Origin of the sequence: Enterococcus florum, from assembly GCF_004309355.1 — a bacterium.
GTDB lineage: Bacteria > Bacillota > Bacilli > Lactobacillales > Enterococcaceae > Enterococcus_A > Enterococcus_A florum.
Genome location: NZ_BJCC01000034.1, coordinates 115,344 through 156,540, shown reverse-complemented (window position 1 = coordinate 156,540; position 41,197 = coordinate 115,344). Strand labels below are relative to the sequence as shown.

The following is a 41,197-nucleotide window of genomic DNA, read 5'->3' as shown; positions in this document are numbered from 1 at the left end:
CAGCTTCAATTCTTTCGAATACTTTTTATTCTTATTCGTGGCAATCAGACCAGTGGGCCCTTCATTTTCATATAAAGCACACCATCTTCTGACTGTGTTCACGTTAACTTGGGCTTCTTTAGCTGCACTAGTTAAACTGATTTCCTGTCTAAGATAACTCTCAACAATCTTTATGCGCTCTTCTGCACTGAGCTTCATCCTTCTTTTTCCCATAACAAATACCCCTATCTAGGATTTAATTATTTCCTTGTCCTAGATAGGGGTAGCATAGCACGTCTTTAGCCGTTTTTCGATTGGTTTATTCGCTAATGTACTCATTTAACACGTAAGCGACTCCGGACTCTTCATTTGATTTGGTGATTTTATTGGCTGTTTTTCGCACAGCGGGCGCAGCGTTCTCCATCGCAACGGCAAATCCGCTGGTTTTCAGCATTTCTAAATCATTTTCCTGATCCCCAAAAGCCAACACGTCGTCTAGATCAACAGACAAGTAATGGGTCAAGAAGCTTAAAGCAGCACCTTTATTCACCCCATCTGACATGACCTCCAGCCAATATTTATCCGAGTAGGAACTGTTGATCTTGTGTTTTTCTAACTGAGCCCTTAATTTGACCAGCTTGCTGGTGTCGCTGTCAGTGAAGGCCAATTTGAAGTAGCTGATCTCTCCACTCTCGATTTGGCGCATCAACTCTTCGGCGGAGGAGTCTTTCAAATTAAACTGAGCGTAGTAAGGGCTGTCGACACTGGAGGATTCTTTTTCAAAAAAGATTCGATCGTCTTGTGTTTCCCTGCTGGCTACCACAGTGACTGCAGCATTCATTGCCAAGCGAAGTGAGGTTTGGACCGTATCCTTTGAAATCACATAGCTTTTTAAGATCTCTTTGACCTCGCCTTTTTCTACTCTTGCCACGTAAGCACCGTTTGAAGCCAACGTGTAGCCGCTTAATTGCAGCTGAGCAAAGACTTTTTTGGCGGACAGGATCGAACGGCCAGTTGCTAAGACGACGATTCCTCCTTGAGAGTCAAACTCCTGTAATGCGTGGGCATTTTCTTTGGAAACTTGTCCTTCCGGATCTAAAAGAGTTCCATCAAGATCTACTGCTACTAATTTCATAATAATCCTTCCTTTTTCGTATTTTGTTCCAATGGGTTCCATTTCTTTAAGAGCCTCTATCTGCTGTAATGCGATACATACGATAAATAAAGTTTTACGATTTTTGACCAATAAATGGCTAAAAAAGGGTGTGTTTTGTTGAAAAATAAGCTGTTTTTTTTAGCAAAACCAATTTAAGAATAACTTATTTATGAAAAGATAGATACTTAAATGCTCATGTGATTACAACTACAAAATAAAAACAATGGAATCTATAAAAACTTTAGAAAAAGTTAAGAAATAGGAAAAACATCGAATTTAGGGCTTTTTTAAAGGAATTCTGCAAAAATGATAAGGGTGTCAAAGCAGTTCTTTTGCTAAATATTTGGAGAGGGTCTAATGTTTGATTTGTAACGTATCTGGAAAATACGAACAAAATTCGAAATAGGAGTGATGAACATTATGTTCTCTAAGATCAAAGAACTTCCCATCGTCACAGCTGCTGACGAAAATTACGCTCCTTTCTTGAGTGTAATGATTCGTTCTTTACTTGAAAAAACTTCAAAGGACACACCGATCCGTTTTTATGTGATCGATGACGCACTTTCCGATTCTAGTAAAGAAAAGCTGATGCAAACCGCGGCGCATTATTCGGATTCCGCGGTTATCCAATTCGTCCAAGTAGACAAATCCGTCTATGAGGATTTTTTAGTCAGTGATCATATAACGACCACTGCATACTTTAGAATTTCAATGCCAAAACTGTTGGCGAAGAAAAATTACGAAAAGATACTTTACATTGATGCTGATACACTGATATTGGACGACATCACTAAATTGTACCATCAGAGTTTGCAGGGCAAGACGATTGGTGCTGTGATCGATCCTGGTCAAACCAAAGCATTAAAACGTCTCGGAGTGGACTCAACAGACTATTATTTTAATTCTGGCGTCATGGTAATCGATGTAGCAAGCTGGAATCAGCAGCACATCACTGAAAGGACTATTGAGTATTTGAAAACCAACGGGGACAAAATCATTTATCATGACCAAGATGCGTTAAATGCGGTCCTTTACGAAAACTGGGCACCGTTCCATCCGAGATGGAACATGCAGTCTTCGCTGATTTCGGCTAAGCATCCTGCACCAAATGAGGCATATGATCAGCTTTACAAAGAGGGGCGGGCATTGCCTGCGGTGGTGCACTTTACTGGACATGACAAACCTTGGAACACTCTTGTAGGACATCCTTACCAAGACTTGTACATGGATTTATTAAATGAAAGTATTTTTGAGAAAGTGGTGGATGTACGATGAATAAAGAAAAGATAACTGTTGTTTCAAGCAGCAACGATGCTTTTTCTCCGCATGTTTCAGCACTTTTTGTTTCTGTACTGGAAAATGCGAAGAACCCTAAAGTAACGTTTGACTTTTATGTGATCGATGATGAGATCAGCATTGCCAGCAAACGACTTATGAGAGAAACGATCAAAGCATACAGCAATGCTTCCTTGTATTTTTTGACGATCGATAAAAAATATTTTGAAGATGTGGTGGAGAGCGACCGCATTCCGCAAACTGCGTATTATCGAATCGCGATTCCAGAATTGTTCCGCAACAAAGGACTGGAGAGAATTCTTTATCTTGATTGTGACATGATTGCGTTGACGGATATTTCGGATCTATGGAATGTCGATTTAACAGGGTATACCTTGGCAGCAGTTGAGGATGCCGGATTCCACCATCGCTTGGAAAAGATGGGGATCGAAACCAAGTCGAATCTTTATTTCAATTCAGGCTTTATGCTAATCAATATGGAAAAGTGGCTGGAGGAGAACATTACCAATCGAGTTCTGCAATTTATTCAAGACAATCCAGAAAAACTAAGATTCCACGACCAAGATGCGTTGAATGCGATCTTGCATGATCAATGGCTGCAGCTGCATCCAAAATGGAATGCCCAAAGCTATATCATGAAACGGGAAGTGGAGCATCCGAAGGCAGAAGGTGAACAACAATATTTTGAAACGCGCCGCAATCCGCAAATCATTCACTATTCTGGACATATCAAACCTTGGAGTGAAGAATTTATCTCCCCATTGAAAAAGTACTATCAAAGGTATTCGGATATGACTGCTTTTTCAGAGAACTTCCAATGTGAGAAGAAAAATACTACGACTTACCTTTCTTCACAAAAGTCGGGTTGAACTTTGACGATCCTTGTTGAGAAAGATCAACTTGAGATAAAAGAAGGAGCGAGTAAAATGGAGATTTATGTAACGGATTCTGCTGCAGAAGTGCTAAATAGAAAAGTTGGCGACGATAAGGCCTTTCTCATCGCATTAAATGACCCTTCCAACGGGTTTGCAGCACATGAATGGTTTTGTGCCAAGGGCAGTGCTTTTCAAATCGTGCCGATCTTTACGCCAGTAGAGGGGTATGATACGAGAATCCAAAATCCAGAATTCAATGTTTACATTTCCAAACACGAGAAACCAAGTTTGGGCGAGCAATTAACGATGGATTTTGATACCCAAATGAACAGCTTCCAGTTAAAATGTGAAAAAGGAACCTTGGACAGCAACATTAAGCTGGCGCATTATTTCTTCAGTTAGATCAAAGGAGTTTGACAATGAGCAGAATGTGGGACGACGCAGCAGCGGAAGTTTTTTTCGATGAATTGAAGAAGAAGCGAGGGCATGGCTCTTCGCAGCTGGCCCTGCGGCGAACAATCCAATTGTACGAGCAGGAACAGCTGATAGGCTCTTCGATCTACACTAAGATGTATAAGGCTTGTCGATATTCTTCCCGAGAAAAGATCGAGCTGGTGCTAAATCAGCTAGGGGCTGCCCTGGAGAATGGAACCTTGCAGCTAACAGGGGCTTATCGCTTTGATCCGCAAATGCCGCCCCATGCTGAGTTCCTAGCACTATGGGCCCACACGGTTCAGACGGCTTTTAAGGGAAAAGTATTAGATGATCCACGCGTCCACCAACTGCGAATGTACATTGACCGGAACAATATTCAGTATATTCGAAGGAACTTTGGCCATGGGCAAACGGATGAGGCAGCACTGGCTGCCTATGTTCGAACAGCTAAAAAACAAGGCGGGCTCGGCGGAAGGAAGCTAATTGCCGAACGAGCTCGTTTTCACAATAAATTTTTGAAAACAGAAGCTTATCAGTCTGGACAAGAAAATCGAAAACGGCTGACACCGAACTTTCATTCCGAATTTATTTTGGATGCAAAGCAGCGTTTCGTCAGTCAGTGGAACGTACTGGTGTTTGATCAAAACAGGAAATTGATCACTGAACGTTCTTACTACGATAAGCTTTATCCTACCAAACAGGAGCAGTATTATTTTGAACAACAGATCATGGATGGAGAATCCTTTAATTACGCCAACCGCAACAATTTGGAACATCGACGACTAGACAGTATGCCACCGAGAAAGGAAGATTATACAATGAGAAAAGAAATCGGCAAAAAATGGAGCAACCCTATGGACCAAATCGACTACCGCTTCAAGAAAGCAGATAAGAAGAAAGACGACTATTCAAAAAAAGATAGTCACCACAAATCTTTATTGGTAAAAGTTCTTTCCGTTGTAGCGATCGGCTACTTTACGAAAAAAATCAGAGACCGCAAAAAATAACTTAAATCGAAAATAACCTGTCTCTCCAATTGACGAGTCGCTCATGAAAACGTTATGATTGACTTGTGAATCCGGAGAGGCAGGTTTTTTTGTGGAAAAAATAAAGTTTAAAAAAATGGTGGCGATCGAACCAACGAAGCTGCTGCCAGAGTGGAATGAGCGCTTAAAGGGGTATGCAGAAGAAAGTACCTTTTACAGCGATATTCCTAAAAACAATGAAGCGATCATTGAACGGATCGGGGATGCTGATTGCGTGATGTTGAGCTTCACCAGCGCGATTGATCAGGAGGTCTTGGACGCGTGTCCGACAATTCGTTATATTGGCATGTGCTGCAGCCTGTATTCGCCCGAAAGTGCCAATGTGGATATTCGAGTTGCCCAAAAAAAAGGGATCGTGGTGACGGGAATTCGGGATTATGGTGACGAAGGGGTACGGGAATACGTGATCAGTGAGCTGGTGCGCTTGCTGCAAGGACGAGGCGAGGTCATGTGGAAGGATGAACCAATGGAGCTGACCGGTGTCAAAGTTGGCCTGATCGGAATGGGAACAGTCGGCTCATTAGTAGCAGAAGCGTTGCATTTTTTTGGGGCGGATGTTTCTTATTACAGCCGTACGCGAAAGTCGGAATTGGAAGATCGTTTGTCCATGGATTATTATCTGTTGAACGATTTAGTGACCCACGTTGACATCGTCATCACAGCGCTGAATAAAAATGTAGTTTTATTGAAGCAAGAACAATTTGAACGCATGGGGGAAGGAAAGATTTTGATGAATCTGTCGATCGCTCCTTCTCATGAGATCCAAGCGTTGAAACAGTGGCTGCAGCTGCCAAACACCTTTGCCTTTTGCGACACAGCGGCTGGAATCGGTGAAGAAGTGATTGGTTTGAATAATGTTTTCGCAGGAAAGCATAGTGCCGGCTTGACCTCGATGGCAAAGGTTCGCTTGGCACAAAAGGTGATTCAGAATATCGAAGCATTTTTAAACGAAGAAGGACAAGCATAATTTGAATTCAGAAAAAATGAAGGAGTGAGGGAAATGCTGTTTTTAACGAAGGAAGATATCATGCAGACATTTTGTATGAGGGAAGCTATTGAGGCCGATAAACAGGCCTTGATGATTTTTTCAAAAGGGGAGACAAACTCACCTTTACGAACCAATTTAGAATTGCGAGAGGAAGAAGGTGTCAGTTCCTATATGCCAGCTTATATTGGTGGTTCGGATCCCTCGCTTGGAGTGAAAATCGTTTCGACCTATCTGCACAACATTGAAAAAGGACTGCCTAGTGTAACCGGTACGATGATCGTCATGGACCCTAAAACGGGACTGGTTACTGCTTTATTAGACGGAACTTATCTGACACAGCTGCGTACCGGGGCATTGCAAGGAGCGGCAACGGAGATCTTGGCAAGGGAAAATGCGAAAATCGGCGCGTTGATCGGTACTGGAGGACAAGGGGAGAAACAGCTAGAGGCGATGCTGACTGTACGGCGTTTGACCGAGGTGCGAATTTATGACTTGGCTCAGGACCGGGCAGAAAAATTTGTTGATCGGCTGCAGGATAAATACGATGCAAAACTGGTAGCGACCAAAACCAGTCGTGAGTGTGTCGAAGGGGCCGATATTATCACTAGTGTGACTCCTTCTAATACTCCGACGTTTGAGGCTGAATGGGTCAAGCAAGGCGCCCATGTCAATGCGATCGGATCCTTCACACCGAGCATGTTTGAAGTACCTAAAGAATTGATCAAAAAAGCCGATCGTGTCATTTTTGATACGACTGAGGGTGTATTGAACAATGCTGGAGACTTTATGACGCCTTTGCGCGAAGAGTATATTCCCAAGGAAAAATATTCTGGTGAGCTGGGACAAGTGTTGTTAGGCGAAGTGGAGGGACGGACTTCTGATGAAGAGATCACGATCTTTAAATCAGTGGGAACAGCCGTGATCGATGTGATCGTAGCTAGTCAAATCGTTGATAAAGCCAAGGAGCAAGGCATCGGTGTCGTGTTTTAAATCAGGATATGCAAGAAGACCTCAAAATTAAAAAGATGGTGCGTCCTGACTTCAGAACGCACCATCTTTTTAGCCGAGTGTTCTGCCCAATAAAACCAGCACAAGCAGTATCCCCATCATAGCACCGCCGCTGGCTCCTTGAATCACGGACAAAAATGAGTATAGCTTGTTTTTTCCGTCTTTCTTGACCATCGAATAGGTCACGATCGATAAAACGGTATTAACAATTGATAAAATAAATAAGAATAGCAGCATCTCAATTCCTCCTAACCAATCTCTTTTGCACTGATGAACTTTATTTTAGCAAGGTCTCAAATAAAAAAAAGAAAATTTGCTTCAATGGTCAAAAAATCGTCTTGAATGGTATGAAGAAAAGGAAGAGGAAGTCGTTCAATATGAAAAAAAGAATCGTCAATCTGGAAGAATTGTATACAAAAATGGAGCAACAGATGAGCGAACGCAGATGGTGGGACACGGATGACCCTTGGGAGATCATGATTGGTGCGATCTTAGTGCAAAATACGAACTGGAAAAATGTGGATTATTCATTAGTCAATTTGAAAGAAGCGACGGATTTTGAGCCCAGGTTCATGTTGGGCTTAGACCTGGCGGATTTGCAAAGACTGATTCGGCCGAGTGGTTTTTATAAAAATAAGTCACAGACAATCCAGGCGCTGCTTCAGTGGACGGAAACTTATGGGTTTGATTTAGAAAGAATCAAGCAAAAAAAGCAGGAAATACTGCGTGAAGAACTGTTGGCCATCAAAGGGGTCGGCTTTGAGACGGCGGATGTGCTGCTGGTTTTCATTTTCGAGAAAATCGCGTTTATTGCCGACCGATACGCACAGCGGCTATTTCAACGACTCGGTGTTGAACAAGTGCTAAATTATCAAAAATTACAATCGATCATCTTGCTGCCGGAGAGCTTTACCACAAGCCAAGCACAAAAGCTGCATGGTTGGATCGTAGAATATGGACAATTGTATTTGCGCAATGAGGTGACTTGGGCAAACGGGTTTTTAAAAGACTTTCAATTGAAATGGACAGTTGAAAAATAAAGCGATCAGCAGAGAAAAATACTTCTGCTGATCGTCTTGTTTTAACCGTCTTGTCTTGTCGCAGCAATATCGATCTCGCGGATATTGACTTCCTGCGGCATGTCATAAATGAATTTGACCGTTTGCGCGACGCGAGCTGGATCCAGCGTGATGCCGCCCATTGAATCTTTCCATGCTTGGTAGTCGGACAACGCATGTTGATCCGTTACATGGGTCAGCAATTCGGTTTCGGCTGCTCCAGGAGCGACCAGTGAAACCCGAACGTTGTAGCTGGAAACCTCTTCACGAATGGTCTCGCTTAACCCGTGCACCCCAAATTTTGAAGCCACATAGGCTGCATGGTTGGTAAAGGTCTTTCGTCCGGCCAGGGAAGACATATTGATGATTGTGCCGTGTTTTCTCTCCATCATTTCGGATAAAACAGCCTGCATGCCGTTCAACACGCCTAAAACGTTGGTGTCCAGCATGGTTTTCCATTCTGTCGCAGGTTGATTCTGGACATTTCCCAGCAGCATCACGCCGGCATTGTTGACGAGCAGATCTGTAGGTCCATAGATGGCCTCAGCTTTTTTAATACTTGCCTTCAATGCATCGATGTCAGTCACGTCAACGGAATCCACAAAACTATCGTCAAAATTCAAAGGCAGCCCCTTGATTTTTTCCGTTCTGCGTCCTAGCAGCAGCATCGGATAGTCTTCCTGATTAAACAGCTTGGCGATTTCAGCACCGAAGCCTGAACTTGCGCCTGTAATGACGACTAAAGGTTTTTTCATGTTCAATTCCAGCTTTCTTTGTTAAAGTACTCTTAGTATAGAACTTGGAGGTTACTCCAAGTCAAGGAGGACGTTTGATGTATTCAATCGGAGAGATTTCAAACATGTACGGGATACCTGCAGACACGTTGCGTTACTATGATAAGGAAGGATTGCTGCCTTTTGTTAAAAAAACTGCTGGCGGTCGAAGAATCTTCACAGAGGATGATTTAGGTTATATCGAAGTGATCGAATGCCTAAAAAAATCTGCCATCCCCGTCAAGGAGATCGCTAAGTTCATGGAATGGTGCATGATAGGAGACAGTACTTTGCCGCAGCGCTACGATTTTATCATTGAACAAGAAGCAGTATTGGAAGCCAAGATCCACCAATTGGAAGCAAACCTAGCTTTTCTGCGCTGGAAAAAATGGTATTACCAGCAGGCAAGAGACGCGGGGACAGAAGAAATTTTCTTTGAACCAGGGACGCGGCAGGTGGCCAGGAAATGGCGTGACGAATACGAAAAAAGTTTGAAACAATAAAATTAGACCTGGAACAGACAAGCCTGTTCCAGGTCTAATTTAGTGTGTGGTCACTTCAGTGTCTCATTAACAGCTTCGATCACAGCGTATCGTAAGCCATTTTTTTCCAAAGCCGCGACACCCTTAATGGTGGTCCCCCCTGGAGAAGTGACAGCATCCTTCAAGACAGCAGGGTGCTGGCCAGATTGAAGAGCCAACGCTGCGGTACCCTTGATCATTTGTTCGACTATTTGGTAGGCCAATTGACGATTGACGCCATGCAAGACCGCCGAATCAGCTAATGCTTCAATGAAGATATCGACAAACGCAGGAGCCGAACCAGCGACTGCACTGACTACTTCCAGCAGGGATTCATCGATTTCAATCATTGTGCCTAGCTGTGCTAAGGTTCGATCGATCACTTGTTTGGCCTCGGGCGTAATCAGTGGATTGTAGGAAATGCCCAAGACGCCTTCATTGACTCGTACTGGGGTGTTTGGGATGCAATGAGCGATCGGATAATCCTCACCCAAAATGGCGGTCATATCCGGCAAATCGACACCAGCGGCAACTGAGACGATTGGAATTTTTTCCTTCGTGATCTTTTCCGGCAGTTGATCTAGGATCGGCAGCACACCATCGGGATGAACTGCAATCAAAATCAATGTTGTTTCAGCCAAGCGTTCCTCTTGTTCGACTAAGGTAAATCCCAGCTTTCTTTGCAGATTTTCTGCAGTCTGGCTTTTTCCGCCTTTAATGAAAAGATCGGAAGGCTGTACCTCTTTTGAGCGAATCAGTCCTTCGATGATTGCACTGCCCATATTGCCGGCGCCGTAAACTCCAATTTTCATGAGAATCCCTCCTGATAAGTATTGCGGCTTTATTATCTCACGCTTTCGTAAAATTAGAAATCAAGGCGCATCCGATTTACAGAAGAGGCATTTTGTTAACTGACGGCTTTAATATTTGGGTTAGTAAAGCTCGTACGGCAATGATAGCCAGCACAGGTCGATCGTTTTGCTGATTGTTTGGTCCAGCAGTGGGGGCAGACGATGGAAACCGCGAATGGATCGACCGTATAGCTTCGCGATTCAGCCTGCACATGCTGTTTGGCCCGACACAGGACCATTTCTTTGCGCTGCTGTTCATATACAGCAATCGATTGATGGTAGCGAATTGTTTTTTTGCGTTTAGCGGTTTGAATAGCATAAATAATGAAACCAATAGCCATGAGTAAGAAAATAAGGTACATACTACTCACCTCCATAGTCCTATCTTAGTGTAGATTATTGCCAAGTCACTAGGACATATGTCATACTCTGAGAAAAAGGAGAAAAAGATGCGCAACCAGCCTTTATTGAACGCTCACGTTCAACTGTTGAAAAAATATGGACTTAGCGATCATCAGTCTGACTGCAGGTATCAAACCTATCGGATCGGTGAAACAATCCTGGAACAAGGAGCCAAGCTGTCCTATTTAATGATCGTGGTTTCCGGCAAAGCCAAAGTCTGCAGTACCGCGATGAATGGCAAGGACTTAGTGTTGTCTTATTATTTGTCCAGCGGGTTGATTGGAGATGTGGAGCTGATGACCGACTCTCCTAGTGCAGTGGCCTCTGTTATCGCACTTTCTGAGGTGGGATGTATTAAGGTGCCTTACTACGGCAAGCAGGATCCTTTATTTGAAAACCTAATTTTTATGAAAATCTTGGCTGAAAGCCTGACGGAAAAATTAAACAGCAGTTCTCAGAACTATTTGTCTACGGCTCTTTATACCGGGGAACAACGGCTGTGTTCTTACATTTTGCGCGGGGCTTACAAACACTATTTCATAGATAACTTGACTGATGCAGCGGCAACGATAGGGCTGAGCTACCGACATCTCTTTCGATTGCTGAAGAAGCTTTGTGATGATCAGCTAATCGTCCGCGAAGGTCCAGGCTTTCGTATTCTCGATGAAAAACGATTAAGACAACGATCCTCGGAGGCAAGCGGAGGATAAAAAAGACAATCTCGCGTGTTGAGATTGTCCTTTAAGTGTATTATCAGATATTGGCCTTTCGCATGTTCAGCAGATTGCCCACAATGAAAATCAGGATGCCCAGCCAAATAAAAGAAAAAGCCGCCAGCTGAGCCAGGCCGTAAGGCTCATGGAAGACAAAAACAGCCTGCAAAAGCATGATCGTCGGGGCAATGTATTGAATAAAACCAAGTGTAACGTAAGACATTTTCTTGGCTGCATAAGCAAACAACAGCAACGGAATCGCTGTAACGATGCCTGCGCCCATTGTCAATAAATTCGACGTCAAGTCGTAGCCCATGAAACCTGCTTTCGAGAAAAAGATCAAATACACCAAGCCGACTGGGGCGATCACCATCGTCTCGATCGTCAAACTTGCTGAAGCACTTAAAACAACCTTTTTCTTCGTCACGCCGTAAATACAGAAGGTGGCGGCCATAATGATCGAGGCCAAAGGAAATTTGCCTGTTTGGATCGTCAGCAAAAGCACACCGATCGCGGCTGAAGCAGTCGCTAATTTGGCTTGACGAGTCAACGGTTCTTTTAGATAGATCGCTGCGGCCAGTACATTGAACAGCGGATTGATGTAATAGCCAAGACTGGCTTCTTGCACCTGACCGATGTGTACCGTGTAAATGAAGGTTCCCCAGTTGCAGGAAATCAGAACAGCGGCCAAAGCGACGGTTAGAAAACTTTTCTTGTCTTGCAGCAACCCGCGAAATTCTATCCAAAAAGCCGCCAGCTTCCCTGACAGCACAAAATAGATCATCATAAATACCAGTGACCAAACGATCCGGTAGAACAAAATATCCACCGCGCCGATGTTTGGCATTAGTTTCCAGTAAAATGGAAGGATTCCCCAAAGCACATAGGCAATAATTCCTGCGAAAACGCCCGATTCTTTTTTCAACATATCCCTCCTATAAGGTTAGAAAAGGTATCAATCGGTTGATTGACACCTTTTAGGTTTAATATTCATCGTCCAATTTTGCTTCTGTCAATGGCAGAGAGGAGAGATCATCTGTTCCAGCTTCAGCCATCCGTGAAAAATAGGACTTGGTTTCTTTAAAGACGACAGGGCTCAATAAGATCAAGGCGATAATATTAGGAAAGGCCATCAATCCGTTGAAAATATCGGCGATCGTCCAAACCGCAGTAACGGTCAAGTAAGGACCGATAAAAACTGCGAAGATGTAGACCCAGCGGAAAATGGCTGAAAATTTCGTATTGCCATTGGTCAAATAGCTGAGACAACGTTCGGAGTAGTAATTCCAGCCTAAAATCGTTGTAAAAGCAAAGAAAGCTAAACAAATCATCAGTAGCAAGGAAGCAATGGTCTGCGAAATAGGCAAGGCTTCAGAGAAAGCATAGATCGTCACTGCCGAACCTTCTAAACCAGTCTGCCAAGCACCAGTCAAGATGATGGCCATCCCTGTCATGTTACAGACAATGATCGTATCGATGAAGGTTCCGGTCATAGAAACCAATCCTTGCCGAACCGGTTCCTTGGATTGGGCTGCTGCTGCGGCGATCGGCGCACTCCCCAAACCAGATTCGTTTGAGAAGATTCCGCGAGCGATTCCTTTTTGCATCGCGATCATCATGGCACCCATGGCACCTCCAGAGACTGCACGCAAGCCAAAAGCACCTTGGAAAATTTCTACGATGACGCCAGGCAGTTTTCCTAAGTTCATGAAGATCATAAACAAGCACAAGCCAACGTAAATCACGATCATCAATGGCACGATAATCTCAGACACGCGAGCGATTCGCTGTACGCCACCGATCAATACGATAGCAACTAAAACCGTCACGATTGCTCCAGAAATAACGACTGCCCATGAGTACTCATTGCCGAATAGGCTGATCGTGTTCAATTTCTCAGGATCAAAAAAGGTTTCCGCTGCAGAAGTGATCCCATTGATCTGAGCGATAGTTCCGATGCCGATAAGCCCAGCGATTGCTCCGAAAAAGGCAAACAATTTTGCCAGCCAGCGCCAGTTTTTGCCTAACCCATTTTCAATGTAGTAAAACGGTCCGCCTAAAGCTTTGCCGTCATTGTCGAAGGTGCGGTATTTGACTGCCAGCAGTCCTTCGGCATATTTGGTAGCCATTCCCAGCAATCCAGCTAATTCCAGCCAGAACAGTGCACCTGGTCCTCCAGCGACAATTGCTGTGGCAACACCTACGATATTACCAGTCCCAATGGTTGCTGACAAAGCGGTACACAGCGCTTGGAAGCTGGTGACATCACCTTGTCCGCCGTCCTCGTTCTTGACCATGTACTTCAGCGCAAGCGGCAAGCGGCGAATTTGGATCGCACGACAGCCGATGGTCAAAATAATACCAATTCCTAAAATCAAAAGGATCATCGGTGCGCCCCAAATCACAGAATTAAGTTTTGTTAAAAAAGAATCCATCCAACCCCTCCTATTTTTTGCCATTTTATCATAAAATGATTGCTGGCGCTTTGAAAAGTGAAAAAAAGATTCCTTTTTAAGAGTGATTGTTCGTTTTTTAACAGCGTGAAGGAGGGATTCTTTGCTTGTTTTTCAGCAATACCAATTCCAAAAAAAGGGACACGAAGAATTATCGTGTCCGCTGAGATATTAGAGTTTGGTAGTTCCGCTGCCGATGTGAGCAACGTAGAAGGTTGGTGCATAGCCGATTGCTTTTTCATAAACGGCTTGCACTTTTTCCTCAAAATCAGGAATGGCTTCCTCTTTGACAACTGCGATGGCACAGCCTCCAAAGCCTGCTCCTGTCATGCGGGCTCCGAGGACTCCCGGCTGTGCCTGCGCCGCTGCCACTAAGCTGTCTAGTTCAAGCCCAGTCACTTCATAATCGTCTCGCAACGAACGGTGGGAATCATTCAACAATTGACCAAATTGAGTCAAATCACCTGCCACCAGTGCTTTTTTCGCCTTGAGGGTCCGTTGATTTTCGTAGACTGCATGCCGTGCTCGTTTGATCAGTGTTTCGTCGCCGATCAACGCGAGATTTGCATCAAAAGTTTCCTCATCTAAATCACCTAATGCTGTGACTGTTAGTTTTTGTTGTAATAGCTGCAATGCTTTTTCACATTCGCTGCGGCGCTCATTGTATTTTGAATCAGCCAGTTCACGGCGTTTGTTAGTATTCATGATCACTAACGCATAACCATCTAATTCGATTGGCACCATTTCGTATTTCAGAGTATTTGTGTCTAATAGGATCGCCTGATTTTCTTGACCAAAGCCTATGGCAAACTGGTCCATGATCCCTGAGTTGACGCCGATAAACTCATTCTCAGTTTTTTGTCCGAGCTTGACCAGTTCCAGTCGGTCAGTAGAAAGCTCAAACAAGTCTTCCAGTATCACACCTACCAACAATTCTAGAGAAGCACTGCTGGACAGTCCAGCACCATTGGGAATGTCGCCTTCTACAACGAGTTCAAAGCCATGATCGATAGAATGTCCGGCTTCTTTCAGTTTTAAGATCATGCCTTTTACGTAATTCGCCCAATCGTGCTGTTTGTCATAAGTCAACTCTTTTAATGTAAAATGAATCTCTCCGACGTCCTTAAAGTTCGTCGAATAGACGATGACTTGATCGTCTTCCCGGGGACTAGCGATCCCATAGGTCCCATAGGTAATGGAGGCAGGGAAGACATAACCGCCGTTGTAGTCGGTGTGTTCTCCGATCAGATTGATTCGTCCTGGTGAAAAATAAGCAGCGCGTTCTTTATCGCCGAAATGTTCAACAAATGTTTGATCTAAAGCTTGATTGATTTTCATTGCATCTTTTCCTTTCAGAATTCCAGTTGGAATATAGTCGTTGTTTGCATGGGTTGACCGGCTTTTAACCAAATCGAACCAAATGCCGGAAATTGTTCCGCACCCGGAGCTGTTTGTGTCTCAAAAGTGATTCCGCCATGGTGAGCCAACGTCTTGCCGCGCATTTCCGGGCCATTTTCACCAAAGTTGGCAGTGAAGACCACTACGCTTGAAGCCTCTGTTTTTACAGTGACCGCTACTTGTTTATCAGGGCTGGTCAGCTTGGCAGAGGGAACATTCAAACGAGGATCGTTTAAAAAGAAAGGATGATCCAATCCATCGAAAAGTTCTTTTTGCCCAAACTTGCCAGAAAATACAGGTCCTAAAGCCTTTTCGATTTGGAAATCAAAATCTGTTCCATTCACTGCTTGTTTTTCACCCAGCGGAATCAGATCCGGCCTTAATGGTGCAAAGTAGGCACTATTAAGAAACAGCGTATGCTGATCGATCGGCTGAGTGACATCTCCAGATAAATTAAAATACACATGATTTGTCGGATTGTACAAAGTATCTTGATCACTGACACCAGTCGTGGTCAAGCGCCAAGTATTGTCTTCAGTCAAGGTGTAGCGTACATCAGTTTGTAACTCTCCGGGGAATCCATTTTCTTTATCAGGACTTGTAAGGGTAAAAAGGACTGAAGCTTCACCGTTTTTTTCTTCCAGTTGGTAGTCCCATTTCTTGGTTTCAAATCCCGGAGATCCGCCATGCAGCGTATGTCCGGTCTCAGGGTCGGTCAAAACTTGGAAATGCTTTTGTCCGATAGTAAAACGGCCGCTTTCGATCCGTCCAGCGGTTCGTCCGATTGAGGCACCGATGTAGGGGTCTTTCTCCAAATAATCTTCGACATGTTCAAAACCTAATATCAGCTCGCGTTTTTCCTCGCCGATCGGAACCTTCAAGCTGACGATACGAGCTCCCAAGTCCGATACAGTTAATGCGACACCGTTCTTGTTAGTCAATGTGATCAAATGATATCCCTGTCCAAATTCGCTTTGTGTGATCGTCATAATAAAATCCTTTCTTAGAAAAATAGCGTTTATTTCATTGGAGCTTTTTTTTGGATGCTTGTCAAGAAAAGGGGCGAGCATTTCCACAAAATGAGTGTATCAAGTAATCGCTTTCTCGGTGAGAGCATTTCGTGATAACTATTTAACTTTTTGTTGCATTTTGCGATAATAAGAAAGAGGAGGGGTACATGTGGAACAGGCATTGTTTTTGAAGAAGGACCATCATTATCTTTCAGGGGATCTTTTTTTTGATTTTTGCGGATTTTCAAAAAATCTGCCCTTTCATTCGTTTGGACCAGCGATTCGCCAGCAGTATATTTTGCACATCGTAATGGATGGAACAGGAACGTACCATGTGAAAGATCAGCAATACAAATTAAAAAAAGGCGACCTGTTTTTGATTCGGCCTGGCGATTCAACATTTTATCATGCGGATGGGGAAGAACCTTGGTTGTATTGCTGGATCTCTTTTGGCGGAAAAGTAGCGGATGAAGTAATTCGCCAATCGGTTTTTCAGGAAAACGGATATACGATGGTGTCCTCCACGATCCAAAAGTATATTGATTTGATCATGGACTGTATGGCATTCAACGAGGATAGTCTTTCCAGCGAGCTGCGGTTAAACGAGCAATTGTATCGACTGTTTTATCTGCTGATAAATGACGGAGGCACACTGACCTTGGGGACACAAAAGGGACACTCGCCGCTAGCGATCGAAGTGATGAGCTACATCCAACAGCATTACGCTGAAGAGATCACGGTTGAGCAGATCGCAAAAGCATTAGCGGTAAACCGCAGCCATCTTTCACGATTGTTCAGCACGCATATCGGCATGAGCATCAAGGAATATTTGACAGGGGTACGGATCAATCGCGGGGCGTTTCTTTTGTCTATGACAGATAAGTCCATTGAAGCAATTGCTCAGGAAGTCGGGTTTAACAGTTTGGTCGTCTTCAGTCGAACCTTTAAGAAAGTTACTGGTGAAACAGCACGCAGTTATCGCAAGCGGATGCAGCAGGAATCTGCTAGTAATCTCTCCATGGAAAAGCTGCGTGTCCTGCTGGAACGCCAGCAGATCGTTTCAAGAGCAACCTAATACAGAGTGGATCAAGAGGCTGTAACAGTCATGTCACAGCTTATTCTGTTCGCGACTTCACATTGTTTGACGGATTTATTCATGATAAAATTTCTATAGATACATCTTTTATTGTTGCGGGTGCTATGATGAATAACGCTTTTACAGGAAGAAACAGAGGTGAATCTAACAGAAACGGAACAAAAATTGGGATATAAGGGGGAACATTATGGAAACGGCGAAGGAAGTAAAGCAGGGATTGCGGAAGAATTTCTTTACAGTCATTTTATTGGCGATTGCAGGATCGATTATTTATGGGTTGGCCTATTTTCGTTTGTATTATTACGATGCTTATATTGCTACGTATCACTTGACCAACACACAGATGGGTTCACTGGGAAGTGCTTATGGTTTTATGGGACTGGTTTCGTATTTGATCGGCGGGATTTTAGCCGACCGTTTTGCCGCAAAAAAATTATTAGTCTTTTCATTGATCGCAACTGGACTTGGTGGTTTTTTACATTTGTTTTTCACCAGCTTCATTGCGCTTTTTTTGATCTATGCACTTTGGGGAGTGACCTCATTGCTGACGTTTTGGCCGGCTCTGTTGAAAATCGTGCGGATGCAGGCAAACGAAGATGAACAAAGTCGGGCATATGGCATTTTTGAAGGAACACGGGGAATCACCAATGTAATCCATATGGCAATTGCTACGGCGATTTTTGGTTTCTTCCAAAAACAAATTACTGAGGCGTCTGGGCTGCGTTGGATTATCATTTTTTATTCTGTGATCCCAATCGTTTGCGGTTTCGCCTTTTTATTTTTAGTAAAGGAGCCAACGAGATCAGCAGAAGATGCATCGGGTGAAAAATTGAAGCTTCAAGACATTGTCGATGTCCTTAAAATGCCGGCGATCTGGATCATTATCGGGTTGATGTTTACCAGCTATACCTTTAACATGTCGATTTATTATTTTACACCCTATGCTTCCAATATCATTGGCACCTCGGCCGTTTTTGCGGCAGTGGTGACTGTTTTGGCGCAATACTGCCGGTTGGTGGCAGCACCGGTGGGTGGATTTGTAGCCGATCGCTTCAGTAAGTCGACAGTCATGCTCGGCGGCTTCGTCGCAATGGGGATCGGCACCGCCCTCATGCTCGCTGTGGCTGGGATCAGCGGTCAGCTGCAGATCGTTCTTTTGATTGTAGCGGCGAGCATTGTGTATCTAGCGATGTTTTCAAACTATGGTTTATTCTTCTCCTTTATGTCGGAAGGAAAAATTCCTTTGCGGCTGTCCGGCATAGCCATCGGTCTAGCCAGCACTTTGGGGTATTTGCCGGAGGTCTTAGCACCATTGGCAGCTGGGAATATTTTGGACCGTTACGCAGGAAATACAGGCTATTACATTTATTTTGGCATTATGATTGCGATGGCAGTGCTCGGTGCCGTTTTATGTGTGGTTTGGGGAAGAACTTACGGTAAACGCTATAAAGAAGAAATGAGACAAAAAGCTGCGGAACAATCAGCAGTTGAAAATAAGTAAATCATAGGAGGATGAACTCGTGAAAAAAATCATCACTGAATTTCCGTATGATGTGGAGATTATCGAAAATGAATGGTACACCTTGTCGGACGGTACCCGGTTGTCCTGCCGAATTTGGCTGCCAAAATCTGAAGAACCGCTGCCAGCTATTCTAGAGTATTTGCCTTATCGCAAAACAGATGGGACTAGAGGACGCGATAATCCGATGCATGGGTATTTCTCTGGACACGGCTACAATGTAGTACGTGTGGATATGCGAGGGACAGGTGAATCAGATGGACTGTTGGAGGATGAATATTTAAAGCAAGAACAGGATGATGCACTGGAGATTATCGATTGGATTAGTAAACAACCGTGGTGTGATGGTCAAGTAGCCATGATGGGAAAATCCTGGGGCGGCTTTAACTCGCTGCAGATCGCAGCTAGAAAACCACCAGCACTTAAAGCAGTGATGGTCGTTGGTTACACTGATGATCGGTACAACAATGATATCCACTATAAAGGTGGAATGATCCTCAATGATAGTTTTTGGTGGGGAGCAATCATGCTGGGGTATCAATCAAGGGCGATCGATCCTCGAATCGTTGGTGATCGTTGGCGTGAGATGTGGCTGAATCGCCTTGAAAACATGCCACTGTGGATGGCCAATTGGCTAGAGCACCAAACGAGAGATGCGTATTGGCAGCATGGTTCGGTCTGCGAAGACTACTCGGCTATTCAAGTACCAGTTTTTGCGGTAGACGGGTATGCAGATTCCTACACGAACACAGTATTGAGCCTGCTGGAGGGAGTTGATGTGCCTAAGAAGGGCATTATTGGCCCATGGGCGCATGTCTATGCCCACGATGGCGTGCCGGAACCAGCAATCAATTTCTTAGGGGAGGGCGTTCGTTGGTGGGACCATTGGTTAAAAGGCAAAGACAATGGCGTGTTAGACGGACCGATGGTTCAAGCTTGGATCGAGGACAGTATGCCGCCGTCCACCAACATACCCGTAAGCAAGGGACGATGGGTTGCAATCGAAGACTGGCCGTCTAAAGCCGTTGCTTCAAAAAACTATCGATTAACTTATGGACAGTTGGTTGATAAGCGTGCGACTGCAGAGGAACAGGTTCTTTTACGGACACCATTGGCGCACACCTTGCTGGCTAACGAATGGATGGGAGCAGGGGTTCCCGGAGAATCCCCAGGAGATCAGCGGATCGATAATGGGTTGGCTCTCAGCTTCGATTCAGAGGTGCTGGAAGCAGATGTAAACATCTTTGGGTATCCACGAATCGAGATTGAACTGTCTAGTGATAAGCCGAATGCCATGTTGTATGCTTCATTATGTGATGTGGCGCCAGACGGAGCCTCGACGCGTGTTTCTTATGGGGTGATGAATCTGACACACTTGCAGGGACATGACAAGGTTGTTCCGCTTACGCCGGGAGAAAAGGTGAATGCCTTTGTTGGGTTGGATTGCTGCGGACATCGCTTCAAGAAAGGTCATCGAATCCGTTTGTCGTTAGCCAACAATGCTTGGCCGATGTTTTGGCCGCTGCCAGAAGAGTACAGCTTGACGCTCAACCTGCATGAGGCCAAATTCACTTTACCGATATTCAGCGGCGAAGACACTAAAGGACCGGATCCTGAAGCCCAGTCTGCTGCCTTGACGCCAACAACCGTACTTTCTGAAGGCAAAGTAGAGCGGGAAATCAAGTATGATCTAGTTAACGATGCTTGGACCTGCATCACCAACGGCATTGGCGGTGTATTTGGAGAAGGGATCTATCGATTTGATGAGATCGACGTGACCGTAGAGCACAATCTGAAGCGAGAATTGACGGTTTCCAACAGAAACCCGCTTTCCGCCAAATATGTGATCACACAAAATATGCGGATCGGTCGTGAAGGATGGTGGACGAATTCGGACATTGTCACAACACAAACCTCAGACAAAGATTACTTTTATCTTACTGGACAGATGGACGTGAGCGAAAACGATCAGCATATTTACACGAAAAGCTGGGAAAAGAAAATTAAGCGAAATGGCATGTAGCGAACAAGAAGACAGTTAAAAAGGCGTCTGGCATGAATCGAATTCAAATCGGTTCAGCTGGACGCTTTTTAGTAAAACTTTTTGTTGTCCATGGGGTTCTTTTAGTCTATGGTTGTTTGAACCCGGTGTTAGCAGCGAAGATTTCCAAACGATCGATCTCATCAGTGAACAATGGCATCTCCGTTGCGGCAGCTGCATCGGTAACGAAAGGTAGTATCTTGTCAGTGAATGAAAATTCAAGTGTTAAATGTTGTAGTAGGGGAGAGAAGCAAAATCAAATACCGCAAATTCAAAAAAGCCTTTTTAATTTCTGCGATATATCTGGTACAATTAATGTATCAACTAAGCGTCATTATTTATTTTTTATGTGCAACGAGCAACTCAATACAAGCGGAAGGATGTGAAAGGGTTTATTTGTGAATAAACGATCAAATTTACCCGACAATATGAATCGAAAAGCATTATGGATCACTCAAACAGCAGTATTATTGGCATTATTGATTGCAATTCAGGCAGTGACTGCTGGTTTAGGCAACACTTTAGTGACCGGCTCATTGGTCAATTTGATCTTGATCGTAGCAGTAACTACAGGAGGATTGGCAAGTGGGTTGACGATCGCTGCATTATCCCCATTTTTTGCCTTTATGTTCGGGATTGGGCCGGCTTTTCCGCAGATCGTTTTTTGTGTAGCGATCGCTAATGCAGTTTTAGTGACGATCTGGCATATGATCGCAGGCATTGACAAGAAGCAGAACATTGCCAGCTTATTGATCGCAGCAATCGTGGCTGCAGTGGTAAAATTTGGAGTTCTTTATCTCTCTGTGGTCCAATTCGTAGTTCCAATCTTATTAAAAATGCCCGCTCCTCAAGCGGCCATGGTCTCGGGGGCCTTCTCGTTTCCACAGCTGGTCACAGCATTGACGGGAGGGGCCATAGCCATCGTGATCGTGCCTGTTCTTTCAAGAGCTTTAAATCGGCAGCAAATTAGCTAAAACATCATAAAGTAAACAAGGCTGGATCATTCATCGATAAGATGAGTGATCCAGCCTTGTTTTGTGAACATTCAATTGGCTTAAGAAATTTCAATTTCTGATCGATCCCGGTAGCTGGTATGCAAAATATGGTGTGCTTTTAAGCTCCCTGGTTTGTCCAAAAATTCTTGATAGATTTTTTGAACGATTGGATTTTCGTTGGATTTTCGCAGTCCTTTGTCCTTGTCCTCTGCATAAAGTGCTGCTGCTCGTTTGGTTTTCAGGTCAACAAAGTTTCGCACTGAAGCGGGTTGGACCGGTTGTCCGCCGCCATTGATACAGCCGCCAGGACAACCCATGATCTCTACAAAGTGATAGAAGGCTTCTCCGGCCTGGATTTTTTCGATTAGTTTTTTGGCGTTGCTGATGCCAGAGGCTACAGCGACATTGACTGTTGCACCGCTCATTTCATAAGTAGCTTCCTTGATTCCGGACATGCCGCGAACTTCTGTAAATTCGACTTGCTCCAATGAATGGCCTGCCAGTGTTTCTGCTGCAGTCCGCAGTGCCGCTTCCATTACACCACCAGTTGCACCAAAGATGTAGCCTGCTCCAGTTGCTTCACCCAATGGGTTGTCGAAGGATTCATCCTCCAGCTCGACAAATCGAACGCCGGCTTTATCGATCATTCTGGCCAATTCACGTGTCGTCAAGGCGACATCGCAATCCGAATAGCCTGCGGCTGCTTCATCTTCTCGTGTTACTTCAAATTTCTTAGCTGTACATGGCATGATACCCACAACAAAAATGTCTTTCGGATCGATGCCTTCTTTTTCCGCATACCATGTTTTTGCCAAAGCGCCAAACATTTGCTGCGGCGATTTACAGGTGGACAGGTTTGGAATCAATTCTGGATGATAAGACTCGCAATATTTGACCCATCCTGGTGAACAGGAGGTAAACATTGGGAATGGTCCATTGTTTTCAACGCGTTCCAAGAATTCATTGGCTTCTTCCATAATGGTGAAGTCTGCAGCCACGTTGGTATCGAACACGCGATCAAAGCCTATTCTACGCAAGGCGGCCACCATTTTTCCCTCTACGTTGGAGCCGATCGGCATATGGAAGGCTTCGCCCAGTGTTACTCGAATAGAAGGGGCGGTTTGTACAATCACGTGTTTTGTCGGATCCTCCAATGCGTCCCAAACTTCTTGCGTCTGGTCTTTCTCGTGAATCGCTCCAGTCGGGCAGACCACGATACATTGGCCGCAAGAGATACATGGTACATCACCTAGATTTTGTTCATAAGCACTGCCAATATGGGTGTTGAAGCCGCGATTGTTCGGGCCGATTACCCCAACAGATTGCCACTTCGAACAAACCGCTACGCAACGGCGGCAAAGAATACATTTATTGTTGTTGCGGACCATGTGTACGGCACTGTCGTCAAATTCGTATTCGCAATTTTCGCCGTTGAAGTAATCTTCGTCGTCGACGTTGAACTCTTTACAAAGTTTTTGCAGCTCGCAATTACCACTGCGGATACAAGACAGACATTTCCTTTCGTGTGTCGAAAGAATCAGCTCCAAACTCAACTTGCGTGAATTGAAGACTTTTTGAGAATTGGTAGTGATCTCCATTCCTTCACTGATTGGGTAGACACAGGCGGTCACCAGACTGCGAGCCCCTTTAACCTCCACGACACACATTCGGCATGCGCCGATTTCGTTGATTTCTTTCAAATAGCATAGGGTAGGGATTTCAATATTGTTGATGCGGGCTGCTTCAAGAATGGTCGAGCCTTCTGGAGCAGTACAAATTTTTCCATTGATCGTGATCATAACTTCTTTCACTTGCTCCACCTCCTAAATAACCGTGATCGCATCATAACGACAAGTGTCAATACATAAACCGCATTTGGTACAGATTGCTTGGTCGATTTCGTGGACTTGCTTGACTTCGCCGCTAATCGCACTCACTGGACAGTTTTTCGCACAAGCTCTGCAGCCGGTACATTTATCTGGCAGGATTCGGTATTGGATCAGGTTCTTGCAAACACCAGAAGGACAGCGACGTTCTTCTACATGGGCTAAATATTCATCTTTGAAATAGCGTAGGGTTGAAAGTACAGGATTTGGTGCTGTTTGTCCCAATCCACAAAGCGAATTTTCTTGAATGTGATAACACAGTTCTTCCATGCGATCCAAGTCATCCAATGTCGCTTTTCCCATGGTGATTTTGTCTAAAATCTCCAATAAGCGTTTTGTTCCAACACGGCATGGAACACACTTTCCACAGCTTTCTTCAACGGTGAATTCGAGGAAGAATTTGGCGATGTCCACCATACAATTGTCCTCATCCATAACGATCAATCCGCCAGAGCCCATCATCGAGCCGATCTCCTTTAGATTTTCGTAATCGATCGGTACATCATAATGCTCTTCTGGGATACAACCGCCGGAAGGTCCGCCGGTCTGAGCTGCTTTGAATTTCTTCCCGTCTGGAATTCCTCCGCCGATGTCTTCTACGATCTCTCGCAAGGTCGTCCCCATCGGAATCTCCACTAATCCGGTATTTTGAATTTTTCCACCCAGGGCAAATACTTTGGTTCCTTTGGATTTTTCAGTTCCCATCGTAGCAAACCATTCCGGCCCTTTATTGATAATTTGAGGGATATTGGCATACGTTTCGACATTGTTGACGATGGTCGGTTTGCCAAATAGTCCTTTAACGGCAGGGAATGGGGGACGTGGCCGCGGTTCGCCGCGGTGTCCTTCGATACTTTCCAATAAGGCAGTTTCTTCACCACAGACAAAGGCTCCTGCTCCTAAGCGCAGATCAAGATCAAAAGAGAAGCCGCTGCCTAAGATATGCTGACCTAGCAGGCCTTCCTTGCGCGCCTGGTCAATGGCAATCTGCAAGCGATTCACAGCGATCGGATATTCTGCTCGAACATAGATGTAGCCTTGGTTGGCGCCGATCGTATAGCCGGCGATTGCCATCGCCTCGATCACCGCATGAGGATCACCTTCTAGTACAGAACGGTCCATAAAGGCTCCTGGATCGCCTTCATCCGCGTTGCAAATCACATATTTTTGGTCGGACTGGCTTGCCTTTGCGAAAGACCATTTCATAAAGGTTGGGAAGCCTGCGCCGCCGCGTCCCCGCAGTCCGGAGACCTTCAGTGTTTCAAGCACGTCATCACGAGAATAATTGTTCAAGACTTTTGCCAGTGCCTGATATCCGCCGAAAGCAATATATTCTTCGATCTTCTCTGGGTCGATTCGCCCGCAGTTGCGCAAAGCTACTCGGCGCTGTTTATGATAGAACGGTGTGTCCATTAGTTTGTTGATGACTTCTTTGGTATCGCTATCATGATACAACAATTTTTCGACCAAATTTCCTTTAACCAAATGCTCCGAAACGATTTTCTTAGCATGTTTTGGTTGGACTTGGTGGTAAAAGACACCCTCTGGATAAATGATTACAATAGGTCCTTGTGCACAGAGACCGAAACAACCGGTCTTGACGATGTTGACTTTATCTGTCAACTCGTTTTTTGCCAATTCTTCTTTTAGCGTGTCTACAAATTCACCGCTTTTAGAGGAGATACAGCCTGTCCCCGCACAGACTAGAATTTCCTTCTCGTATTGATTTTCTTCGGCTTGTTCATCGTCCATCCGCATGAGGACAGACTGACGATAAGCGTCTTTTAGCTTCGTTAGCTCATTCCAATCTTTCATAGTTTTACTCCTGACTTTTGAGGCTTCATTCGACAACAGTTCACTTCAAAAACCATTCTAGAAAGGGCATCGATTCTTTTTAGAATGTCAAACAGCAACGTGGAAAGTTATTCTCTTTTTTGGAAAGTCACCAGCACCTTATCGGCTTTTTTCTTGGTTAAACGCCCGAAAACTTCTTCGTTGACTGTCAAAACGGGTGCTAGACCGCAGGCGCCGATGCACCGACAAGATTCTAAGGTGAACTTGCGGTCGGCAGTAGTTTCTCCCGGGTTGATATTCAGCTCTGTTGCGTAAGAGTCTAAAATATCACCGGCTCCTTTCACGTAACAGGCCGTTCCCATGCATACACTGATCGTATACTCTCCTTTAGGAACAAAAGAAAACTGGGAATAGAAGGTGGCAGTACTGTAAAGTTCTTCTAGCGGAATGCTCAGTTCGATTGAAACCCTTTTCAAAACCTCGATTGGTAAATACCCATAGATCCGCTGCACCTCTTGCAAGGCAGGCATTTGATTGCCGCGCTGTCCTTTTAATTGTTCGAGCCGCTCTTGAAACTCTTGGTATTGGCTTTCTGTTTCGATAAATTCAAATGCTGTCTCAATACTCATTTGCTTATGGCTCCTCCTTTCTTACTCGTTAACTCTGGGACACAACTTGCTTTCGCTATGTTTCAAAAACATCTGTATTTTAATGCAATTATATCAAAAAAAATTCAAGCTTTGTGATAAATCAAACAAATGAGAATGAGAATAGCTCTCATTGAATCTATGTTCTCTTCATTTTTTTATAGACGAGGGCTGCCTAATTGGGATTCGGTGAATTTTTAAGTCAGCCGATCGAGGAATCGAAGATAAAGCTTCAGCTAAAATAGCGTTGTCCATCCACCATTATTCAACAAGAGTCCATATTATTATTTTTAAAAGTTATCAACAAGTATAATTTTTGATAATATCAAAAACATTGGCATTATAAATCATATTGTCGAAATTCATCCTTCTATATAAGTTATTTATTGCGAAAAAATATCCGTTTAGTTAATAAAAATTAACAAAAACCGATTGAAAACTTTGTGTTTCCTAATCATTGAGAGTAGAATAAAGCTGAAGGTGATTTTCAGGAGTGAAAGAATGGAGGATCCCAGTTGAGAAAAATGTACTTTAATCGAATTGAAGCGCGAAAAGCTGCCCTCCGCAGTGTGCAGCCCGAGATCGATCTTGAAAATGCGCGGATTTTAACACAGGTGTTTCGTGAGACAGATGGAGAAGCAGTGGTCATACAAAAAGCCAAGGCATTCCGGGCACAGTGTCGGGAGAAAACTATCGAGATCTTCAACGACGAGCTGATCGTCGGTTGTCCTGGCAGTAAACTGCGCGGCGGCTTGATCAGTGTAGATACTTGTTGGACGATCTTAGCGGACGAGTTGGACACGATCAGCCAAAGAGAGAATGACCCGTTTCAATTGCGCGAAGAAGATCGGGCGTTGTTCTTATCAGAAATCCAACCGTATTGGCAAGGACGTTCTGTCTATGAGGCTTGGCAAAAACGAATTCCGCCGCAAACGAAAATCTTGCGAGATGCAGGTGTGATCCAGATCGATAAAAAAGTCGCTCGCGGCTTTGGCGATGTGACTGCCGGCTACAAGCAGATACTGCGTGAAGGGCTTGAGGGCATCAAGGAGACGATCAATCAAAAGAAGCGAGGATTGATTATGACAGATCCAGGTGCTTTTGAAACCAATGACTATTTGAATGCGCTTTTGATCGCGATCGAGGGGTTGGAGATTTTAGCAGACCGATATGCTGAGGAAGCGATTCGACTTGCCGACCAAGAAAATGACCCGAAGAGAAAACAAGAACTATTGATGATCGCTAATGTTTGCCGCCATGTTCCCAAATATCCTGCGGTGTCGTTCCATGAAGCACTGCAAGCGGTTTATTTCTATCATATGGCTTTATTTATGGAACAAAACGCTCAAAGCTATAACCCAGGACGAATGGACCAGTATCTATATCCTTATCTGCAAAAGGACCTTGCCGAGGAACGCTTGACACCCGATCAGGCACAGGAGCTGTTGGATTGCTTATGGATCAAATTTAATGAAACCTGCATTTTTCAAGATGCTGCCACTGCTCAATTTGTTGCTGGCTATCCGATGCTGCAAAATGTCTGCGTTGGAGGCATCAACCAATTGGGGCAAGATGCCGTCAATGAACTGTCGTACATGATTATTCAAGCGGCTGTCGAGGTTCAGTTGTTTCAACCATCATTATCTATACGCTATAATCTAGCTAAAAATCCGAACCGCTTTTTACGCAAGGTCGTTGAACTGATGCAATTAGGGATGGGTTTTCCGGCTTTTCACAATGATGATATTGGTATCCGTATGATGATGAACAAAGGTGTTCCCTTGAAGGAAGCCTACGATTGGAACCCTTGCGGCTGTGTGGAAACGAATTTGGAGGGACGGATGAAGCAATACACGTCTTTGGCAGACATCAATCTAGGCAGTGTGTGTGAATTGACCCTGACCAATGGCATTGATCGAGCAAGCGGACAACGTCTCACTCCCGAGACTGGCGATCCGCGAAGCTTTGCGGATTTTGAAGCCTTTAAAGAGGCAGTCAAGCAGCAGCTTTCTTATGTGATCAAGGTCTGTGTGCAGGGAAGCCATGTCATCGATGAAATTTCGTTGAAACGACCGGTCCCTGTCTTGTCATTAAGCCACAAGGAATGTATTGAACGCGGCTTGGATTATTCTCAGGGTGGTGCGAAATACAATTGCGGAAATGGTATCACTTCTGTGGGGGTTGCTGATTTAATCAATACTCTCGTTGCCGTTCAAACCCTAGTCTATCAAGAAAAGGCATTTACTATGGATACGCTGCTTATGGCCTTGGCACATGATTTTGAAGGGTACGAAGACATTCTTGAGTTGTGTCAAAAAGCGCCGAAATATGGCAATGCGGATCAGCGCGTTCATGAACTGACGAGTGAGATGTTTGTTTTTATTGCAGATGAAATCGAACAGTACCACAGCAAATTCGGCAAAATGACCGCAGGAATATTGCCTGTGACCGGCAATATTCTTTCTGGCCTCTTTGTAGGAGCATTGCCTTCTGGGAGAAAAGCAGGAACACCGTTGGCGGACGGAATCACTCCAAGCGTGGGAACCGATCTGGGTGGATCGAGCGGCATCTTGCAATCGGCTGCACAAATTCCACATGACCGCTTTGTTCAGGGGACCTTAATGAATATGAAAGTGGACCCAGAATTGATTCAGCACGAGCAAGGAATAGCGCAATTAATGGTACTGCTGAAATCAATCTGTACATTGGGGATTTTTCATGTCTTCATTCATATCATTGATCGAGATACGTTGCTGAGGGCACAAAAATATCCGGAAGAGTACCAAGGATTATTGATTCGAGTAGCAGGTTATACAGCTTATTTTGTAGAACTAGATAAGCATGTCCAAGATGAAATTATCGGCCGCACACCAAAAGCCGGCCTAGTAGCAGGTGAACCATGCAAGGAACGATATTAAGAATAGAACAAGGAGCTTTGCATGATGGGGAAGGGATGCGGACGGTCATTTATCTAAAGGGCTGTCCATTGCGCTGTGCATGGTGCTCCACGCCAGAATCACAGGAAATAGATTTAGAAAGAGAATACGGCATGCGCATGACTGTGGATGAAGTGATCGATGAGATTGAAAAGGATTCCGTCCTGCACTTCCATTCCAATGGAGGTGTCACGATCAGCGGTGGGGAAGCGCTGTTGCAAGCAGATTTTGTACGAGAGGTATTGAAACGCTCCAAATATTTGGGAATCAATACAGCGATCGAAAGCAGTTTTTGTGTACCGTATGAAGCGCTCCAAAAAGTAGCGGAATATTTGGATGTAGTGTTCGTTGACGTAAAAATGCTGACAAAAGAAAAACATCGGGAATGGACTGGGCATTCTAATCAGCTGATTTTGAAAAATATTCAGCGTTTTGCCAGAGATTTCAAACAATGCGAAATCCGCATTCGGGTCCCCGTGATTCCGACGATCAATATGGATCGTTTGGAGTTGTTGCGGATCGCTTGCTTTGCGTGCGATTTGGATCGTTTGGCAACTCTGGAATTGCTGCCTTATCACAAGTATGGTTTGCCTAGTTATCGAAAGCTGGGACGAGAGTATCCACTGCCAGAGATTGCTTCTCCTGAACCAGAGGAAATGTATCATCTGGCTAATTATCTGGCGCAGACAGTGCCGCATTTGCCAGTAATTACGTGTGGGAAAACATTTATTTATTAAGAATGAGGCTGTGACATCACTGTCACAGCCTCTTTAAAAACTGTATAAAAGGAAATGACCGCTTCTGTCACAGTCTTTTTTCAACTAATGATAAACTGGATTGAACGTATTTTTACAGGAGCCTGCAAGGGGGCATCCTCACTGTTGGTCGGCTGATCAGCGATTGCTGCGACTACGTCCAAACCTCGGAAAACTTGACCAAAAACGGTATATCGGCCATCTAATTCAGGCAGTCCGCCTAACGATAAATACATTTCCTTCACGTTTTCAGGTAGGGAAAGCTGAGGCAAGATGTCCGCATCGACCTTCGTGTTTTGTACGATAAAAAACTGATTGCCATTCGTGTGAGGACCGTGATTGCCTAACGCGCATGCACCGTTGAAGTGATACAACCCTCGATCCACTTCATCTTCAAAATAACCATCATAACTAGAAACAGCTTCCTCTCCAGAGCCATCCAATGCACCGCCTTGAATCACAAATTCCTTAATCACTCGTGCAAAGGGGGTATCGTCATAAAAACCTTGTTTTGCCAACTCAATCCAATTCTTAACAGCGAAGGGAGCTTGTTCTGGAAAAAGACGCAGCCCGATTTCTCCAATGTCGGTTTTTAAAAGACAGATCTCTTCGTTTTTCTTCGGCGCTTCCAGCTGATCCAGTGATTGCGGTGCACAATCGATCCCCTCGTCATACCACAGGACATCAGCGATTTTCCATTCGACATTTTCCGCATCCCTGAGACGTGCCATCATCAAAAGAACGGTGTGTTCAGAGTTATCGACTTGGAATTTGAAAAGCAGCTGCCCCCTCAAGTCATTGTAATCGTCATCAGCTGCGACTTTATAAAAAAGCTGAAAAGCGGTATAACGGAAAGTGATTCTGCGCGTTTCAAAGTGTTTGAAAAATTCTCGAGCCTGATCGATGGATGAACTATCTCCAACGAAAAAGGGAGTGATAGTACCGCCATTGCTAAGCTCTTGAACAAATGTTTCCAGACGTTCTTTAATCTCTAGTTCATCCCAATGGCGTGCAATCAAATGCCGCAAGGGTTTTTCCTTTGTGTAATCCTTCATAGGTCAGCTCCTTATTAATCACTGATTTTATTGTAAACAAAATGGAGCGGTGTGGAAAGGCTTTTAAGATTTCTTTTGGTACCGCCATTCGATCAATTCGCCATCGCGTCGGGCTTCAAACCAGTCAGGGCGAGCAGAAAATGTGGCTGATTTAAAGAGCCGATCCACGCAGCCTAGCAGGAACGGCGCCAATTAAATAGACCATTCATCCATCAGCTCGGCCTCTATTAGTGGGCGCAATCGTTGAACGGGTCTTGGGCAATGATCGGGCCATTCATTTATCAGGGGAACAAATGCCAAGAAAAGAGTTGCTTCAAGAGCGGATTTTTGCCGTAAAAAAAGAAACAGGCTAGAATGAGAGTAAAGGTATATGTCTAGCAAGCAGGTTCCAGATGAGGAGGGCTACTGTGAATTTTTATGGAATCAACTTTATTGAAAATCAAACCAATGTCAATGACTACATTAAATATGGCATTATTTTTCTGGCTATTATTTTTTTGATCGTCGTATTTAGCTTGTATATGCGGCATCGGCTGCAAACCAAGTATCGGGATCTGAGTATTTTGCTGCTGCTGGTCTTGCTATTTATGATGGGTGTACAATATTCGGATTACTCTCAGAATAAGAGCCGCTATACGCAGTCTTCTCAGATGGTGGCTTTTATCAAAGAAGTAGCAAATGAATTCAATGTGGCGCAACGGGATGTATTGGTCAATTCAATGCAGCTGACAGATGGTGTGGTCGTGAAAATCGATGAGGCCTACTATACTGTCAACCTGAGTATGGATCAAGGGTCGTATCGATTGAGTAAGACTTTTTTGATGAATCCGCAGATTATTGTCAACCAGTAAAGGAGAAACGTCATGCAAATCTATTACCCAGTGATTATCAAGTTTGTCTTAGGAATTATTTGTTTGATCATTCAAATCAATATTTCCGGCAAAGGTAATCTTGCGCCATCCTCAGCAATGGACGCGGTTCAAAATTATGTTTTAGGCGGGATCATAGGAGGAGTGATCTACAATGACTCGATCAGTGTTTTGCAGTTTGTGCTGGTATTAATTATTTGGACCTTTTTGGTCATGCTGGTGAAATTTCTTAAAGAACACAATCGATACATTAAATTGATTATCGACGGCAAGCCAGTCAGCTTGATTCAAAACGGCGAGGTGGATGTCAAGGAATGTCTAAGCCATGGAATATCAGCGAATGAGTTGATGTTCAAGCTGCGCAGCAATGGAATCTATGAGGTGGAGAAAGTCAAACGCGCAATTTTGGAACAAAATGGGCAGCTGACGATCATTGAATTTGGGGATGAAAATATCCGTTATCCGATCATCGTGGATGGACAAGCCAATCTTGATGTGCTAGAGCTGATTGAAAAGGACGCAGAATGGCTGGCAGCCGAAGTCCAGAAGCAGTCGTTCAAAGGCATTTCCGATGTTTATCTTGGGGAATATGTTTCAGGGGAGCTACGATTGAATGGGTATCATATATAATGCAAGAACGTTTGAATAAACTTTTTGAATCGCTTGAAAAAGTAAAGAAGGTACGTTGCCGTTCACAGGTGGTCCAAGTATTCAGGAGCTGTTAGTAATCGATGGGTTATTCATGTTCAGCGGGATTCTTTTGAGACTAAGCCCTATCCCATTTAATAGAATAGAAAAATAAGGATATGAAGTCTAGAGGCTAAAAAATCTTCTAGGCTTTTTTGCAGCGGCTGGGACAGCAATGGAAGTTAGTCAAATTTGAAAGAGAAATAATACGAAGGTTTTAATAATGTTAAATTGACTATATTGTGCGACATACAGTATAATCTTTTTGAGAGGTGATGAGATGAGCGCAAAAGATATCGTACAAAGTTACATCACTGAAATGAAGAGAGGAAGCTTGGTCCTAGCTGTTTTAGGCAGTTTTCAAAGGCCGTATTATGGTTATGCATTATTGCAGGAGCTAAAAGACAAAGGCATGATGGTCGAGGCCAATACATTGTATCCTTTGCTGAGAAGGTTGGAAAAACAGGGCTTGTTGAGTAGTGACTGGGACACGACGGAAAGTCGACCGCGGAAATACTATACCGTCAGCGAAATGGGGATCGCTGTGCGCATAGACTTGTTGAAAGAATGGCAAGCAATGCAGGCAAGTATTGAAGCGATTTACGAGGAGGAGTAGGAATGAAAAATTGGGTTGACCGATATGTAGCGGCAGTCATCAATCATTTACCGGAAAATGAGCAAGACGAGGTGAAGCAAGAATTAACAGGCAATATTTACGACATGCTTCCAGACGATCCATCAGAAGAAGAGGTCAAACAGGTGTTGGAGAGAATGGGTGCTCCCGAGGTCTTAGCCGAGGAGTATCGTCAGAATCCACGATACTTAATCTCGCCGAAAGTATACAATGATTATCTTCGATTACTGAAACTATTGGTACCGATCATGGCGATTATCGGAGCAATTGCAGGGATCATTGATGGTGGTGTCGAGGCATTTCAGACAAATAGGATTCAAATCAGTGAAGGAATTCAACTATTGACACGAACAAGTATCTCGAATGCTCTTTCTGCAGCGATGCAGACCTTGATTTGGGTAACGATTGGATACGTGATCGCAGAACGGACGGGCATGCTTGACTCAAATAGGAAAAAGAAGTGGACAGTCAAGAACTTACCAGAGCCCCTTACTGGCAAAGTGATTCCGATCTCCGATCCAGTGGCGGAAATCATTGCCACGTGTTTTTTCTGCGGCTTTTTAGTTCTGGAGGCATTAGGAAAACTGCCTTTTATGTTCTCAACCTCAGGCACAATAAACGGTCATGTGCCTTTATTCAGTCACCAATTCGCCAGCCGACTTTTTCCAATTGCTCTCGTTTGCATCCTGTTGACATTGGTGTCGTGCGGGCAAAAAATCGTTGATCGTCGTTGGACGAAACGGGTGAGTCTCTTGGCTGTTTTAGACAGTCTGCTTTCTGGCGCACTTTGGATTTTTTTGTTCTCGCAGCGCAACATTTTCAGTTCGGAATTGATTGACCTATTACAGGAACAAACGTGGTCGGATGGGGATATCCTGCATTATATTTCGACTGGCGATACTCAGGCGATTCAATGGATCATCTGCGGATTGATTGTTCTGGTGACGGTGATCGAACTGATTTCGATTCTGTCGAAAACCGCTAAACAACGCTCCATGCAGGCAACTATTGTTTAATAGATAGAACAAATACAAAGAACCACTCCTTTTTCCTATTGTAGGAATGGAGTGGTTCTTTCCTTATTAACGGATATAATGATCCAATGTTTTTTGATAGTTTGACCACTTTTTGTTTCCGTTATTTAGAAAATCAGCCAGCAGATAGCCGATATAAGGTCCTGTCGTCAAACCTGAAGAGCCCAAGCCGCTGGCAACGAGCAGCTGATCGGTCACTGCACCAAAGAAAGGCGAGAAGTCGGAGGTATAGGCTCTCGTACCCACCCGAACGTCTGTCAGGTGAGTCAAAAAATCACTCGGATCCCTTAGGTACTGAGCGAGACTTTCTAAGAGTGGAGAATAGGCGATTTTTGAAGGGGCCAAATCCCAAGCTTGCTCGTTTTCGTGAGTGGCACCGATCAACACCTTCCCTCGAGCAAAGGGAATCAAATCACCTTCGCCTTCCAGCATGGCTACTGGCCATTGTCCAGTATGAGGATCGTCGGTCTGGAAAACGAGGAGCTGGCCTTTTTGCGGACGGATGTCTACTTGATAACCCAGAGGAGACAGCAGTTGTTTCAAATGTGGACCCGGAGTCAAAACGATCTGATCATAATTTTTTAATTCTCCACCGACCTCTAATTGGTTTTCCTTAATTAAGCGAACCGACTGCTCAACAATCAACATTCCTTGAGCTTTTGCTCGATTGCTTAAATGGGTCAAGTAAGCTTGGCCATCCAGTCGGCCGCCGCCAGAAATCATCAAAGCTGGTTGAGGACGGAGAAGCGGGATTTTTTCGGCTGCTTCTAGGGCAGACAAATGAGAGATCTCGCCAATTTCCGGAGCTTCCTTTCTGTGGAGTTCGGCGAGCGTCCAAAGTTCATCCAGCTGGTTTTCTGGGCGAAAAATCAGTGTACCGCTTTTTTGATAAATGTCTGGGGTCAAAGAAAAGTCCAGAAGCAATTTCGGGAAGAAAGCTGCGCCATCTTTTGCCAAAGCATACCACTGTTTATTTCGTCTTTTAGAAAGCCATGGGGAGATAATGCCTGCGCTGGCTTTTGTCGCTTGCCCAACCCCCTCATCATAAAGTGTGACCTCAAACTTGTTTAAATTCAAATAGTTGGCGAGGGTCATTCCAATGATACCACCGCCAATGATCGCGAGTTTTTGCATGTCGTTCCTTCTTTCTGATTTTATTTTGGCATAGAATACTTTTTCCGGCAATGAAAAAAGTTCCGATAAAGTACTTTACCTGTCGTAGTAATTAAGCTATACTGATTACAACGATAGATGGAGTAATTTTTGGAGGTGGCAAAATGATTTCCAGTGACGGCATTCGCGGATACAATGATGTGATCATTTTGTCGGTATTGAGTGAAGGAGATTCCTATGGGTATGAGATTTCCAAGCGGATCAAGGAGATCACAAAAGAGATTTACATCATTAAAGAGACGACTTTGTACTCAGCCTTTAATCGCTTGGATAAGAATGGTTTAATCCAGCCTTATCCTGGAGAAGTCACTCATGGGAAAAAGCGGACCTATTATCGAATTACCGATCTTGGTAAAGCATTCTTGAAGGAAAAAAAGATCGAATGGCAGCAGACGAAAAAGGTTGTTGACCAATTCATGAAAGAGGGATGAAAATGGACACGATCAGAAACTATTTAGAAACATTATTTCTAGAGCTTCCAAAAACGCCGGAAGTCGAAAAAGCGAAGCAGGAGCTTTTAAGCAATATGGAGGATCATTACCTGGCTTTACGGGAGGAAGGGAAAAGCGAACACGAGGCGATCGGTGCGATAATCAGTGAGTTCGGTTCAGTCGATGAGCTGAAGGAAGCGCTCCAATTTGCCCATGGGGAAGAAGCAGAAGAGCCGTTGGAAGAGTTTCCGATCACAGTTGATGAGATGTTAGCGTTCATGGTGCAGCGGAAACGAAGTGCTTCGGGTCTAAGCCTAGGAATTTCCCTATGTGTATTGGCTGTTGCAGGCTTTATTGCTTCTGAAACGGGAAGATTTGGATTAGGACTCGGTTTTTTATCCTTCTTTGTTTTTGTGGCATTGGGTGTTGGCCTGATCATTTTCTATGGGATGCAGTTAGGAAATGAAGGCAAGCCGTTAAACGATCGATTTGTTTCAAAAGCTGTTCAACGTGCCGCTAAAGAAAGCAAGGAAGACTACCAGCGCAGCTTTCAAATCAGCATTGTTTTAGGCGTTTGCTTCTGTGTATTGAGCTTGATCCCATTTTTCTTGATCGAAATGTATGGAATCTGGAATCCAGGCTTTGGCATTCCGTTTATGTTTTTGTTTGTCGCAGCAGGGGTTTTCTTGTTGGTTTACGGAGGGGTTTATTACAGTAGTTTTGATAAATTTATCAATCAACGTTATTTTGTTGCTGATGATGATGAGCTGGGACCGAATGCGCGCAGGGAAAAATACGGGGATGTGGGAAGCATCGGCTTTGTCCTAGAAAAAGTTTTCTGGCCGCTGGTGGTTTGCGTATATCTCTTCTGGTCCTTCACGACAGGTTCTTGGGGCTATAGTTGGATCGTCTTTGTGATTGCTGGAGTAGCACACAGCGTTTTGGAAGGGGTATTCAAGAAGGTTTGATGTCAAACAGAAATAGTTAAGAAGGTCACCTCATGCACAGAGGTGGCTTTTTTGCGTGGTGGTTTTTAAGCAGTATTTCATAAGGATATACATTTACTAGATGGTGCTGAGAGACTTCTTTGTATTCTTGAAATGAGTGGATGTTCATCGACTTTTAGAGAGGTGTATTCGACGTTTTTTTTATTTATTTTCTATTCTTTGTTTCTTCTCATTTTCTAAGCATATTAATTTATAAAAAGCGGTTTTTTGCTAAAATTAGTGCGAAATTATTATTTTGAGGAGGGCTCATGAATGAGGAAGAAAATCTATAAAACTTGTTATTTTATAATGACGCTTTTTTTGCTTTTTTCAAATCTGATTCCATTGACTGTATTCGCTGAAACATTAACGCATGCTGAGACTGTTCATTTGGAAAAATTTGAAGTAGAAGAAGCGCAAGAGAATGAAGTGAAAGGAACCCTGCAGCTTCGCCTGAGCAATCAGGAGGATGCGATCGGGGAAAAGGTGCTGTCTTTTGATCAAGGGGTTGTCGTGAAGGAAGCAATTCAAGAAGGTGATCAGCCAGTGGCTTTCGAAAAGGTCAACGAGCCTTCCTTGATTTCCAGTCTGAGCGCGGAACCGACCACGGATTCCAGTGATGGGCTGAAAGAGGCTCCGTTACAACCACTGCAGCCAACACCGATTCAAGCCAATCAACTACGGATCGTTGTTCAGCCCCACACGCAGACTAGCGTTCAATTGCTGCTGACGTTGCAACCAACCCAAGAACAGACTAAAATCACTGCTGCCGTGGATCAGCAGCAGCTTTCTGCGGAGATTCCGCAAGAACCTGAAGCGAGCTCCACGAGTGAAGAAACCACAGAATCCACTATTGACAGTGAATCGTCAACAACTAGCAGCACAGAGAATTCAACGGAAATCTCCAGCTCAGAAGAACCTGCACAATCTACAAAGGACAGCACGGATTCATCAAAAAAGACAGCGGAATCATCGAAGAAAAAGCAAGTGGCTCCGCAGCGAGCCGCTGCTGACATTAAAGAGTTGATCGATCAGTATTCTCCTGGCGACCAATTTATCGACAGTGTTCAGGTGAATATTCCGGATCCTGCAACGATCAATCAATCAAGTAGTGTAACAGTCAATTTTTCACTGCCGGAGACGGTTCGGACACAAGTGCAGATTGGCGACTACTACGATATCCCTTTGCCAGATGCCTTAACGATTCCTAATAGTATCGGCCCCAATCCGCTAGTCGATCCCAATGATCCAGATAAAATCTGGGGCCAATATACGATTGATAAGGAAGGTAAAAAGATTCATATCGTATTAACAGATACGGATGGAGGACAAACGGGTGAGTTTGATCCATTGCAAACAGGAATGATCACCTTTGAAACACAGTTTGACCAGCGAGTGATCAACACCCCAGGCCGAAATCAGATTATCTACCCGAGTGTATATAACTTGCCGCCACAGGAAATAACGATCAAACCGGAGACCAGTACGTCTGTTTCAAAGGCAGGGAACTTTGACAAGCAGAAAAATCCTGAAAAAATCATCTGGTCAGTGGATGTGAACAAGGATCTGTCTTCTCTGGATGCACCGACATTGACAGAGAATTTCCCAGCTGGTACGACCTACGAGTCGGTTCAAATTTTTCCAGCACAGGTCGATTTTAATGGTACCATCACTTCGGTCAGTAATACAGCTTTAGGAACAGACCGATATACAGTCGACGGGCAAGGAAATATCAGCTTTAACGGCACGGTCGACCAAGCGTACCGTATCGTTTATCAGACACGGATTAATGACGATGCCAAGCCAAATACCGGTGGCAACCCGACATTTACTAATAATGCAACCTTCAATGACCTGCCAGCCAGCGCTAGTGTGACCGCGGATTACGGCAAGCTAATCGAAAAGAAGCAAAACAGCTATGATCCGAGCAGCCAGACTTATCATTGGACGATCCAGTACAATTATGGGCAAAAAGGCATCGTTGATGGGGCTGTTGTGACGGACAATTTCTCCAAAAACTTGACGATCGATCCAGAAAATGTACGTTTGTATTACATGAATATTGGCACAGACGGCAGGGTGACGAGAGGACAGGCGGTTCCTTCTGATGCGTATGCAATCAACATCGCTGAAGGTGACGAGACGAATCGGCTGACTGTGACCTTTAACGATCAGGTGCAGCAAAATCAGGCGATCGATATTCAGTACTCATCAAAAGTCAACGCAGTAGTTTCTGGGGAAAATAATCCTGTTATCACAAACACTGCGGACACAGGAGGAACTACGACGATCCCAAGTATCACGCCGCCGCGTCAGCAAGCAGTGATCAAAAATCGTCCGATAGTGGAAGTAGGAGAAAAGGTAGCCAAGTGGTCGATCGATATCAACCGTAACAATTATGAACTGAACAATGCTTCATTCAAGGATACACTGCAACATTCCAATGAAGGATATACGTCAGTCCCGTTTTATCCGGAAGGTGGAACGGATCAATTTGGGATCAAAATTACAGATACCACAAACAACCGTACATTAAAAGGTGCGATGTATTTAGATAATCAGCTAATTGCCGGAAGCGCGAGCAATCCCGATTTTGAATATCGTGTGGTGACGGGCGGAACTGCTGGGGAGGGTGTACAAGGTGCACCGTATCAGTATTTTACCTTCCAATTTGTAAATGACTATGCCAAAACGAATGACAGCTTCCGTGTGGAGTATCAAACGCAATACAATCAGTTTGCAGAGACCAATCCGCCAAATCCGCAACGGGTGACGTACAATAACGGCATTGAGATGGCTTGGACAGGAGAAAACAATACCGAGTACCATTCCAAGTCCAATAACGGCTTTGAAACTAGTACAGATGAAGCCAATCAAGGCGAAAAATCAGGCAGCTACAATCCGCAAACCAAAGAAATCACGTGGACGATCATTGCCAATTACAACAATGTAGGCATTTCAGGCTTCAGCTTTAATGATCCGATCACCGGAAATCAAGTTTACATCAAGGATTCGCTGCAGCTTACTCGAGGAACGATCAATGATGCGAATGGCCGATTTGTCCCTACATCTGCTGCATCCTATGCAGGAGAGCAAAAAGAAGAAGGCTATATCAATGTGCAAGAACCTGAAAAGTTCTACAGCAATGGCACTGTAACTGATCCGGAAAATGCCAACAACCAGTTAGACATCGAATTTGGAAAAAACAATGATATTCCAGGTTGGGATGCTGATGGCTCACCAATGGTATACCGAATTGTTTTCAAAACGACCCTGCAAGGCCAGATCGTTGAGGACCAAGCAACATATGAAAACACGGCCCATGTAACGATTGGTGAGACGACAGAAAATCTTCCAGCATCGATCTCTTTTAGGTACAACGGGGAAACGGTTAGTAAAGACGGCGAATACGATGCAAATACCACTCAAATCAACTGGGGGATTTGGCTGAATCGCAGTCAATCTTTATTGGTAGAACCAACCATCACGGACAATCCTTCCGGCAACCAAACCCTGATTTCTGATTCAATTGAAATCCGCAAGGGGCAGGTAGCCGCAAATGGGACAGTCAGCCAAACGAATGATGCGCTGCAGCGAGGGCGTGATTATTCTGTTAATATCATCACCAATAATTCAACTGGACAGCAGCAGATGGTGATTGCTTTTACGAAGGACTATTTAGAAGCGGGCCAAATGCAAGGCGGATTTATCGAAAAACCTTACTATATCACATATAGTACCCGACCAAACTTTACTTTACAGCGAGAAAATGTCAGCAACTCCATCAATGTGACTACAAAGCAGGGAGAAATTCCCCATCCAGGGACGGAGCATACGGAGCAGGTGGTGATCTCCAATACCAGCGGGATCGCGGTCGGCCAAAAAGGCAGGGTGACCATTCGCAAGGAAAACAACAACGGAGCTGTTCTAGTCGGGGCTAAGCTAACCCTAACCCGGGTTTTTGCCAACTCAAATATCCCAGAGCAACAGCTTTATGAAGTCACGACGGATCAATCGGGGCAAGCTACCTTTGGCAACCTAGTGTACACCAATCCAGATCCGGTCAATGGTTTCCGCTATGTGTTGAAGGAAACAGAAGCACCTGACGGCTACACCATTAGTGAGGAATTATTGAATGGCATTGATCTAACAGTGAATCAGGCTTCATCGACAGCCGGTGCGGTCAAGACAATCACAAATAACCCCGTCTCTGTGCGATTTGAAAAACAAGATGCGGATGGTACCCAGCTCTCTGGAGGTTTATTCGGGGTAGAGAAACAGGATGCCGATGGCAACTATGTCCAGATTGGGCGAAGCTTTGAATCGACTGTGAGTGGCACAGATTTGACCAACTTAACAGAAGGAAAGTATCGGATCTACGAGATATTACCCCCGACCGATACGGATGGAAACTTACAGTATTTGATCAATAAAAATCGAATTGCTTTTGAAGTTCGCGAAGAATCGAACGGACAGCGCAAGGTGTATGTGAATGATCAAGAAGCTGACACCATCGAGATGACCAATTATCGCGGCAGTGCTCAGTTGTATAAAGTGGATGAAAACGCTGATCCGTTGCCAAACGCCGAATTTTCTGTTGAGTGGGCCGGCTTTGACTCTGAAGAATACGCAGCGTATCGTTCAGACAAGAGATATGAGACCGATAATCAAGGGGTATTAAATCTGACAGATTTGAT

Annotated in this window: 38 protein-coding genes (1 of these 38 running past the window's edge); 23 read left to right on the top strand and 15 right to left on the bottom strand. The window is 44.3% G+C overall.

Annotation, left to right across the window (positions count from 1 at the left end; translation table 11 throughout):
• Positions 1–213 (bottom strand): helix-turn-helix domain-containing protein (locus NRIC_RS17570; protein WP_146622013.1); only part of this gene is annotated, 213 nt, incomplete at its 3' end.
• 85 nt (positions 214–298) lie between these two features.
• Positions 299–1,114 carry a Cof-type HAD-IIB family hydrolase gene (locus NRIC_RS17565; RefSeq protein WP_146624015.1) on the bottom strand — a complete coding sequence of 272 codons (816 nt, stop codon included), beginning with the start codon at positions 1,112–1,114 and terminating at the stop codon, positions 299–301.
• Positions 1,115–1,555: 441 nt separating this feature from the next.
• On the opposite strand from NRIC_RS17565, the gene NRIC_RS17560 reads away from it, so the two are divergent.
• From NRIC_RS17560 to NRIC_RS17535, 6 genes are all read left to right on the top strand, one after another.
• A complete protein-coding gene (locus tag NRIC_RS17560) occupies positions 1,556–2,410 on the top strand; it encodes a glycosyltransferase family 8 protein (RefSeq protein ID WP_146624014.1) in 855 nt (284 codons plus the stop codon).
• Complete coding sequence (locus tag NRIC_RS17555) at positions 2,407–3,300, top strand: glycosyltransferase family 8 protein (protein WP_146624013.1); 894 nt, start codon at positions 2,407–2,409, stop codon at positions 3,298–3,300. The genes NRIC_RS17560 and NRIC_RS17555 overlap by 4 nt, the downstream gene beginning before the upstream one ends.
• A 57-nt stretch (positions 3,301–3,357) precedes the next feature.
• The gene (locus tag NRIC_RS17550) at positions 3,358–3,708 is read left to right on the top strand and encodes an iron-sulfur cluster biosynthesis family protein (RefSeq protein WP_146624012.1); all 351 of its coding nucleotides are present in this window, start codon (positions 3,358–3,360) and stop codon (positions 3,706–3,708) included.
• Positions 3,709–3,725: 17 nt separating this feature from the next.
• The gene (locus NRIC_RS17545; protein WP_146624011.1) at positions 3,726–4,748 is read left to right on the top strand and encodes a DUF3114 domain-containing protein; all 1,023 of its coding nucleotides are present in this window, start codon (positions 3,726–3,728) and stop codon (positions 4,746–4,748) included.
• 91 nt (positions 4,749–4,839) lie between these two features.
• A complete protein-coding gene (locus NRIC_RS17540; RefSeq protein WP_227873850.1) occupies positions 4,840–5,754 on the top strand; it encodes an NAD(P)-dependent oxidoreductase in 915 nt (304 codons plus the stop codon).
• Positions 5,755–5,787: 33 nt separating this feature from the next.
• Positions 5,788–6,765, top strand: a complete 978-nt coding sequence (locus NRIC_RS17535) for an ornithine cyclodeaminase family protein (protein ID WP_146624010.1) — start codon at positions 5,788–5,790, stop codon at positions 6,763–6,765.
• A 69-nt stretch (positions 6,766–6,834) separates the two neighbouring features.
• On the opposite strand, the gene NRIC_RS17530 is transcribed toward NRIC_RS17535, so the two are convergent.
• Positions 6,835–7,020: a hypothetical protein gene (locus NRIC_RS17530; RefSeq protein ID WP_146624009.1), complete on the bottom strand. Its 186-nt coding sequence runs from the start codon at positions 7,018–7,020 to the stop codon at positions 6,835–6,837.
• Positions 7,021–7,160: 140 nt separating this feature from the next.
• Between NRIC_RS17530 and NRIC_RS17525 the strand changes: the two genes are divergently transcribed.
• Positions 7,161–7,823: an endonuclease III domain-containing protein gene (locus tag NRIC_RS17525; RefSeq protein WP_175580145.1), complete on the top strand. Its 663-nt coding sequence runs from the start codon at positions 7,161–7,163 to the stop codon at positions 7,821–7,823.
• 41 nt (positions 7,824–7,864) lie between these two features.
• Here the strand turns inward: NRIC_RS17525 and NRIC_RS17520 are convergent, their stop codons facing one another.
• Complete coding sequence (locus tag NRIC_RS17520) at positions 7,865–8,596, bottom strand: SDR family oxidoreductase (protein WP_146624007.1); 732 nt, start codon at positions 8,594–8,596, stop codon at positions 7,865–7,867.
• Between the two features lie 77 nt (positions 8,597–8,673).
• Here NRIC_RS17520 and NRIC_RS17515 point away from each other — a divergent pair, with 77 nt between their 5' ends.
• Positions 8,674–9,117 carry a MerR family transcriptional regulator gene (locus NRIC_RS17515; protein WP_146624006.1) on the top strand — a complete coding sequence of 148 codons (444 nt, stop codon included), beginning with the start codon at positions 8,674–8,676 and terminating at the stop codon, positions 9,115–9,117.
• A gap of 50 nt (positions 9,118–9,167) precedes the next feature.
• On the opposite strand, the gene proC is transcribed toward NRIC_RS17515, so the two are convergent.
• Positions 9,168–9,947 (bottom strand): pyrroline-5-carboxylate reductase, encoded by a 780-nt coding sequence (proC, locus tag NRIC_RS17510; RefSeq protein WP_146624005.1) that lies wholly within the window; start codon positions 9,945–9,947, stop codon positions 9,168–9,170.
• Between the two features lie 95 nt (positions 9,948–10,042).
• Positions 10,043–10,348: a hypothetical protein gene (locus NRIC_RS17505; protein WP_146624004.1), complete on the bottom strand. Its 306-nt coding sequence runs from the start codon at positions 10,346–10,348 to the stop codon at positions 10,043–10,045.
• A gap of 87 nt (positions 10,349–10,435) precedes the next feature.
• On the opposite strand from NRIC_RS17505, the gene NRIC_RS17500 reads away from it, so the two are divergent.
• Entirely contained in the window at positions 10,436–11,098 is a 663-nt protein-coding gene (locus NRIC_RS17500) for a Crp/Fnr family transcriptional regulator (RefSeq protein ID WP_146624003.1), read from the top strand.
• Between the two features lie 43 nt (positions 11,099–11,141).
• Here the strand turns inward: NRIC_RS17500 and rarD are convergent, their stop codons facing one another.
• The 4 genes from rarD to NRIC_RS17480 all read right to left on the bottom strand — a co-directional run bounded on the left by rarD (position 11,142) and on the right by NRIC_RS17480 (position 15,941).
• The gene (rarD, locus tag NRIC_RS17495; protein ID WP_307720549.1) at positions 11,142–12,029 is read right to left on the bottom strand and encodes an EamA family transporter RarD; all 888 of its coding nucleotides are present in this window, start codon (positions 12,027–12,029) and stop codon (positions 11,142–11,144) included.
• Between the two features lie 55 nt (positions 12,030–12,084).
• Positions 12,085–13,536 (bottom strand): alanine/glycine:cation symporter family protein, encoded by a 1,452-nt coding sequence (locus tag NRIC_RS17490; RefSeq protein WP_146624001.1) that lies wholly within the window; start codon positions 13,534–13,536, stop codon positions 12,085–12,087.
• 189 nt (positions 13,537–13,725) lie between these two features.
• Positions 13,726–14,892 (bottom strand): galactokinase, encoded by a 1,167-nt coding sequence (locus NRIC_RS17485; protein WP_146624000.1) that lies wholly within the window; start codon positions 14,890–14,892, stop codon positions 13,726–13,728.
• Between the two features lie 14 nt (positions 14,893–14,906).
• Entirely contained in the window at positions 14,907–15,941 is a 1,035-nt protein-coding gene (locus NRIC_RS17480) for a galactose-1-epimerase (protein WP_146623999.1), read from the bottom strand.
• Positions 15,942–16,131: 190 nt separating this feature from the next.
• On the opposite strand from NRIC_RS17480, the gene NRIC_RS17475 reads away from it, so the two are divergent.
• The 5 genes from NRIC_RS17475 to NRIC_RS17455 all read left to right on the top strand — a co-directional run bounded on the left by NRIC_RS17475 (position 16,132) and on the right by NRIC_RS17455 (position 21,592).
• Positions 16,132–17,037, top strand: a complete 906-nt coding sequence (locus tag NRIC_RS17475; RefSeq protein WP_146623998.1) for an AraC family transcriptional regulator — start codon at positions 16,132–16,134, stop codon at positions 17,035–17,037.
• A 208-nt stretch (positions 17,038–17,245) separates the two neighbouring features.
• The gene (locus NRIC_RS17470; protein ID WP_146623997.1) at positions 17,246–18,559 is read left to right on the top strand and encodes an MFS transporter; all 1,314 of its coding nucleotides are present in this window, start codon (positions 17,246–17,248) and stop codon (positions 18,557–18,559) included.
• 19 nt (positions 18,560–18,578) lie between these two features.
• A complete protein-coding gene (locus NRIC_RS17465) occupies positions 18,579–20,600 on the top strand; it encodes a CocE/NonD family hydrolase (protein WP_146623996.1) in 2,022 nt (673 codons plus the stop codon).
• A 32-nt stretch (positions 20,601–20,632) separates the two neighbouring features.
• Positions 20,633–21,004 (top strand): hypothetical protein, encoded by a 372-nt coding sequence (locus tag NRIC_RS17460; RefSeq protein WP_146623995.1) that lies wholly within the window; start codon positions 20,633–20,635, stop codon positions 21,002–21,004.
• A gap of 12 nt (positions 21,005–21,016) precedes the next feature.
• Positions 21,017–21,592, top strand: coding sequence for an ECF transporter S component (locus tag NRIC_RS17455; protein ID WP_227873849.1), 576 nt, complete (start codon positions 21,017–21,019; stop codon positions 21,590–21,592).
• An 80-nt stretch (positions 21,593–21,672) separates the two neighbouring features.
• Here the strand turns inward: NRIC_RS17455 and NRIC_RS17450 are convergent, their stop codons facing one another.
• The 3 genes from NRIC_RS17450 to NRIC_RS17440 all read right to left on the bottom strand — a co-directional run bounded on the left by NRIC_RS17450 (position 21,673) and on the right by NRIC_RS17440 (position 25,922).
• Positions 21,673–23,424 carry an NADH-dependent [FeFe] hydrogenase, group A6 gene (locus tag NRIC_RS17450; RefSeq protein WP_146623994.1) on the bottom strand — a complete coding sequence of 584 codons (1,752 nt, stop codon included), beginning with the start codon at positions 23,422–23,424 and terminating at the stop codon, positions 21,673–21,675.
• A gap of 12 nt (positions 23,425–23,436) precedes the next feature.
• Complete coding sequence (gene nuoF / locus NRIC_RS17445; protein WP_227873848.1) at positions 23,437–25,314, bottom strand: NADH-quinone oxidoreductase subunit NuoF; 1,878 nt, start codon at positions 25,312–25,314, stop codon at positions 23,437–23,439.
• Between the two features lie 107 nt (positions 25,315–25,421).
• The gene (locus NRIC_RS17440; RefSeq protein WP_146623993.1) at positions 25,422–25,922 is read right to left on the bottom strand and encodes an NADH-quinone oxidoreductase subunit NuoE family protein; all 501 of its coding nucleotides are present in this window, start codon (positions 25,920–25,922) and stop codon (positions 25,422–25,424) included.
• Between the two features lie 542 nt (positions 25,923–26,464).
• Between NRIC_RS17440 and NRIC_RS17435 the strand changes: the two genes are divergently transcribed.
• Both NRIC_RS17435 and NRIC_RS17430 read left to right on the top strand, forming a co-directional pair.
• Positions 26,465–28,858, top strand: a complete 2,394-nt coding sequence (locus NRIC_RS17435) for a glycyl radical protein (protein WP_146624020.1) — start codon at positions 26,465–26,467, stop codon at positions 28,856–28,858.
• On the top strand, positions 28,840–29,613 hold the full coding sequence (locus NRIC_RS17430) for a glycyl-radical enzyme activating protein (RefSeq protein WP_146623992.1): 774 nt from the start codon (positions 28,840–28,842) through the stop codon (positions 29,611–29,613). Before NRIC_RS17435 ends, NRIC_RS17430 begins: the two co-directional genes overlap by 19 nt.
• A gap of 80 nt (positions 29,614–29,693) precedes the next feature.
• Here the strand turns inward: NRIC_RS17430 and NRIC_RS17425 are convergent, their stop codons facing one another.
• Positions 29,694–30,686: a peptidylprolyl isomerase gene (locus NRIC_RS17425; protein ID WP_146623991.1), complete on the bottom strand. Its 993-nt coding sequence runs from the start codon at positions 30,684–30,686 to the stop codon at positions 29,694–29,696.
• 407 nt (positions 30,687–31,093) lie between these two features.
• Between NRIC_RS17425 and NRIC_RS17420 the strand changes: the two genes are divergently transcribed.
• From NRIC_RS17420 to NRIC_RS17405, 4 genes are all read left to right on the top strand, one after another.
• Positions 31,094–31,537 (top strand): DUF3290 domain-containing protein, encoded by a 444-nt coding sequence (locus tag NRIC_RS17420; protein WP_146623990.1) that lies wholly within the window; start codon positions 31,094–31,096, stop codon positions 31,535–31,537.
• Between the two features lie 12 nt (positions 31,538–31,549).
• Positions 31,550–32,185: a DUF421 domain-containing protein gene (locus NRIC_RS17415; RefSeq protein WP_146623989.1), complete on the top strand. Its 636-nt coding sequence runs from the start codon at positions 31,550–31,552 to the stop codon at positions 32,183–32,185.
• Positions 32,186–32,522: 337 nt separating this feature from the next.
• A complete protein-coding gene (locus NRIC_RS17410) occupies positions 32,523–32,858 on the top strand; it encodes a PadR family transcriptional regulator (protein WP_146623988.1) in 336 nt (111 codons plus the stop codon).
• Between the two features lie 2 nt (positions 32,859–32,860).
• Positions 32,861–33,892: an HAAS signaling domain-containing protein gene (locus tag NRIC_RS17405; protein WP_146623987.1), complete on the top strand. Its 1,032-nt coding sequence runs from the start codon at positions 32,861–32,863 to the stop codon at positions 33,890–33,892.
• Between the two features lie 66 nt (positions 33,893–33,958).
• Here NRIC_RS17405 and NRIC_RS17400 read toward each other — a convergent pair whose 3' ends face one another.
• Complete coding sequence (locus NRIC_RS17400; RefSeq protein WP_146623986.1) at positions 33,959–35,044, bottom strand: NAD(P)/FAD-dependent oxidoreductase; 1,086 nt, start codon at positions 35,042–35,044, stop codon at positions 33,959–33,961.
• A gap of 143 nt (positions 35,045–35,187) precedes the next feature.
• Here NRIC_RS17400 and NRIC_RS17395 point away from each other — a divergent pair, with 143 nt between their 5' ends.
• From NRIC_RS17395 to NRIC_RS17385, 3 genes are all read left to right on the top strand, one after another.
• Entirely contained in the window at positions 35,188–35,514 is a 327-nt protein-coding gene (locus NRIC_RS17395; protein ID WP_146623985.1) for a PadR family transcriptional regulator, read from the top strand.
• Between the two features lie 2 nt (positions 35,515–35,516).
• Positions 35,517–36,482: a permease prefix domain 1-containing protein gene (locus NRIC_RS17390; protein WP_146623984.1), complete on the top strand. Its 966-nt coding sequence runs from the start codon at positions 35,517–35,519 to the stop codon at positions 36,480–36,482.
• Between the two features lie 291 nt (positions 36,483–36,773).
• Positions 36,774–41,197, top strand: the 5' portion of a protein-coding gene (locus tag NRIC_RS17385) for an LPXTG cell wall anchor domain-containing protein (RefSeq protein ID WP_146623983.1). The gene runs 4,342 nt beyond the window's last position; 4,424 of the gene's 8,766 nt are visible here — the first part of the coding sequence; its start codon is at positions 36,774–36,776; the stop codon falls past the right edge of the window.

Bases quoted from the DNA above. Each gene is read 5' to 3' on its own strand.
- NRIC_RS17460 (WP_146623995.1), top strand. From the start codon at position 20,633: ATGAATCGAATTCAAATCGGTTCAGCTGGACGCTTTTTAGTAAAACTT.
- NRIC_RS17405 (WP_146623987.1), top strand. From the start codon at position 32,861: ATGAAAAATTGGGTTGACCGATATGTAGCGGCAGTCATCAATCATTTA.
- NRIC_RS17560 (WP_146624014.1), top strand. From the start codon at position 1,556: ATGTTCTCTAAGATCAAAGAACTTCCCATCGTCACAGCTGCTGACGAA.
- NRIC_RS17525 (WP_175580145.1), top strand. From the start codon at position 7,161: ATGAAAAAAAGAATCGTCAATCTGGAAGAATTGTATACAAAAATGGAG.
- NRIC_RS17430 (WP_146623992.1), top strand. From the start codon at position 28,840: ATGCAAGGAACGATATTAAGAATAGAACAAGGAGCTTTGCATGATGGG.
- nuoF (WP_227873848.1), bottom strand. From the start codon at position 25,314: ATGAAAGATTGGAATGAGCTAACGAAGCTAAAAGACGCTTATCGTCAG.
- rarD (WP_307720549.1), bottom strand. From the start codon at position 12,029: ATGTTGAAAAAAGAATCGGGCGTTTTCGCAGGAATTATTGCCTATGTG.
- NRIC_RS17535 (WP_146624010.1), top strand. From the start codon at position 5,788: ATGCTGTTTTTAACGAAGGAAGATATCATGCAGACATTTTGTATGAGG.
- NRIC_RS17470 (WP_146623997.1), top strand. From the start codon at position 17,246: ATGGAAACGGCGAAGGAAGTAAAGCAGGGATTGCGGAAGAATTTCTTT.
- NRIC_RS17565 (WP_146624015.1), bottom strand. From the start codon at position 1,114: ATGAAATTAGTAGCAGTAGATCTTGATGGAACTCTTTTAGATCCGGAA.
- NRIC_RS17440 (WP_146623993.1), bottom strand. From the start codon at position 25,922: ATGAGTATTGAGACAGCATTTGAATTTATCGAAACAGAAAGCCAATAC.
- NRIC_RS17490 (WP_146624001.1), bottom strand. From the start codon at position 13,536: ATGGATTCTTTTTTAACAAAACTTAATTCTGTGATTTGGGGCGCACCG.
- NRIC_RS17400 (WP_146623986.1), bottom strand. From the start codon at position 35,044: ATGCAAAAACTCGCGATCATTGGCGGTGGTATCATTGGAATGACCCTC.
- NRIC_RS17390 (WP_146623984.1), top strand. From the start codon at position 35,517: ATGGACACGATCAGAAACTATTTAGAAACATTATTTCTAGAGCTTCCA.
- NRIC_RS17425 (WP_146623991.1), bottom strand. From the start codon at position 30,686: ATGAAGGATTACACAAAGGAAAAACCCTTGCGGCATTTGATTGCACGC.
- NRIC_RS17395 (WP_146623985.1), top strand. From the start codon at position 35,188: ATGATTTCCAGTGACGGCATTCGCGGATACAATGATGTGATCATTTTG.
- NRIC_RS17530 (WP_146624009.1), bottom strand. From the start codon at position 7,020: ATGCTGCTATTCTTATTTATTTTATCAATTGTTAATACCGTTTTATCG.
- proC (WP_146624005.1), bottom strand. From the start codon at position 9,947: ATGAAAATTGGAGTTTACGGCGCCGGCAATATGGGCAGTGCAATCATC.
- NRIC_RS17545 (WP_146624011.1), top strand. From the start codon at position 3,726: ATGAGCAGAATGTGGGACGACGCAGCAGCGGAAGTTTTTTTCGATGAA.
- NRIC_RS17520 (WP_146624007.1), bottom strand. From the start codon at position 8,596: ATGAAAAAACCTTTAGTCGTCATTACAGGCGCAAGTTCAGGCTTCGGT.
- NRIC_RS17555 (WP_146624013.1), top strand. From the start codon at position 2,407: ATGAATAAAGAAAAGATAACTGTTGTTTCAAGCAGCAACGATGCTTTT.
- NRIC_RS17435 (WP_146624020.1), top strand. From the start codon at position 26,465: ATGTACTTTAATCGAATTGAAGCGCGAAAAGCTGCCCTCCGCAGTGTG.
- NRIC_RS17485 (WP_146624000.1), bottom strand. From the start codon at position 14,892: ATGAAAATCAATCAAGCTTTAGATCAAACATTTGTTGAACATTTCGGC.
- NRIC_RS17515 (WP_146624006.1), top strand. From the start codon at position 8,674: ATGTATTCAATCGGAGAGATTTCAAACATGTACGGGATACCTGCAGAC.
- NRIC_RS17415 (WP_146623989.1), top strand. From the start codon at position 31,550: ATGCAAATCTATTACCCAGTGATTATCAAGTTTGTCTTAGGAATTATT.
- NRIC_RS17480 (WP_146623999.1), bottom strand. From the start codon at position 15,941: ATGACGATCACACAAAGCGAATTTGGACAGGGATATCATTTGATCACA.
- NRIC_RS17410 (WP_146623988.1), top strand. From the start codon at position 32,523: ATGAGCGCAAAAGATATCGTACAAAGTTACATCACTGAAATGAAGAGA.
- NRIC_RS17550 (WP_146624012.1), top strand. From the start codon at position 3,358: ATGGAGATTTATGTAACGGATTCTGCTGCAGAAGTGCTAAATAGAAAA.
- NRIC_RS17505 (WP_146624004.1), bottom strand. From the start codon at position 10,348: ATGTACCTTATTTTCTTACTCATGGCTATTGGTTTCATTATTTATGCT.
- NRIC_RS17500 (WP_146624003.1), top strand. From the start codon at position 10,436: ATGCGCAACCAGCCTTTATTGAACGCTCACGTTCAACTGTTGAAAAAA.